At 39.4% G+C, this 57,671-nt stretch carries 46 protein-coding genes, 8 tRNA genes and 1 riboswitch (1 of these 55 cut by a window edge); of the genes, 8 read left to right on the forward strand and 46 right to left on the reverse strand.

The window, feature by feature from the left end; genetic code table 11:
- Positions 1-256: 256 nt before the first annotated feature.
- From cas12a to G592_RS0114635, 5 genes are all read right to left on the reverse strand, one after another.
- Complete coding sequence (cas12a, locus tag G592_RS0114610) at positions 257-3,874, reverse strand: type V CRISPR-associated protein Cas12a/Cpf1 (RefSeq protein ID WP_028248456.1); 3,618 nt, start codon at positions 3,872-3,874, stop codon at positions 257-259.
- Between the two features lie 24 nt (positions 3,875-3,898).
- The gene (locus G592_RS0114615; RefSeq protein WP_028248457.1) at positions 3,899-4,180 is read right to left on the reverse strand and encodes a helix-turn-helix domain-containing protein; all 282 of its coding nucleotides are present in this window, start codon (positions 4,178-4,180) and stop codon (positions 3,899-3,901) included.
- 5 nt (positions 4,181-4,185) lie between these two features.
- The gene (locus tag G592_RS0114620; RefSeq protein ID WP_028248458.1) at positions 4,186-4,545 is read right to left on the reverse strand and encodes a type II toxin-antitoxin system RelE/ParE family toxin; all 360 of its coding nucleotides are present in this window, start codon (positions 4,543-4,545) and stop codon (positions 4,186-4,188) included.
- Positions 4,546-4,858: 313 nt separating this feature from the next.
- Complete coding sequence (locus G592_RS17425) at positions 4,859-6,946, reverse strand: RICIN domain-containing protein (RefSeq protein ID WP_196801854.1); 2,088 nt, start codon at positions 6,944-6,946, stop codon at positions 4,859-4,861.
- Positions 6,947-7,110: 164 nt separating this feature from the next.
- Positions 7,111-8,751 carry an ABC-F family ATP-binding cassette domain-containing protein gene (locus G592_RS0114635; RefSeq protein WP_028248460.1) on the reverse strand — a complete coding sequence of 547 codons (1,641 nt, stop codon included), beginning with the start codon at positions 8,749-8,751 and terminating at the stop codon, positions 7,111-7,113.
- 225 nt (positions 8,752-8,976) lie between these two features.
- On the opposite strand from G592_RS0114635, the gene G592_RS0114640 reads away from it, so the two are divergent.
- A complete protein-coding gene (locus G592_RS0114640; RefSeq protein WP_028248461.1) occupies positions 8,977-9,228 on the forward strand; it encodes a DUF4160 domain-containing protein in 252 nt (83 codons plus the stop codon).
- A 14-nt stretch (positions 9,229-9,242) separates the two neighbouring features.
- Positions 9,243-9,680 (forward strand): DUF2442 domain-containing protein, encoded by a 438-nt coding sequence (locus G592_RS0114645; protein ID WP_028248462.1) that lies wholly within the window; start codon positions 9,243-9,245, stop codon positions 9,678-9,680.
- A 5-nt stretch (positions 9,681-9,685) separates the two neighbouring features.
- Here G592_RS0114645 and G592_RS17990 read toward each other — a convergent pair whose 3' ends face one another.
- Positions 9,686-9,814 (reverse strand): hypothetical protein, encoded by a 129-nt coding sequence (locus G592_RS17990; RefSeq protein ID WP_278244656.1) that lies wholly within the window; start codon positions 9,812-9,814, stop codon positions 9,686-9,688.
- Positions 9,815-10,355: 541 nt separating this feature from the next.
- Positions 10,356-12,341, reverse strand: a complete 1,986-nt coding sequence (locus G592_RS17240; protein WP_051194957.1) for an Ig-like domain-containing protein — start codon at positions 12,339-12,341, stop codon at positions 10,356-10,358.
- 314 nt (positions 12,342-12,655) lie between these two features.
- Between G592_RS17240 and G592_RS0114660 the strand changes: the two genes are divergently transcribed.
- Positions 12,656-12,862, forward strand: coding sequence for a helix-turn-helix domain-containing protein (locus tag G592_RS0114660; RefSeq protein ID WP_028248463.1), 207 nt, complete (start codon positions 12,656-12,658; stop codon positions 12,860-12,862).
- A 223-nt stretch (positions 12,863-13,085) separates the two neighbouring features.
- Positions 13,086-14,900, forward strand: coding sequence for a cellulose binding domain-containing protein (locus G592_RS17750; RefSeq protein ID WP_028248464.1), 1,815 nt, complete (start codon positions 13,086-13,088; stop codon positions 14,898-14,900).
- A gap of 297 nt (positions 14,901-15,197) precedes the next feature.
- Here G592_RS17750 and pyk read toward each other — a convergent pair whose 3' ends face one another.
- The 5 genes from pyk to G592_RS0114690 form a co-directional block, all read right to left on the reverse strand.
- Positions 15,198-16,613 (reverse strand): pyruvate kinase, encoded by a 1,416-nt coding sequence (gene pyk, locus G592_RS0114670; RefSeq protein WP_028248465.1) that lies wholly within the window; start codon positions 16,611-16,613, stop codon positions 15,198-15,200.
- Between the two features lie 156 nt (positions 16,614-16,769).
- The gene (locus G592_RS0114675) at positions 16,770-19,454 is read right to left on the reverse strand and encodes a LamG-like jellyroll fold domain-containing protein (protein WP_028248466.1); all 2,685 of its coding nucleotides are present in this window, start codon (positions 19,452-19,454) and stop codon (positions 16,770-16,772) included.
- A 17-nt stretch (positions 19,455-19,471) separates the two neighbouring features.
- The gene (locus tag G592_RS17245; protein ID WP_051194958.1) at positions 19,472-26,338 is read right to left on the reverse strand and encodes a family 43 glycosylhydrolase; all 6,867 of its coding nucleotides are present in this window, start codon (positions 26,336-26,338) and stop codon (positions 19,472-19,474) included.
- 252 nt (positions 26,339-26,590) lie between these two features.
- Positions 26,591-27,709: a glucose-1-phosphate adenylyltransferase subunit GlgD gene (glgD, locus tag G592_RS0114685; protein ID WP_028248467.1), complete on the reverse strand. Its 1,119-nt coding sequence runs from the start codon at positions 27,707-27,709 to the stop codon at positions 26,591-26,593.
- Between the two features lie 3 nt (positions 27,710-27,712).
- The gene (locus tag G592_RS0114690; protein ID WP_028248468.1) at positions 27,713-28,852 is read right to left on the reverse strand and encodes a glucose-1-phosphate adenylyltransferase; all 1,140 of its coding nucleotides are present in this window, start codon (positions 28,850-28,852) and stop codon (positions 27,713-27,715) included.
- Positions 28,853-29,137: 285 nt separating this feature from the next.
- On the opposite strand from G592_RS0114690, the gene G592_RS0114695 reads away from it, so the two are divergent.
- Positions 29,138-29,209, forward strand: a tRNA-Glu gene (locus tag G592_RS0114695).
- Between the two features lie 35 nt (positions 29,210-29,244).
- On the opposite strand, the gene G592_RS0114700 is transcribed toward G592_RS0114695, so the two are convergent.
- From G592_RS0114700 to ribD, 13 genes are all read right to left on the reverse strand, one after another.
- Positions 29,245-29,715, reverse strand: a complete 471-nt coding sequence (locus G592_RS0114700) for an NUDIX hydrolase (protein WP_028248469.1) — start codon at positions 29,713-29,715, stop codon at positions 29,245-29,247.
- Positions 29,716-29,746: 31 nt separating this feature from the next.
- Complete coding sequence (locus tag G592_RS0114705) at positions 29,747-30,979, reverse strand: AGE family epimerase/isomerase (protein WP_028248470.1); 1,233 nt, start codon at positions 30,977-30,979, stop codon at positions 29,747-29,749.
- A gap of 32 nt (positions 30,980-31,011) precedes the next feature.
- Positions 31,012-31,812 carry a Cof-type HAD-IIB family hydrolase gene (locus G592_RS0114710; RefSeq protein WP_028248471.1) on the reverse strand — a complete coding sequence of 267 codons (801 nt, stop codon included), beginning with the start codon at positions 31,810-31,812 and terminating at the stop codon, positions 31,012-31,014.
- 111 nt (positions 31,813-31,923) lie between these two features.
- The gene (locus G592_RS0114715; RefSeq protein ID WP_028248472.1) at positions 31,924-33,066 is read right to left on the reverse strand and encodes a sugar-binding protein; all 1,143 of its coding nucleotides are present in this window, start codon (positions 33,064-33,066) and stop codon (positions 31,924-31,926) included.
- Positions 33,067-33,086: 20 nt separating this feature from the next.
- Positions 33,087-34,289: a sugar ABC transporter permease gene (locus G592_RS0114720; protein ID WP_028248473.1), complete on the reverse strand. Its 1,203-nt coding sequence runs from the start codon at positions 34,287-34,289 to the stop codon at positions 33,087-33,089.
- Between the two features lie 72 nt (positions 34,290-34,361).
- Entirely contained in the window at positions 34,362-35,900 is a 1,539-nt protein-coding gene (locus G592_RS0114725) for an ATP-binding cassette domain-containing protein (protein ID WP_028248474.1), read from the reverse strand.
- Between the two features lie 38 nt (positions 35,901-35,938).
- Positions 35,939-37,156, reverse strand: coding sequence for an ROK family transcriptional regulator (locus tag G592_RS0114730; protein WP_051194959.1), 1,218 nt, complete (start codon positions 37,154-37,156; stop codon positions 35,939-35,941).
- A 428-nt stretch (positions 37,157-37,584) separates the two neighbouring features.
- On the reverse strand, positions 37,585-39,042 hold the full coding sequence (xylB, locus tag G592_RS0114735; protein ID WP_028248476.1) for a xylulokinase: 1,458 nt from the start codon (positions 39,040-39,042) through the stop codon (positions 37,585-37,587).
- 62 nt (positions 39,043-39,104) lie between these two features.
- A complete protein-coding gene (locus G592_RS0114740; RefSeq protein WP_028248477.1) occupies positions 39,105-40,589 on the reverse strand; it encodes an L-fucose/L-arabinose isomerase family protein in 1,485 nt (494 codons plus the stop codon).
- A 167-nt stretch (positions 40,590-40,756) separates the two neighbouring features.
- Entirely contained in the window at positions 40,757-41,221 is a 465-nt protein-coding gene (ribE, locus tag G592_RS0114745; protein WP_028248478.1) for a 6,7-dimethyl-8-ribityllumazine synthase, read from the reverse strand.
- A gap of 22 nt (positions 41,222-41,243) precedes the next feature.
- Entirely contained in the window at positions 41,244-42,449 is a 1,206-nt protein-coding gene (locus G592_RS0114750) for a bifunctional 3,4-dihydroxy-2-butanone-4-phosphate synthase/GTP cyclohydrolase II (RefSeq protein ID WP_028248479.1), read from the reverse strand.
- A complete protein-coding gene (gene ribE, locus G592_RS0114755) occupies positions 42,410-43,042 on the reverse strand; it encodes a riboflavin synthase (protein ID WP_028248480.1) in 633 nt (210 codons plus the stop codon). The genes G592_RS0114750 and ribE (G592_RS0114755) overlap by 40 nt, the downstream gene beginning before the upstream one ends.
- Positions 43,042-44,130 carry a bifunctional diaminohydroxyphosphoribosylaminopyrimidine deaminase/5-amino-6-(5-phosphoribosylamino)uracil reductase RibD gene (gene ribD, locus G592_RS0114760; RefSeq protein WP_028248481.1) on the reverse strand — a complete coding sequence of 363 codons (1,089 nt, stop codon included), beginning with the start codon at positions 44,128-44,130 and terminating at the stop codon, positions 43,042-43,044. Before ribD ends, ribE (G592_RS0114755) begins: the two co-directional genes overlap by 1 nt.
- 124 nt (positions 44,131-44,254) lie before the next feature.
- Positions 44,255-44,369, reverse strand: a riboswitch (FMN riboswitch).
- Positions 44,370-44,514: 145 nt separating this feature from the next.
- Here ribD and G592_RS0114765 point away from each other — a divergent pair.
- Positions 44,515-44,587 (forward strand) — tRNA-Lys (locus G592_RS0114765).
- A gap of 100 nt (positions 44,588-44,687) precedes the next feature.
- Here G592_RS0114765 and G592_RS0114770 read toward each other — a convergent pair.
- The 4 genes from G592_RS0114770 to G592_RS0114785 form a co-directional block, all read right to left on the reverse strand.
- Complete coding sequence (locus G592_RS0114770) at positions 44,688-45,515, reverse strand: AraC family transcriptional regulator (RefSeq protein WP_028248482.1); 828 nt, start codon at positions 45,513-45,515, stop codon at positions 44,688-44,690.
- A complete protein-coding gene (locus G592_RS16730) occupies positions 45,516-46,268 on the reverse strand; it encodes a GNAT family N-acetyltransferase (RefSeq protein WP_051194960.1) in 753 nt (250 codons plus the stop codon).
- The gene (locus tag G592_RS0114780) at positions 46,268-46,969 is read right to left on the reverse strand and encodes a zinc metallopeptidase (protein WP_028248483.1); all 702 of its coding nucleotides are present in this window, start codon (positions 46,967-46,969) and stop codon (positions 46,268-46,270) included. The genes G592_RS16730 and G592_RS0114780 overlap by 1 nt, the downstream gene beginning before the upstream one ends.
- A gap of 136 nt (positions 46,970-47,105) precedes the next feature.
- On the reverse strand, positions 47,106-48,311 hold the full coding sequence (locus tag G592_RS0114785; RefSeq protein ID WP_028248484.1) for an Ig-like domain-containing protein: 1,206 nt from the start codon (positions 48,309-48,311) through the stop codon (positions 47,106-47,108).
- 187 nt (positions 48,312-48,498) lie between these two features.
- On the opposite strand from G592_RS0114785, the gene G592_RS0114790 reads away from it, so the two are divergent.
- Positions 48,499-49,203, forward strand: a complete 705-nt coding sequence (locus tag G592_RS0114790; RefSeq protein WP_028248485.1) for a hypothetical protein — start codon at positions 48,499-48,501, stop codon at positions 49,201-49,203.
- 97 nt (positions 49,204-49,300) lie between these two features.
- On the opposite strand, the gene G592_RS0114795 is transcribed toward G592_RS0114790, so the two are convergent.
- Together G592_RS0114795 and G592_RS0114800 are read right to left on the reverse strand one after the other, a co-directional pair.
- Complete coding sequence (locus G592_RS0114795) at positions 49,301-49,801, reverse strand: shikimate kinase (protein ID WP_028248486.1); 501 nt, start codon at positions 49,799-49,801, stop codon at positions 49,301-49,303.
- A 54-nt stretch (positions 49,802-49,855) separates the two neighbouring features.
- A complete protein-coding gene (locus G592_RS0114800) occupies positions 49,856-50,953 on the reverse strand; it encodes a radical SAM/SPASM domain-containing protein (RefSeq protein WP_028248487.1) in 1,098 nt (365 codons plus the stop codon).
- A gap of 241 nt (positions 50,954-51,194) precedes the next feature.
- Between G592_RS0114800 and G592_RS0114805 the strand changes: the two genes are divergently transcribed.
- Complete coding sequence (locus G592_RS0114805; protein ID WP_028248488.1) at positions 51,195-51,902, forward strand: CPBP family intramembrane glutamic endopeptidase; 708 nt, start codon at positions 51,195-51,197, stop codon at positions 51,900-51,902.
- A gap of 54 nt (positions 51,903-51,956) precedes the next feature.
- Here the strand turns inward: G592_RS0114805 and G592_RS0114810 are convergent, their stop codons facing one another.
- From G592_RS0114810 to G592_RS0114880, 15 genes are all read right to left on the reverse strand, one after another.
- Positions 51,957-52,904, reverse strand: a complete 948-nt coding sequence (locus tag G592_RS0114810; protein WP_028248489.1) for an L-lactate dehydrogenase — start codon at positions 52,902-52,904, stop codon at positions 51,957-51,959.
- A 103-nt stretch (positions 52,905-53,007) separates the two neighbouring features.
- The gene (locus tag G592_RS0114815; protein WP_028248490.1) at positions 53,008-53,310 is read right to left on the reverse strand and encodes a type II toxin-antitoxin system RelE/ParE family toxin; all 303 of its coding nucleotides are present in this window, start codon (positions 53,308-53,310) and stop codon (positions 53,008-53,010) included.
- Entirely contained in the window at positions 53,303-53,566 is a 264-nt protein-coding gene (locus G592_RS0114820) for a type II toxin-antitoxin system prevent-host-death family antitoxin (RefSeq protein ID WP_028248491.1), read from the reverse strand. Before G592_RS0114820 ends, G592_RS0114815 begins: the two co-directional genes overlap by 8 nt.
- A gap of 156 nt (positions 53,567-53,722) precedes the next feature.
- Positions 53,723-54,598, reverse strand: a complete 876-nt coding sequence (locus G592_RS17250) for a helix-turn-helix domain-containing protein (protein WP_051194961.1) — start codon at positions 54,596-54,598, stop codon at positions 53,723-53,725.
- A 176-nt stretch (positions 54,599-54,774) separates the two neighbouring features.
- The gene (locus G592_RS0114830; protein WP_028248492.1) at positions 54,775-55,002 is read right to left on the reverse strand and encodes a hypothetical protein; all 228 of its coding nucleotides are present in this window, start codon (positions 55,000-55,002) and stop codon (positions 54,775-54,777) included.
- Positions 55,003-55,004: 2 nt separating this feature from the next.
- Complete coding sequence (locus G592_RS0114835; protein WP_028248493.1) at positions 55,005-55,484, reverse strand: DUF3990 domain-containing protein; 480 nt, start codon at positions 55,482-55,484, stop codon at positions 55,005-55,007.
- Positions 55,481-55,696: a DUF3791 domain-containing protein gene (locus tag G592_RS18110; protein WP_028248494.1), complete on the reverse strand. Its 216-nt coding sequence runs from the start codon at positions 55,694-55,696 to the stop codon at positions 55,481-55,483. The genes G592_RS0114835 and G592_RS18110 overlap by 4 nt, the downstream gene beginning before the upstream one ends.
- Before the next feature lie 102 nt (positions 55,697-55,798).
- Positions 55,799-55,871, reverse strand: a tRNA-Lys gene (locus tag G592_RS0114845).
- Between the two features lie 51 nt (positions 55,872-55,922).
- Positions 55,923-55,994 (reverse strand) — tRNA-Gln (locus G592_RS0114850).
- A gap of 27 nt (positions 55,995-56,021) precedes the next feature.
- Positions 56,022-56,095: transfer RNA gene (locus tag G592_RS0114855), tRNA-His, on the reverse strand.
- A gap of 27 nt (positions 56,096-56,122) precedes the next feature.
- A tRNA-Arg gene (locus G592_RS0114860) sits at positions 56,123-56,196 on the reverse strand.
- Positions 56,197-56,222: 26 nt separating this feature from the next.
- Positions 56,223-56,293: transfer RNA gene (locus tag G592_RS0114865), tRNA-Gly, on the reverse strand.
- A gap of 20 nt (positions 56,294-56,313) precedes the next feature.
- A tRNA-Pro gene (locus G592_RS0114870) sits at positions 56,314-56,388 on the reverse strand.
- A 169-nt stretch (positions 56,389-56,557) separates the two neighbouring features.
- The gene (locus tag G592_RS0114875) at positions 56,558-56,914 is read right to left on the reverse strand and encodes an ArsR/SmtB family transcription factor (protein WP_028248495.1); all 357 of its coding nucleotides are present in this window, start codon (positions 56,912-56,914) and stop codon (positions 56,558-56,560) included.
- Positions 56,915-56,993: 79 nt separating this feature from the next.
- Positions 56,994-57,671 carry the 3' end of a heavy metal translocating P-type ATPase gene (locus G592_RS0114880; protein WP_028248496.1) on the reverse strand. It continues 1,188 nt past the right edge of the window, so 678 of the gene's 1,866 nt are visible here — the last part of the coding sequence; its start codon lies off the right edge, out of view; it ends in the stop codon at positions 56,994-56,996.

The following is a 57,671-nucleotide window of genomic DNA, read 5'->3' on the forward strand; positions in this document are numbered from 1 at the left end:
CAAAGACCTATTATTCATCATATTATTATGTTTATTTACTAACAAAACTGCCATTTTCATCACTCAAGACTTAGTATCCACAAATTAAGTTATAGGTTTGCAATTAGGTCACCATAATCAAATCCGTCTCTGTATTTTTAGCATAACCATATCTTATGGTTTTACAAGATTTGGATATGAAAATATATAGAAACAGGCAAAAAATAAAATCATTCAATTCAGTAATCAGAATTGCATCATCCATGAAATCTCCTTATTATATTTGATTACGCTGCGCATACTCTAACCACTCGGCATTTGACATTGCTAGATTAAGCTTATCACCTGAAGGAGTATTTCTGATTTGCTCTAAAACCCATAATCCTTTTCTAGCAATATTAAATGCACCATTAGCATCAGCATCCTTAGGCTTTGATGCATCACATGCTTCAGAATTAAAGAACTCACCTCGGTCATTCATTATTGGTGAAATAATATAGTCTCTAGTAACATCATTAGAGCTATTTCTCATTTGCATTGTTTGTTGGAATAATCTGGTTAGGCTTCTAAAGAAATCTGCCTCATCTACGCTCATTATCTTGTTCTTTAATTCTGCACCATCTTCATAACTAATTCCGTATATACTGAATAATTCCTTAAACTCTTCAGATAACACTATTGTTTTATCATCAAAAGAATTGTTTTTCTCAGTATTTCTAAACTTTATTATTCTTTCTCCATAGGTGCATACCGTCCACTGACTTCGTGCACCACAAGCCCTATCAGTAAATTTCTTGTAATCAAATGCAAATTCAAAATATCCAGACTCATTGTTATAAGAAATTGAATCGAATCTACTAAAAAATTCTTTGGCTTTTTCAACATTCTCATACTTAACGTAAAAGAGATTTGCAAAACCAGTGGTTGGATCAATCTTACTAGTCAAATAGGCTGGAACATAATAAATAATACCTGTCTGTTTTCCCATATCCTTAAAACTTGTAAATTTCGATGTTAATTGAAGTGCATTTAAAGCCCCACCAAATTCTTCCGGTTTATCTTGTTTTCTACTCTTATCAATGACCAGATAATTCAATTTATCAATAAGCATTTTTTCAAACTTTTGATATACCTGCTTTTCAACCTTTTGACGCCCTCGCTTAAATCCGAAGTTCAAATCCTCAAGGCAAATAATAGCGTTGTACTTTAATACCAGCTTAGCAATCACATTAACTACTTGGCTTAAATAACCTTCTTTCAGTTCTTTGATATTCTCTATAGTAGTCCAATTTTTGCGTGCTCTGTCTCTATCTCCCTCTTTCTCATCTAGCAGCTTATGATAATCCGTTTCAATAGAATACTCATTATTGATAATTGAATTAAGAGAAATCTGTTCTAAGATAGTTCCATCTGTGTCAACCACTACAACATAAAGTAGATTTCGCTCTCCTCTGTCAATACCGATAACTCTTACTTTCTCATCATTTCTCAGAGCATCATTAACAACATCATTGAATCTTCTGGTCTCATCTACGCCAAAGTTCATGGTTACTGGAATATGTAACATAAATTTATCTTTAGAATATCTGCGATCTTTAATAATGTCATAGCCAAATTTACTTGTAGGCTTATCAACTGCTCTCTTTGAATTCTTGTTTTTTATTTCCTCCCCAGCTTTATGAATAATAACTTCTTCATCATTGATTGATGCCGGTCTATAAAATACCTCAGCTTCACCATTTAATTTGTAAACTACGTTATTCAAGTTTCGCTGGTCAAACAGCATTTGTAAATAAATCGTGTGAAGATTAAGATTGCCTTTACTATATGGAGAGAAATCCTTGTTATAAATTTGGAAAAGATACAATTCATCCCTCTCTACTAAACTTGTGATATAATCTGCATCTACATCTGTATATGTAATCTTATATCCCTGTTTTTCAACCTCCCTATAAAACCCACTAAGGTCTTCATAAGTACATGTCTCCGAAAACTCAAATCCAAAAGATGACCAATCTGGATGTTTTTCTATAGAAGCTTTAAAAAAATCAATTAATGCATGACAATCTTCCAAAGAAAAATTATCTCCCTTTTTATGCGTGCCTGCCTTATACTTCGCTAACAGTTCTTCGGAAGGCTTGTAGTAATCCAAATTTGACTGAGCAAAAAAAACTTTTGGTAACATCTTATTAGGTCCTGGCAATAACTTATAATTCACTTTGTGATACACATCATTACTTGTAGCCTTAGGAATATTAACAAAAATTTTATTAGCTTTTGTATTCATGATTCCTAAGTAATACATTCCATCTTTTTCAAACAAAATTCCTAAATTATCTGTTTCTTTATTTTTATCCCATCCATTCAGTAATGTTGCCCTATTAAAGTTCAGCTTAAACTTCTCAGTAGAAAATGGCTTTTGAGTGAGATAATTACGCGACATATTATACAGAGAATCCACGTTCTTTATTTCCGCCAAAATATTTTCTTGCTCAGCATAAACCACAAGATTTTTCTCTACCTCTTGTCCACTACCGTTAATAAGCTTTATATCTCGCTCAAAGTCTTTTACTGTATCTAAATATGATTTTATTGCCTCAACAGCATTTGTATTCTTACGAAGCGATTTATTCTTATCATGTTTTCTAAGAACAATTTCATCAAAATCATTTTTTGCTTCTGCAATAGCAGTAATATCAGATTCTAGTTTTTCGATATATTTTCCTATTACATCACTATTATCGTCGAACAAACCAATGATTGTTTCTAAATCATAGCTTTTATTCTTTTTTAATTCTTTTTGTCTTTTTTCGTAGTACTTTTCATCTTTCTTTTTCTTGGAATTTGCTAAATCATACTCATCTGAGAGTTTTTCATCAATCGCATTCCAAGAGCCGAATACTATATTTGAAAATGATGTCTTTGAAACATCATTTTTAATATAAACTAGACTTCCATCGGATTCTACAAGCGCAATCTTAAAATCTGTAATGATTTCTGAATTTAGAAATACATTCATATTCTCTGCAAATGATTCTATGTTAGTAATCAAATCTTCATCATCCGAAAACTCATCTATAAATGCTTCCTCTCTATCTGACAATATCTGCTTATACAAACATTTCATTTGAGGCACTTTTCTAAATCCTTCTTGCTTTTTATTCTGTTGATTAAAAAGATTGATTGCGGTATTCAACTTGCCAATGGCCGCATTATAATTATCTATCCCGTCCTGAGTTAGCGTCCTTTCAAATGTCTCTATAATAAACAAGCAGTCCTGATCCTCTTCAGATAACCCTTCTGCTCTTACCCCTGCTTTTTTAGCAATAGCATATGCCTTGATATTGTCCAAAAACTTAGGCAGGTTTTCATTAATCAATCTATATGCTACTGTAGATGATTTTTCTTCATCTGAATATAAATTCTTTCTAACCTCATTATAGCTAGAAAAATATGTGTAAAAATTGCTAAATGAATCCAGTGCTTTATAATCAGTATCATTATCATATAGACTTTGTAGTAATTTTATAATCTCCTTGTTGCCTATCTTTGGAAAATTCTCATGATTCTTTAAGAGACTAACTATCTCTTTACGTAGTTTATCCTGACACTTACTAAATGCATCAACTGAGTTTTTCTCTTTGGATAAATTGAAATATAAATCATATGCATCTGATAGATCAGATAAATGAACTCCCTGCAATGCCTCATTAATCAACTGCTTATGATAATTATCCATTAATTTCTTCACATGCTCATAATCAGCTTTTCTCTGGATATCTGCCTCAAGAATCCCGTTTTTCCTAATATTTTCAAGTGTCTTACCTACAGGAATCAATTCATTTCTAAGTGTTTTACTAATTGGATACATTTTTGTTAAATTCTGATAGTACATGTTAAAATCCCTCCCTATAATCATTTATTTTCTCATTGGCTGAACAGTGAATGACAATTCTAACTGCTTAAAAATTTTAAGCACAGTGGCTAAATTAGGTATGCTTACCCCGGATTCTATTCTAGCAACTGAAGAATGTGGTATTCCACATAGAGAAGCTAACTCTCTTTGCGATAAATGAAGATTATGTCTTTGCTGAATCATAGCCCCCACAATAGCAGATATTTCTTCTGCCTCATCAATATCTCTACCTAACTTTGGATTTGTTTTTCTAACTTTTTCCTTGTACTTATTCCAATCGCTCATTATGGTTACCCCTTTCTAGAAATCCAATCATTTCGTTCTGCTTTTGCTTTTTCTATTTCTCTCCGTGGAGTCTTTTGTGTTTTCTTTCTAAAGTGATGCAACAAAACAAAAGTGTCGTCCTTGAAATAAAAGAATAACACTCGGTTATTCCCAGGTCTTAACTCCCAAATATCTTCTTCAAGATGCTTAGTTACATTCTCTCCAAGCTGAGTCCCATAGTCTTCTAGAAACTGTATGTATTGTATTGCTTGTTTATACTGGATTCTAGCATCCTTGTTTGTGCTTGCTTTCTTCTCAAGACCTTCTAAAAAAGCCTCTATATTACAATCTCCTCTTGCAGTGCGATAAAAGTCAATTTGAAACATAAAAGAACCTCGTTTCTTAAAATAATGATAGCATCAATGCGTTCAACTTTCAATCATCTCCACTCATGTGCGCTCATGTGAATAATTGTAATCCACTTTTGTGTCCATATATATACCCATCGTTCCAAAATCAAGTCACCGAGCAAGTCAAGAGAAGCTTTAAAGCTTTTGTCAGGAGGCGATGACAACATGCGGCCTGCCGGCTACTCTTTTGACAATACCTATAATCCAAAGCACCTTATCTGCCACAAAAGTTGTGTACAATCTAAAAACAGCGCCCCGATGGGCGCCATTATTTTTGCCGGAAATATGTTTAATTTACAGGGTATGTAAGTGCATGATTCTGTGAACCTGCGTAGCTTGAAGCCCATGACTTGGCGCTGCCAGCATCACGTGTGGCATAGCCATAGTTTGAACCTGGTCGCCAGTTTGTAGGACCAGCAATTCTAAGATTTGAAATGCTTCTTGAAAGAATACTTCCACTGTCAGTAAATCTTCCCTGGTAGTCCATATCATTTACAACTGCCCCCTTATGACTGCCTGCCTCGAAGCAGTTCTTCTCTGAATAAATGTTGCATTCAGTGTAAGGTGTATAACCCAAATCAAAGTCATATACATAGTTATTATAGCAGTGGAAATAACCGTAGCGCATAAGACCAGGAGCTCTTGTGATTGTCTGCTTAAAGTAGTTGTTACAGATAGTCATACATGGATAACCACTGTAAGTATTTCTTCCATCCTCGTTTGGATAACCAAGGATGAGACCATATTTATGCCCCCCGAAGAAACAGCTTGTTACAGATACATAATTTGCCTTTAATCCAACGTAAAGGAATTTATCTGTATCGTTGTTGTGGATATATGTATCCTGATTCATGTTGTGGCCCGGCCATGAGCAATGATCAAGCCAGAAGTTATTGCCATCTGAAATGTACATCTGAATATCATCGTTGTTATTGATGTTTACAGAATGTGAGAATGTAAGATTCTTGTATATATTATTTCCTGATGACTGTATGTTTCTAAAGTGAATATTGTTAAGTGTGTGGGCATTGTAAGAACCGATGAAAGTCTTATTTGAACCAACATTTACCTTTGTAAGTGAGTTCTGAGAAATATTAGAACCAATTACGATTGTATAAGGTGTAGAACCAGAAGCGTATCTTAAAAGATCACTTAAAGAGTTTACAGTTACTGTCTGTCCGAACACACCTCCAGTCACAGAAGCTTTTTCTCTGCCATTCATATCCTTTGAATAGCCTGCAAAGCCTTCTACTCCGTAAGGAGCCACTCTGAAGCACTGGCTGGCAGAACCATTGAAATTGCCAAGCTTATAGGTATCGCCAGAAAGTGTAAGTGCAAGATTAGTATTGTTGTTATTTACAATTTTATAGTTCAGTGCATTTCCTGTGGCATCGTTCTTTGTTGCCACTATTTTCCAGCACTGTGAGCTATCACCATTTGAAACAGCCGCATCTGCAACAGTAACGCCCTCTGAAACATTGCTGCCGTATGGAGTGAGGCAATAGCCTGTAGCTACGTTTACGATTCTATATACGCCGTTATTCACATATGAAAGAATCCATCTGTTTGAATTATTGCTGTTGCTTTCGGATGTAAGAGCAGCGCCATTTGAACCATTATCATTTAAGAATTTCCCGTCAGAACAGTTTACAAAGTTAATCTGCTGTTCAGGATAAACATTTCCAAGAGGTGATGTGGTTGGAGCAGGCTCATAGCTGCCGGCATTATTATTTCCAGTGTTGCTGTCATTATTCCCAGTATTTCCATTATCTCCATTGTTACCGCTATTACCATTACCACCATTATTTGATGGCCATGGAGCCTGTTCAAAATACCAGATTTCATTATCTTTTCCAGAGTACTTATACTCTATAATATTTGTTCCACTTGTTTTTCTGGCACCATAAACATTTAAAGCAGAAGCAAAATTTGATACTTCTGTGGCAATGTAATATCCCATACTGTTGTCCGCCTGACGAATTGAAAAATTCTGTGCAGCCTGACCGTTGTTGGAATAAATCTGTATGTTGGTACCATTGTCTGCTGAACCCCATGCTACGTCCAGTGACATTCCTCCTGTCATATCTGTAGCTGGGTGTAATCTGAAATTACCTGTTGAATCATTCTTTTCCAGAATCCAACGCTGACCAAGTGAGCCAGTTCCTGTGGACTGTACTACGTTAGCTGCGTTGTCTGCAGAGTCATTTTCTACTGTCAAGTAGAGTCCGCTTTTCTTGTTTTTGATGTAGTAGATGTTACCACTTTCAGGCGTTATAGCCTCCGCGTGAGCATCTAATACTGGTGCTGCGATGAGCGACAATACAGTGACAAGCACCATAGTAAAAACCGCCGCAAATCGTCTGAAGTTTTGCTTCATAAACATTATCCTCCATGTTTTTTACTGCCTAAAAGGCACAACTATTCTCCTCCATGCCAAGCCGGCATCTTAGCATGTTCCGTATATTCTACCATAGTGACGATTAATCTACAAAAAAGAGGCTCTGGTGAAATTCACCAAAGCCTCTAAATATAACCATTTAATTAATCATCCTCAAGCTCATCAGATGAAAGCTCAAGTACTGTACGCTTACGAGCCATCTCATCAGACTCAAGGTACTCATCGTATGTAGTCATCTTATCAATCATCTGTCCGTTTGGAAGGATTTCGATGATACGGTTTGCTGTAGTCTGCACAATCTCGTGGTCACGAGAAGAGAAAAGGATAACACCTGAGAACTTCTGGAGACCAGTATTAAGTGCTGTGATACTTTCCATATCTAAGTGGTCAGTAGGCTCGTCGAGCATAAGAACGTTAGAGTTCTCAATCATCATACGCGAAAGAAGAACACGAACCTTTTCACCACCGGATAATACCTTCATCTTCTTAGCACCGTCATCGCCAGCGAAAAGCATACGTCCAAGGAAACCACGGACATAAGTAGCATCCTTAATCTCAGAGAACTGTGTAAGCCAGTCTACAATAAGAAGGTCTGTTGAGAAGATCTCTGTATTGTCCTTAGGGAAGTAAGACTGAGATGTAGTAACACCCCACTTGTAGCTTCCTTCGTCTGGCTCCATCTCACCAGCAAGAATCTGGAAGAGAACTGTCTTAGCCTTTTCGTTAGAACCAACGAGGGCAATTTTATCCTCGCGACCTACGTTAAATGAAAGGTGGTCAAGTACTAACTCACCGTCAATTGTCTTTGTAAGGTTTTCAACTGAAAGAACCTCGTTTCCGATTTCACGAGCTGGGCGGAAATCGATGTATGGGTACTTACGGCTAGATGGACGGATGTCATCAAGCTGAATCTTCTCTAATGCGCGTTTACGAGATGTAGCCTGCTTAGACTTAGAAGCGTTAGCAGAGAATCTCTGGATGAACTCCTGCAATTCCTTAATCTGCTCTTCCTTCTTCTTATTAGCTTCCTTACGCTGCTGGATAATAAGCTGTGAAGACTGATACCAGAAGTCGTAGTTACCAGCGTAAAGCTGAATCTTACCATAATCGATATCTGCTGTGTGAGTACATACCTTATTAAGGAAGTATCTGTCGTGGGAAACGACGATAACTGTATTCTCGAAGTTAATAAGGAACTCCTCAAGCCAGCCAATAGCATCTAAATCAAGGTGGTTTGTAGGCTCATCGAGAAGAAGTACATCTGGTGAACCAAAAAGTGCACGTGCAAGAAGAATCTTGACCTTTAATGCGCCTGGAAGATCTGCCATCTGTGTGTAATGGAACTCTGTGTCTACACCAAGACCATTAAGAAGAGTAGCTGCATCTGCTTCTGCGTTCCAGCCATCCATCTCAGCGAACTCTGTCTCAAGCTCAGCTGCGCGGATACCATCCTCGTCAGAGAAATCTTCCTTCATATAAATAGCGTCCTTTTCCTTCATAATATCGTAAAGACGCTGATTACCCATGATAACTGTATCAAGAGCTGTAAACTCATCATATTTAAAGTGATCCTGCTCTAAGAATGAAAGACGGTTACCAGGTGACATTGTAATTTCACCGCTTGTAGGCTCAAGCTGGCCAGATAAAATCTTAAGGAATGTAGACTTACCTGCACCGTTGGCACCGATAATACCGTAGCAGTTTCCCTCTGTAAATTTGATATTAACCTCTTCGAAAAGGGCTTTCTTGCCGAAACGAAGAGTGACGTTATTTGCTTGAATCATTAGATTTTCCTTTCTCTATACAAAAAAACAAGTTGGAAAACAAGGCAAGCCAATGAAGTCCAACTAATAATCAAACAGAGTTATATTACCAAAAAAAATCAGATTTGTACATATTATAAAGAGCCAAATCATTGACTTCACACTATTATAACAAAGATAACTATCTATAACTTGCCCTTTAATACTTCACGGTATCGTGATATAATTCTTCTAAAGGAGAATAATATGCCAGTTATATCAAGATTTAATGGGATTGTGATTAGAATGTATTTTCTTTCAAGCGAGCACAATCCCCCTCATCTTCATGCTATTTATGGTGATGATGTAGCAGCTATAGATTTTCAGACTGATGAAATTCTAGATGGATATTTACCACCTAAGACTATGGAATTAGTTCTACAGTGGATATCTCTTCACAGAGATGAATTACTACAAATATGGGAAACTCAAAATTTCATAAAAATTCCACCACTATAATACAGGAGGTAGTTATGTTTCATAAAATAAAAGATGTACAACCCCTTCCAGACCACAAACTAAATGTTTATTTTTCTGAAGGTCAGCGAAAATTATATGATATCGTCCCTTTATCTTCTAAACACCCTCTATTCAAAGACTTGTTAACCGATGATGATTTGTTTAATTCTGTGCAAGTGGATGTAGGTGGTTTTGGAATAATATGGAATGATGACCTGGATTTATCATGTGATGAACTTTGGGAGCATGGTCAAAAGGTAGATTCTCCATTTGATGGGCTTATGTCCTTAAGAGATGCTACCGAAATGTGGGGACTGAATGAAAGTACCCTCAGACGAGCAATCATCTATGGTAGATTCTTGCTTGGAATTGATGTCTGTAAATTTGGTAAGCAATGGGTCATTTCATATGAATCTATGCTTAGAGAATACGGAGAACCAAAAGCTAGCTAATAGTTCTAAAAAGGAGTCCTCAAAGACTTTAATATTACTAAACCAATCATCCCTAAATCTATTAATATAAACAATAAAATAGCAAATGCCTGATACCGCTTTTGTTTCTTTAGTTCTTCAGCTGTCTTTGTCATAACATTTTTCTCCTTCGAGTTTATAGGCTATTTATTATATATGTCCATTTATATCATATTATCTTTGAAATTCCGATATAAATCACTAACAGATTACGGGTAACATACATTAATTTCTATCTTCACCCGTAATTGAAAAAACAATAAAATTCTACTTACGGGTAGGCCCATTGGCGCTGTTATGTACCCGTAATTTTTCTTGATTTTACTGTTAAATCCCTTGTAATTGATCATTAACAAATTTAATTTACAGGCAGATTTTATAATTTTCTATTCCCACCCGTAAACCCTCCTCTCTTCTACGGGTATAACACCTCCTTGAACTAGTCTCACCCGTAACCCCCAATATCCATACTCTGAATTTACGGGTTGAGCACAAATATATAGCAGGCCACCCGTAAATCCGAGCTTTGTTGATAGCATTTCACTAAAGTTTATTTTATAGAATGCAGTTAGAATCTAAATATCTGCAAAACCAAAGGCGCCCAAACGGGCGCCCCTGATTTAAAAAGGTATTTTTTACATGAAGATGTTTTTTATTTTAAGGATTTACTAGTTCTACAGTTTTTGTTGCTGTTATGCCACTAGCATCTTTAGCTGTTGCTGTAATAGTAACAGAACCAGTAGTAGCTGTAGTTGGTATTGTCAACACACCAGTGTCCTCATTAATAGTTGCACCTGTTGTAGTTGATACTGACCAAGCAACACCATTATTTGTTGCATCAGCAGGTAAAACATCAGCAATATATGTTTCTGTTGTTGCATCAGAGGTAGGGATAGTAACTGAGTCAGCACCAGATATACTGATATTTGTTACAAGCTTTGGAGCTGTAACTTCAACTTCACATATTGATGTAGCTGTTTCACCATCATAAGTGTATGTAGCTGTAATAGTTGCTTTTCCTGCTGCTTCACCAGTAACAACACCATTGCCATCTACAGATGCTACACTTGAATCACTAGATGTCCATCCTAATGTAGCTCCACTTGTACCTGAAATAGGCTTAAGATTGATATTGTTTTTTAAATTTACAGTTTCACCAACTTCTATAGCAGATTTGCTATTCTCAAGTTTAACTTCAGGAACACACTTTGTAACATTTACATTACAAGTTGCTTCATATGTCTTATTTCCAATTTGAATAGTTGCCTTAATAGTTGTAGGACCAACAGTCAATGCTGTTACTTCAGCATCATGATGTGTACCAGTTGAAGCATCAGCATATGCTACAGATGCTACATCAGCATCTGTTGAAAGCCAAGTAACTGTAGCATTTGAAGGAACAACGATGGCACTCAAAGCAGCTTTTTCTGTTTTCTGAAGTGCTAATGATGTCTTGGTAAGATTAATTGAAGGTTTAGCAACATTAACCTTGCATGTTGCTTCATAGTCAGAATTACCTTCTGTAATTCGAGCTCTAATAGTTGCAGTTCCTGAACCCACGCCAGTTACTGTTGCATTTGCAGTATGACCAGTTGTAGATCCACCTACGACTGTAGCTACCGATTCATCACTAGAGAACCAAGTAACAGTTGCACCTGATGGCCATACTGTTGCTGTTATTGTTTCTGTATTGTTACCAGTAGCATTTGATACATTAAGTTCATTTGTATCTAACTTAATTGAAGCAGCGGTTACTGTAACAGTACATGAAAGCTCAATAGAAGGTGTATCAGGATCACTATCATCTATTTTAATAGAAACCGTACTTGTACCAGATGCTAAACCTTCTATTTCAAAAGTATCTGCTGTCATAGCTGTAGCGGTTTTATTTGCAACTGTAGGAACTGTTGATGCAAATGTTGTAGATGCTATAGAATATCCAGATGGGAGATTTGCTACTGTAAGAATCTTCGTTTCACCAACAGCAATTGTGGCGTCCTCCAACGCAGGTGCTGTAGGAGCAGGAGCTGGGCTAGGTGTTGTACTAGAAGATGAGCTAGAACCACCAGAAGATCCTCCTGAAGAACCGCCAGATGAAGCTGCTGCCTTAGTAGCTGTAGTCTTACCTGGTAATATACTCTCAGATGGGAAGCCACCTAATGTTCTGTGCTCTGTCTGTCCTAATGTAGCAAAGTGCTGATAATACATTTCCATATTATCACCAAATGCTGCTGCAAGATCAGGATAAGCTGCCTTGTATGCATTAACATCAAAATACTGATTAATCTGTCTGCCTTCCTTGATACCAAATTTCATAAAATGACTAAATAAGGCATCTGCATTGTCGCCAAAAACAGCAACTACATCTGGATTCTGCTTTGCATAGAAAGCAGCGTCGAATAACTGACGGATAGGTGAGCTTGTAACATCAGCGGCACTAGAAGCTCTGCCTTCATTTTTACCAAACAGATTGTAGTGGTTCTCGAGCGCCTTACGAGATGTGCCAACCTTAGCTACTACATCCGGATTCTGCTGAGCATAATAGTCAGGGTCAAATGCTGCATATGCAGGTACGGATGCGGCTACAGTTGCGGCCGCAACTGCGATAGCCATGAATCTTACTAGTTTCTTGTTTCTAGCCATGTTTTTGATTCCTCCTAATAAAATATTTCTCCCATTGTGCCAATTTTATAATGCAACCAACTGGTAGCATGGAAGAGTTAAATTTAACACAGCCAAAGCTGTGCCCCTAAATTTTTCTTGCCACCGTTTGGTAGCATCTTTACGACTACTATATCACCATTTGGTAGCATTGTCTCAGAAGAACTGAAAGTTTCACAATCTTTTCACACATTTAGACATTTTTGTCGTTTATTGTGCGACTATTTAACTGTGTATCATTAGGATTGCTTATATAACTTTAGGTTCTGAACAAATAACTTATCAGAGGAGACAATATGTACCTAAAGAGACTAGAAGATCTCAGAATTGATAACGACTTAACTCAGCAGCAAGTTGCTGATATTTTGCTGTGCCAGCGTGAGGTCTATCGTCGCTATGAAAAAGGTACCCGTGAACTCCCTCTGTCTTATGCCGTTAAACTGGCTAAATTCTATGACGTATCTCTCGACTATCTTGTTGGTCTTTCAGACTCTCCAAATTAAGTAAACATTTAAGTAATATGTGACTAAATTGTGAACTGATTATTTGTGAGATATTACTCAAACTTAAATTTATTGTGCATTTAAGACAATTTTTCGTAATCGTAGAGCAATAATTAGACAGTTTGATTATTACGGATTTGTTACAATTTAATTGCTCGAGCAACGAAAACGTTTAAGGAACTGAAAAGATATTTATATTACTAGAAAAGGGGGACTTTTGAAGATGAAGAAAAAAGTCGCAGGTCTATTAAGCGCAAGCTTAGCTGCTGGATTATTCTTATCAAGCAGTGCAACAATTATGGCCGCACCTAGCATCAGCCCATATGACACAGTTCAGGCTGAGAAGGCAATTACCAAAAATGGTGTTGAGGTCGCAACTGATGGAACAAACTCATATATTACAAGCCTTGAGAAAGGTGATTCATTCAGCACAACACCATTGAATTTTTCAAATGGGTTAACAGGTTTTTCTGCTTCATTTAGATCAGCAGGCGCTGGTTTAGTAGAAGTAAGACTTGATAAAGAAGATGGTGAGGCACTTGGCTCATTCAAGATTAGCAACACTAATGGCGAATTCAAGAGCTACACAGCAAAGGTGTCAAAGAGCATCGAAGGTCAGCACACACTTTATTTTGTAGGTAAGATGGGTGATGTTGATGTAGATTTCTTTAATGCTACTGCTGCAGGAGAAGTAACTCCTACACCAACTGCTACACCTACACCAGCTCCTACTACTGTTGTAACTGGCGAAGTAAATCCATATGAAACAGTTGAGGTTGAAAAAGTATCAGAGCTCAAGGATGCAATGGTTACTCCTAATAAGAGCGCTGTTATGATTAAATATAATGGCTATGCACTCATCAAGAATGTAAACTTCGTTGATGGCGCTGCTATTATCACAATCAATGGTAAGACAACAAGTAATTTATCTATCCTTGACATCAGAGTAGATGGTCTTGATGCTGCTAACTCTGTAGGTAACGCTAAGTTCTCTAAGGCAAATGAGGGAGCTAAGACAATACAGGTCAAGAAGGACATCACAGGTGTTCACGATGTTTATTTAGTAAATACATTCGCTGATTCAAATGTAACAGTTGATTCTATCATCGCTAAGGCAGCTCCATCTAAGCCTACACCTACACCAACTGCTACTCCTACACCAACACCTACACCAGTACCTACTGCAACACCTACTCCAACACCTACTCCAACTCCAGTTCCAACTGCTACTCCTACACCAGTTGTTGGTTCTGTAAACCCTTATGAGACAGTAGAGGTTGAGAAGGTTGCAGAGCTTAAGGATGCAATGGTTACACCTAACAAGTCTGCTGTTATGATTAAGTCTAATGGCTATGCACTCATCAAGAATGTAAACTTCGTTGATGGCGCTGCTATTATCACAATCAATGGTAAGACAACAAGTGATTTATCTATCCTTGATATCAGAGTTGATGGTCTTGATGCTGCTAACTCTGTAGGTAATGCTAAGTTCTCTAAGTCTAACGACGGTGCTAAGACAGTACAGATTAAGAAGGATATCACAGGTGTTCACGATATCTACTTAGTAAATACATTTGCTAACTCAAATGTAACAGTAGATTCAATTATCGCTAAGGCAGCTCCATCAAAGCCTACACCAACACCTGTTGTAACTCCAACTCCTACACCTGTTGTTACACCAACACCTACTCCAGTTGTTACACCTACACCTACTCCAGTTGTTACACCTACACCTACTCCTGTAGTTAATAAGGATCTCGCATTTGAGTATCAGATTAACAGCTGGGGAACAGGATATACAGTAAACTTCTCTGTAGTAAATAAGACAGGTAAGAACGTTGACGGTTGGAAGGTTAAGCTTAGCAAGAAAGATGTTAAGATTGACAGCAGCTGGTGCGTAAATGTTGCTGAAGAAGGTGACTACTACGTAATCACTCCAATGTCATGGAACAAGACTATTTACAACGGCGGAAGCGCTCAGTTCGGTATCCAGGGTTCTGGTAAGATTGGTTCAACAATCAATTACGTACTTGAATAAACACATTCACCATTCTTTTCATTCATTCACATGAGATAAATTGGGGAGCTCGTTTTGATGCGAGCTCCCTTTTCTATGCCATTTTATATTTTTCTGCAAAATAAAAGAGACGCCAGCGGAGCGTCTCTTTCAAAAGGGAGAATAATGTTATGAAAAAATTGTATCTCTCTCGAGATGAGTATATATTAACTGAAATTTATGTTCAAGTCATGTAAGAAGTGTGAATTGTCTGTGAATAAAAATAAATTTCTGACAAATCATTATTTCATATAACTATTCTGCCCTGGAAGTCAATTATTAGCCGATTGTCTCAACCTTGATTGTGTTTGTATTACCTACAGAACCATCGATTGGACCACCTGTAAGAACTACCATATCGCCCTCTTTTAAATCAAGCATCTGCTGAACACGATTTGTAGCATGGTAGAACATAACATCAAGTGACTTAAACTTATCAACGAGAACTGGTGTAACACCCCAGCTAAGTGCAAGTCTTCTCCATACCTTCTTATCTGTTGTCATAGCAACAACATCTACTGGGCAACGGAAACGGCTAACACGCTTTGCTGTGTAACCAGACTTTGTACAAGCAACAATTGCCTTTGCATTAACATCGATAGCCATAGAACATGTTGAGTGGCTGACAGCATCTGCTGTGTTGATAACAGCGATGTCTTCCTTATGGAAACGTCCTTCGTAGTTAATGTCGTTCTCTGTAGTCTCAGCAATCTCAGCCATAGTAGCAACAGCCTGAACTGGGAACTTACCCTGAGCAGACTCGCCTGAAAGCATGATAGCTGATGTTCCATCATATACAGCATTAGCAACGTCAGAAATCTCAGCACGTGTAGGACGTGGATTAGAAATCATAGACTCAAGCATCTCTGTAGCTGTAACAACGCTCTTACCAAGGGCACGAGCCTTAGAGATAAGCTCCTTCTGAACTGCTGGAAGCTTAACGAATGGAATCTCAACACCAAGGTCACCACGAGCAACCATGATACCGTTAGCAATCTCAAGAATTTCCTCAACATTGTCAACACCTGGCTGATTCTCAATCTTAGCGATAACAACGATATCCTTACCACCGTTCTCATCGAGGAATGTTCTAAGCTCTACCATATCCTGCTTTGTAGAAACGAAAGATGCAGCAACGAAATCAACATCGTTCTCAATACCGAAAAGGATATCCTTCTTATCCTGCTCTGAAAGGTATGGGCCTGACATAACCTTGTTAGGGAAGCTCATAGACTTCTTATTGCTCATTGTTCCGCCTGCAGTACACTTTGTAATAACATCGTGTCCCTTGATATCTGTAACTTCGAAGAATACGATACCGTTGCAAACTGAAAGTGTATCACCAACTTTAAGATCATTGTGAAGGTTCTTGTGAGTAACAGATACACGTGTCTGATCTCCTTCTACATCATCTGTTGTGAAAATGAATGTGTCACCTTCTTTTACAGTAACAGAACCATCCTTGAATGTCTTGATACGATACTCTGGTCCCTTTGTATCAAGAAGAATAGCGATAGGAAGATTAAGCTTCTTACGAACCTTCTTAACTAAATCCATCTTCATGCCCTGCTCTTCATGATCACCATGTGAAAAGTTCATTCTGGCAACATTCATGCCGGCCTTAGCCATAGCTGTGAGAGTCTCCTCGTTCATACTTGCTGGACCAATTGTACAAATAATCTTAGTTTTTCTCATTAAATAACTCCTATCTATATAAACAAATTGTTTTAAAAAAAGAACGAAATCTGTTCTATAATACCACCAATCACCCTTTACGTAAACCACCGATTTTATTTTACCACATGAAAAAGGAGCCGACATCAGTCGGCCCCTAGATTTAACAAAAAGTTCTTATTTAAATATTGTAAGTAATCCAAGCTTGGTAAGAACAAATCCAAGTAAAGCAAGTACCGCAACTACTGCTGCAATAATTCCAGCAATAGCGCCGGCGCTAAGTCCTGCTGTCTCTCCTGCCTCTGGAACTGGCTCATCAACAACAGTCTCTTCTGCTGGCTGTTCAACAGATTCCTCTACATCAGCCTCTACCTCTGTCTCTTCATCTGCCTTCTCCTCAAGTGATGAATCTGACTCGATATCTGTTTCACTTGTCTCAAGCGCTTCGCCCTCAGATGCCTCTGGCTTTGTTGCATGACCAGGCTGTGTCTGAGAACCTGCAGGCTGCTGTGGTCCTGCTGCTGGAGCCTGTGGATCTGTGATAGTTGTAGCTGTCTCAGTACCTGTAGCTGGTGTAGTCTGTCCACCTGTTGAAGCTGAGCTTCCAGATGAAGAGCTTCCAGATGATGCTGTACTTCCACCTGTAGAACCAGAACCCGAACTTGGCGCTGGTGCAGGAGCTGAACCTGAGCTTGGTGCTGGTGCTGGTGCTGGTGTCTTATCTGTAACATCAACTGCTGTAGCATACTGCATCTCAAATCCATCTGAAACAGCCTTAACCGTAGCTGTCACAATTGTCTTTCCTACTTTATTTGCCACAATCTTTCCATCCTCATAAGCAGCTACTGCTGCATCTTCAGATGTATATTCTACTGTAACCTTATTAAGAATTGTTTCTGGAAGTACAAATAAATCCTTATTACTTCCAGCCTCAATTGAAACTGTAACCTCTGCCTCTGGAATTACGTCGAATGGATCAACATATTCATCAGCAAGCTCTAATGTTTCAATTGCCTTCGTAAGTCTTACTGTAGCTGAATCAATCTCATCAAATGTAGCAGCTGCCTCAGCCTCGGCAATTACCTCCTGAAGGCGTCCTGCAGATTCTGCTGACATAAATGTAAGGTCAAATGCCTTTGCTCTTTCGATAAGGGCAGTGAGCTCTGACTTATCAAGTGCATCTACTGCAAGGTAAAGCTCAACTCTAGCTGTCTTGCCTTCAAGAGAAGCTTCTGCTGTAAGCTTAACCTCTGAAGACTCATCAGTTATTGTAACTACACCCTTTTCAGAGATTACTTCAGGCTTTGAAGATGTCCAGTTGATTGAAGTACCAACAACACTTGTTGGGAGCTCAAGGTTATATCTGATATGTTCTCTATCAGTATTCTGTCCCTTGATTGCCTCAAAGTCACAAGCGGCATCAAGACTTGTCTGAAGTCTGTTATCAAGGAATTTCTCTGCCTCAGCCTTGATAGTAGCTGCATCCATTGCTCTGTTGTAAATCCTAATCTCGTCAAATGAACCATCAAAGCATGGATCCCAGTAGTTGGCTCCAAAGAGAATTGACTCATTCTCACCTGCAAGTGGGTTGTTGTACGCACCGCTTGCTGCCTTCTCGCCATTTACATACATATCAAGGCGACCATCTGTACCAACCAAAGTAACAAGTGACCATGAATTATTTGCTATAGTAGGATTTCCAATAGTTGTCCAGTTCATAGCTGCAGCATTTCCAACAGTAACTGCACTACCTTCTGTTCTACCCCAAAGCTTGTATGTCTGGTCGCCACCATCTCCTGAAATAGCTGTCCAATGTTCTGGGGCATGATATCCCATAAGCATCATAACCTGATTGTTAGCCTGTGACTTATTTGGTTTTACAAGATATGAAATAGTAAAGTCTGTTCCATTAACCTTATTTCCAAGATTAAGACCATATCCATCTGTAGCAAGAGCCTTTCCGTTTGCGCCGTTTACAAATTTAAGCTCGCCATCGTATGCACCAAGTCCCTGCTTAATAGCCTTTGCGTCACCGATGCCATTTTCGAAATCATAAGAACCAACAAGATAATTGTCGTAATCAACAACACCTGTCTCCTCTTCGACTTCCTTTAAGGACTTACCTGTGAAAAGTCTTTCGATATCTATTTCTGAAAGTGTACGGTCGTAAACCATAACATCATCTACGAGACCTTCAAAGCATTTATCCCAGTTGTTTGCACCAATGTAAATATCCTGATTCTCTCCGGATAATACTGAAAGGAATGACTCATTGCCTTCGGAAATACGATTTCCATCGTAATATGCTTTTACAGTATCACCTTCACCTGTGATTACGATGTGGTGCCACTCATTTGCAGCATAGGTCGCAAATGTCTTTGTAACCCATGAAAATTCAGGCTTTCTGTCATACCAGAACTTAAGGAGTGTCTTATTTCTGTCTCCAGAAACTGCATACCACTTTTCCGGGTCATGATATCCAAGAAACAGCACTGACTGATTTTCAAGCTGCTGTACTGAAGGCTTTACCCAAAGTGAAACAGAAAAGTTTTCTCCAAGATTCTGCTGATTAAGCTTGAGACCATATCCTCCATCAAGCTTAAGTGAGTTTCCGTCCTTAGTCTCATCCCTGTTTGCATCATATTTTACTTCGCCATCATAATTTCCAAGGCCCTTAACAATTGCCACAGCCTGGCTGCCGCCCTTAACATTCTTAAGGGCGCCGCCATCAAAATCATACCAGGCAACTACATCATCATATAATTTATCCGCCTTAGCTATATTGTAGCCAACGAAAGGTGTTGCCAAAGCAAGTGCCATGACGCCGACAAGTAAGCCATAATATTTCTTATTTTTTCTCATCATCATTCTCCTTGCTTCTACTTTCTGTATGCCTTGTCAACAACATTGATTGTAACCTCAGCCTCGTATTCTGTTCCGCAGAACTCATAAGAAACTGTGATGGTCTTCTTTCCTGTCTCCGCTGTAACATCCTCAGGAACTGTAACCTTAAGACCTTCATTTATAGTTACTCTCTTGCCATTTTCAAGAGTTGCTCTGATTCTAATATCATCAGTCTTAACTGTCTCACCAACAACATACATTCTTACTGACTTCTGAACTCTTGAAGACTTGATAACCTCAGATGCCTTCACTGTTCCTTCAGCAACCTTTTCTGTAAAGAATGTAGCCTCATCTGCCTCTGGCTCCTCTGTAAGGATAAGCTTGCCATTAACTGATGCAAGATAATATCCGTGATGTAATGCACTTTCGAATGTTACGCCCTTGCCTGAAAGACCCTTGATTGTTCTAAAGGTCATAGCCTTTGCCTCATCCTTTGTACCATTTACATCCTGTGAAAGAACAACACTATAATTACCATTCTTGTCAGCCTTACCAACTGCAAGATACATACCTGGCTTGTAGTTAGATTCGATTGATACTAATGCTTCGTTATTCTTGTTGAGCTTTCCTGGGTTGATTTCCCATTCAGCATTCTCACCGTCATATACGAAATCACATCCAACAGTCTTGCCTGTCATTGGATAATCAGCATCATCACGTGTATTTTCGAATTCCTTTACGAAGATTGTGTTCTTCTTAGAATCAAAAATCTTGCTGACTGTTCCTGTGAGACCAACTGCTGTCTTCTTAATATATGGAATGCTTCCGTCTGCGTTTACCTTAAACTCTTCACAGCAGGCAACTCTTCTGAAACCACTTCCGTGAGGAAGGCTACCATCGTGATATACGAAATATGTATGACCCTTGAAATCAAATACTGCCATATGATTTGTATTTGATGTAGCACTTGGCTCCATTACAACATCTCCGAAGGTCCATTCATTATTGAGGAAGTCCTCCAGACTATCGCAATATGCATAAGCCATCTGCTCTCTCCAGTCATAAGCGAAGAACATGTAATATCTGTCCTTGCCGTTTGCAAGCTTGTGCTTGTAGTAGTAAGGAGCCTCTGTAAACTGATGTCCACTTGGCATTCCCTTAATTACGCCAACTTTGATATCAGCGTTCTTCTTGTCAGATGCCTTCTCCACTGAAAGCTTATCCTCGTTTCCATCCTTATCAACGATAGAAATCATATCCTCCTTAAGCTCGCAGTTGAAGAATCTTACGTTGCCCCAGCCAAGGATGCGGTGTTCATTGCCATCTTCATCCTTCTCAATCCAGAAGGTTGGGTCAATGTCTTCCCAAGTGCTGACGCCGTCATAGGTATCAACATTCTTTACAAGTGGCTTTCCGATATCCACAAATCCACCTGTAGGAGAATCTGAAACAGCAACGCCGATGCACTTGCCACCACCATAGCTGCCCTTTGCCTCTGAGCAATAGTAGAAGTAATACTTACCGTTATATTTAACCACCTGTCCAGCCCATGCACTATTCTTATCCTGTACCCAAGATATATCAGAATCATTAAGGAACTCGCCCTCGTATTTCCAATTCTTCATATCCTTAGATGAGTAGCATCTCCAGTCTGGCATCACATAACTTTCGTTAGAAGATGTATCGTGGCCAACATACGCATATACGGTATCACCATCTACGAGAATAGAAGGATCTCCACCATAAAGCACATCGCCATTCTCATCAAAGCCAAGCATTGGGTTACCTGAGTTGCTCTTCTCAAGAACAATTTCTTCTGCCTCATCATCAAAGTCGTTCCAATCAGAACCTGTAAGAGCTGAATACTCATCAGCTGTGATTGGCATTACATAACCGTGACGATACTTAATCTTGTTGTAAGAACCAAGCTTGTCATCAGCAACAAATTCAAAGTCACCAGATGCTAAATCTGTAGTAACTACTGGATAGTAACCCTGACCTCTTGCGAATCTGTCGATAAGCAAGCACCACTGATCCTCACCAGCCTCATTCTTCTCGTTGAGCTTGAAGATGATTGGTCCCTCTACTGCACCAACCTTTCCAGGAAGTGTCTTATCAAGGAACTTAGAATTAATATCTGTAAAGTTTCCAAGAACTCTGTCTGCCACGTCAATCTTTATTGATCCGTTAGACTCGTTCTTTGTGTAACGATAATACTTTCCATCGTTACCCTTAATCATTGTAGAATCGATTACCTTAATGATTACGCCATCACTGTTGCGTCCACCTTCGTGGTAAAGCTTAGGCTCAGTGAAGTGTACGAAATCACGTGTCTTTGCATAGTAGATTGCATGATTCTCATAATCCTGAGTAATCTTCTCGTTCTCATCTACCTCAAGTCTTGTAGCTGACCAGTAAACAACATACTCGCCTGTTACATCATCGTAAACAAATTCTGGAGCCCAGGTACAACCTGCATTTTCTGGAGCGATTTCTGCAAGCCATGGCTTTGACCAGTGAACCAAATCACTTGATTCCCAAACAACGATGCTGTGGCTTCCGTTGCTACCAGCAGCTGGCCAAGCATTTGCCTTATTGTGATAAATGCTAAGGTCAGTAGAAATCATGTAGAACTTGTCACCCTCAGGTGTTCTTGCGATATACATATCACGAAGACCACTCTCGCCGATTGTACTTGTTATGATTGGGTTATTGTTGTTAAGGTCTTCCCAGTTGAATCCATCAGTTGAAACAGAGAAGTATACCTGCTCATCACTTGCTGCACCTTCTGTACCAGTGAAGTGAACGAATAAGTATCCAACATATTCATCAACATCCTTTGGAGCCTTGACTACCTTGCAGTTGTATGTCTTTGTTACACTCTCATCACCCTTAGAGAATGTAGCAGTAAGTGTTACATTTGTATCCTTATCCTGACGTGTAACCACACCGGCTGGAGTTGCATCATAACCAGCATTCTTTACTGTCTTTGTGCTGATTACCTTTTCATCAGAAGATTCCCAAGAAATGCTTACGCCATTTACCTCTGAAGGAAGTGAGATATTGCCCTTAATCTTGTTCATATTAGGAATAACGTAGTTATTAGCTACATAATTTACATCCCCGATTTCCTCAAGGCGGGCAACCTTGCCTGCGACATAAAGTCTTGCAACATCATCGTTCTTGTAAGCTCTGTTGTATACCTTTACGTTGTCAAAGTAACCTCTGAAATAATCATCTGCTGAGTAGAATGATTTACCAAGATATCCAAGTAAATCCTCTCCCAAATCAGAAACCTTCATTCCAGTTTTCTTGTTAACTCCGATAAGTTTTCCATCTCTGTAAAGAGACATCTTCGAACCATCAACTACGATTGTGATGTTAATCCATGTGCTTGCTGTGTTTGGATACTTAGCTGAATCCTCAACCTTCTGCTCTGCACCACCACCGCTTTTGGTAATAGCAAGCTTCTCTGCTGTAGGCATTGCCTTGTAGAATAAGTACTTGCTGTTGTCCTGACCAAAGGTGAATGTAAAGTAATTTCCAGTTCTTGTAACTTCCTTCACATCAAAGGAAATTGTCATCTTATTTCTGTTATCAAAGAATCCCTTAGGGAATTCAAGATAAGAATTGCTTCCGCCTACTGAATCATCACCGCTAAGGTAAAGCACCTTGCCGTAGTCATCATCTGAAACGTACTCGCCTTTGTATGCCTTTCCGTCATTTCCATTTCCTGAAGCATCCTTAACAATGCCCTTTGAAAGAGTTTCATTGAAGTTGTACTCTAAGATAGGCTCAGCCTTAATCTCCTCACCTTCAACTACTACGTTAACCCTGAAAGTGTCTCCGCCCTTAATGAAATCCTCAGAGCTGAGATTAAAGATTGGAAGTCCATCCTCATCAAACAATACCGTCTTTACGTATGCATTTCTGCATGGATCGTAAAGTGGATCTCCGCTGTGTGTAGCGTGTGTTCTTGACTCTCTTGCATGATAAACAATTACAAGATTTCCGTTCTCATCATATGTAAATGAGTTGTGACCTGGACCTGAAACTTCGTCATCAAAATCTGAGCTTGTAAGAATAGGATATGGAAGCTTTGTCCAGTTGCTAACATCAGTAAGGTCAGCTCTCTCATCAGCATACATAAGTCCCACACAGTACTCTGAACCTGTTCCTGATGCAGAGAATGTCATGTATACCTTGCCATCCTTGTGGAATACACCTGGACCTTCATTTACCTTGTATCTTACAAGTTCCCAAGCGAACTCTGGCTTTGTAAGAAGCTTAGCTTCACTTGTAAGCTGAGTAGGATTTTTAGGATCGATTGTTGCGATGAATAAGTAGCTTAATCCATCAGGGTTCTTAAGATTCTTTGTCTCGTCTGCCCAGATAAGATAATGCTTTCCACCTGCCTCGAAGTATGTCATATCAAGTGACATAGCATTTAAAATATTGTCTCCGCTAACAGGCTTTACAAGCTCTGGCTCACCCCATTTTTCAGCATCAAGCATGCTCTCCTTCTTTGGATTACCTTCAAACTTGATCATAAATGGGCGGATGTTAAATGTTGTGCCACTGCCTGTATTAAGACCTGCTGTTGCAACCAGGTACCAGCTATTACCAATCTTGTGCATCTCAGGTGCCCAGATAAATCTGCCAAGGCTCTTGCTTGTATTCTCATCCCAAACACTAACCTCTTCAGCTGTGGCAAGACCCTCGATTGTCTTTGCACGTCTTAAGATGATTCTGTCGTAACCATCTTTATCACCATTTCCATCCATTGGATATGAAGCTGTGAAATAGTAATATCCATCATCTTCATTGTAGACAACATATGGATCTGCTCTCTCTGGAATGAGCGGATCAGCTGCGTCAGTGAAGTTTCCTGAACCACCAATCACACCTTCAAGTGTGTATGTTCCAGGAAGCTCTAAATCTACATTGTCAACACTATCCTCTGTAAATCTAAGTGAGTATGTCTTTTTAGTTCCATCAGAATACTCAGCCTTAACTGTGTTCTTCTTGATGTACTTCTCGAGAATCTCTCTGAATTCTTCCTGTGATGTGAGGGCATCAACTTTGATTACATCAGTTGGAAGTTCACTGAGAGATGTGTTGTAAGGATTAGTAAATTTCTCTACTACTTTTTCATATTCTGCATTTGTAAGACCGATTTCTGAACCATAAACAGCATCAGAAGGGGCACCGGTCATATCCTTGATTGTATAATCGATTCTTACAGGTCTGCTGAATTCCTTCATGTCCTTTGAATGAATGAAGTATGTACCATCAGCAGTTCCAAGATAAATCTCATATCTCTCATCTGTAAGATCATATACAGCCTGAATCTTTCTCACATCTGAAACATCACCGGTATCGATTGCTGTCTCATTTGCGTATGTAATCAAATCCTCAGATGTATATGTAATAATCTGGCTTCCTTTTCCATCAGCGGCTACCAGATAGAAGGTTTCGCCATCAGCGCTACGCATAACAGTTGGAGCTGAAAATGTTTTGTTGCCAACTGCTGTGTAGAGGATTGGCTGATTCTTATGAAGTGCCTTGAAGCTTCCGTTTTCTTCTGCGGCAATCTTCATACCACCATCCTGACCTGTGGCTGGACTGTTGCTAACATATGTAGCAACATCCTTTCCTTCTTTTAATACAATAAGTCGGAATTCTTTCTCGACGTCATTTTCACCATCATTATATTTAGCTGTAAGTGTTACCTCTTTGTCCCTTGAAGAACGTGTAACCTTACCATCAGCGGTAATTACATCTTCATCGCTTGTAGACCAGGTAATCTTTTTCTCCTTATATTCTCCAGGTAGATCAATATCATCTGTAACATAACCTAAGTTTAAAGAAAACTCTGTTTCTGTTACCTTGCCAGCCTTACGATTTATATAGTTCTTATATAAATCAGCTACCTGCTCTTCTGTGAGTGCACCTGCGTATACTTGATAATTATCAAGCTTAGCCTTGCAGTACTCACCACTTCCCCAGTTTGCTTTACCAATATTGAAAATTGGTGATGTGCCAAGAATACTTGTAAGCGCATCATCTGATGCAGCACTACCAGCAACTTCTCCATTTATATAAGCAACTGTTTCATCTTTTCCATAAACAATTTCTACGTGATACCAGCTATTTGTTGAAAGTGAAGGTGCAAAATTACCAGCTCGGCCTTCGTCAAATCTTTCTATATTAAGCTTCGAACCATTCTGGAATCCACCAATGTAGTGTAAATTGCTTTCACTTCTTGCTGAAGTATCATTTGCTGCAAAATACAGCCAGTCTGTGTTTGTTCTTTCGAAATAAACATCTGCTGCAATGGAAACTTCATCAAGCCCTGCAAGAAGACTGCTTCCATCCTTCTTTGTTACTGAAAGGAACTGATTACTTCCATTCAGCGCAATTGCTGAACCAGCATTGCCATAACTCTTTACAACATCGTAAGATCCTTTTGCAATGGCCTCAGCCCCAGTAATATCATCGCCATTTTCAAGGTCTTCAAAATTGAAATCCGCCAAGAGCTCCAAGCTCTGCTTTTCTTCCTCCTCGTCATCTTCTTCAAGGTCTTCTTCAGCTTCAAGCAACTCACTGTCAGCCTCTAAAGCATCCTCTTCCAAAGAAGCTTCTTCGGAAATTTCTTCTTCAGCATCATCAACGGAATCTGTTGATTCCTCATCTTCAGAAACCTCTTCCTTCTCCTCAGAAGTTTCCTCTTCCGTTGAATCTGAAGAATCAGCTGTAGAAGAATTTTCTTCTACTGTTGTCTCGTCAGTCTCTGTAGCCTGAACCAAATTAAGACCTGAGCCAGGTGTTATACCTGACCAGGCCATAGCTAGTGCAAGAGAGACTGCCAGGAGACGTTTCATCTTTTCTCCATGCTTCATTCTTATTCCCCCAATTTGATTAGAGTAGTTATGCTAATGCAGCTACGCCCCAAGTAGCGACACTAGCGGGTACACTAAAAATTTTATGTTATAGCCTGATTAGGGTAAATAGAATTTCTTTCACAGTTTCGTCACAGCTTTCGTAAAAATTTAGCCTTGATTAAAAAAAGGTAGAAAATTTTTAGATAATCTACCTAAAAATTTTCTACCTATAAATCTAAAATATTTTTATTTTATTTAAACTAGTTATCTTTACAGCACATCATTTCTTTTTATATATGCAGGTGTTACGGATTCAGATACAATCTTCTTCACGTTCTTAACCTTAACCCATTTATCAATTACCGCATTTTCGATATAGGTTCCATCACTGATATCAGAATATGAAAGTATGATGGAATTCTTTATTATAGCGCCCTTTCCAATATGAACATGACGTCCAATGATAGAGTTCTCAACAGTTCCTTCAATAGTAGCAGCATTACATACCAGCGAATTTACAACCTTAGCACCTGGATAATAGTGTGTAGGGCAGGCATCTGTGGTATGGGTATAGAATGGCCAATCCTGCTTGAAGAAATCCATCGCTGTACCATAATCCAAAAGCTCCATGTTTGCCCTGTAGAAGTCATCAAGACTGGTGATTGCTGCAAAATATCCCTTATGCTGATATCCTCTGATATCAAGGGTGTCGCAGCTTAAGGCAATAATATCTGCAAATGAATAAGCACTTGATTCTCTTTTTGCCTTCTTAATCAAAGCAATAAACAAATCCTTGGACATTACATATGTGTCCATGCTGATGTTCTTATCCTTTGCGGTGCCCATATTTCTTGTGAGACTCTGAACACCCTTCTGCTTATTCAGCTCCACAACATTACATGCTCTATAGTATTCCTTAGCCTGATCAACCTTGTGATAAAGGAGTGTGATATCATTACCTGCTTCCACATGCTCATCTAAAAGCTTTTGGAAATCCTGCTTATACACCATGTAGCTAGGGGCTACGATTACATAGTCCTGAGGCATACGCTCAAGCTGCTCCAGGTTTTCCATGTATGCAGTAATATCAGTATTATAAATTGAATTTGCACCATTCTGCTGTGTAAAAAGAAGCTGCAAATTACCACGTTTTGAATTGATATTATAGTGACGACCTGAACCAATGTGTTCAACAAGGGAACGTGGTCTACTGTTCAAATATACGTGTATACGATTTATACCACTGTTACTCATGTTAGAAAGTGGGAAATCGATTACACGAAATCTTCCGATAAATGTGAAGGCTCCGATTGGACGATAATCATGAAGACCTTCAACTCTGATATAGTTAGGTGCTGAATTTATTACACCAAATGCTTTATTTGCCATAGCTTAGTCCTCCCCCTTTACATTTTTTGCAACAAGAAGGATTTCTTCACTCTTCTTTTCTCCTACCTTTGCATTCTTTCCGATGCGTACATTTTCTGCCACGAGAGCTCTAGTAACAACTGCCCCCTCCTCGACGATAGCACCAGGCATCAAAACAGAATCGATAACCTTTGCCCCCGGAGCAATTTTGCAGTTTGTGAAAATGACTGAACGCTGTACAGTTCCACCCACTGCAGCACCCTGATTAATGTATGCACCATCAATCTTGGCTGTTGAAGCAATGTACTGAGGCGTGATACCACTGTCCTCTGTGTAAATCTTCCATGATGTATCATCGAGATCCAGCTCGTTGTCACTATCAAGAAGATCCATGTTTGCTTCCCAAAGCGAATCGATAGTTCCTACATCCTTCCAGTATCCTGAGAACTCGTAAGCACAAAGCTTCTTGCCATCATTTAACATAACAGGAATGATATCTTTTCCAAAGTCATGATCTGAATCTGGATTTTTCATATCCTCCACAAGAAGCTTTCGAAGAGTCTTCCATGTAAAAATATAGATACCCATAGATGCCAGATTGCTCTTTGGCTTAGCTGGCTTCTCTTCAAACTCGATGATACGTCCCTGGCCATCAGTATTCATGATACCGAAGCGACTAGCCTCTTTCATAGGAACACCACGAACAGCTATAGTAGCATCTGCCCCCTGCTCCTTATGATAGGTAAGCATTTTGTCATAATTCATTTTGTAAATGTGATCCCCAGATAGTATCAGAATATACTCTGGGTCATAGGCATCTACAAAATCTATATTTTGAGAAATAGCATCAGCTGTTCCTCGATAAACATCAAGACCTGAATCTGCTTTCTCTCTTGGTGTTAAGACAAATACACCACTATCCTTTGTATCAAGTCCCCATCTACCTCCAGCGGCAACATAGCTGTTCAAAAGAACAGACTCGTACTGTGTAAGAACACCTACAATATCTACGCCTGAATTGGCGCAATTACTAAGTGGGAAATCAATGATGCGGTATTTACCGCCATAAGAAACTGCTGGTTTAGCCACCTTGTTGGTCAAGTCATGTAGACGACTGCCTCGGCCACCAGCTAAAATCATAGCTAGCATACTGGTCTGAGCCATATATTATTCCTCCCTCGACAAATAATAACATTACATTCTCTTAATTAATATTCTAATAGTTTTGCACAAAAGTCGCAACGAAAATAATATATTTGTTGTGAAAATTTACAGATAAATTTAGCGCTATTTGATTTGGCTTTTTATGAAATGATATTGCTGAGTATTGTCATACTTTTCAAATAATTCTGAATATAAAAAAATAGTGATTTTTCTATTGACGAATGGATAAAACCATAGTAATATATGTCTTGTCGCTGAGGCAAACACCTAAACGACAGACAACATGGTTCCTTGGTCAAGCGGTTAAGACGTCGCCCTCTCACGGCGAAAACAGCGGTTCGATTCCGCTAGGAACTGCTAAAAAAGAGCATCGCAGATTGCGATGCTTTTTTTTAATCTACAGTCACTTCCATCTTTACGTTCTTCCAGTCAAGAATTGGTCTGGCATCAGGTGTGAATAAGTTATCTACTGGAATATCCTCGCGGTTGAAAAAGCGATGTTCCAACACCTCAGAATCCTCATCAGAAATGGTTCCTGTATAAGTATCAGTAATAAAGATAACCGATAACGAATAAACCACATCCTTATTTGGATATGTTATTACTCTATCTTCTCCAGAATACAGTCCAAATAATCTAAGGTTATCCACATGAATTCCTACTTCTTCAAACAGCTCTCTTTTCGCTGCCTGCTCGTAAGTCTCATATGCATCCAATGCACCACCTGGCACGCACCATTCTCCAGTATCACTTCTCTTCTGAAGAAGCACCTGTCCCTTATCATTTTCTATTAAGACACCACAGCCTACTCCTATAAGCAAATCATGTCCTACGTATTTACGAAGTTTTCCTATGTAATCCATTTTATGTCTCCTATTATTTTTCTAGTAAGTATTATCTAGTCCTGCTTAAAGCTGCTGCAATTGAAACACCTACCATCTCATTATATGGAATCATTGTAGCTTGTAGGGCATGATAAATATCACATTTGCCCGGCCAGACTGTGTCCAGAAGTTTGTTGTTCTGGTCCAGCTGATGGAACCAGGAACCAGTCTCATGGTCAAAAACATACTTATCTAGATATTCCATAAATGCAGCGTAGTCTTCCTTATACTTTTCATTGCCTGTCACTCTGAACAAAACTGCAGAAGTATTAATTGCCTCAGCAAGTGTCCAGTGCATTCTGTCATGGACGATTGGTTTGCCATCCCATCCAGTGGTGTAGCAGATACCAGGTGCTCCATCTACATTCCAGCCATCTTCTATGGCGCGATTGTATAGTTTTTCAGCTATCTTGATATAGTCATTTACATTCTCGCCATTGCTTCCGTATGTGGAGATGGCCCACTGTACTATAAGCCTTGCCCACTCGATACCATGCCCTGGTGTAGCACCATATGGTTTGAAGCAATCATCAGGCTTATCCTTATTGCACTCTAAATCAGGTATCCAGTCACTTGTAAAATGCTCAGGAATTCTGTACTCATTGTCGCGAGCCCATCCGATTACAAAATTTATAATTCTTCCAGCGCGGATTCGATAGTTTTCATCATCCAGCGCATCTGCCACTGCAAGAAATGCTTCCACGGAGTGCATGTTTGCATTCATGCCACGATATTCATCCAGCTTTGTAAACTCGGTATTCCAGGTATCAACTGATAGTCCCCTATCCCCCTCCCAGAAATGTGCATCATAAGCTGCGATAGCCGATTTGAGCAATTCCTTTGACTTTGGACGCTTTGCAAGATAGGCAGAAGTAGCAGCCAATATTACAAATGCATGGGCGTAACACTGCTTATTTGGCAAATAATCTCCATCTGATGTAATCCCAGCATACCATCCGCCGTGATCCTCATCATAAAGCTCTCCTAAAAGGCCTTTTAAAGCTGTATCCGCCAATGCTTCGCTTCCCTCATGACCAAGCATCACGCCAAGAGAATACACATGGGCCATACGGCTTGTTATCCAGGTTTCACGAGGTCTGTCCTTCCAAGGAGTGCCATCATCTCCTAAATAATAAGAGCCTCCACCAGGGGATGGAAACTGGTGTCCAAAGGACAGCAGACTGTTTCTCATCTCTCTGACAAAGGCTTTGTTTTCAGGTGTATCAAGTTGGTATTTTCCCATAGTAGATATCCCCCTTATCCACTGATGCTGAATTAATCTAGTAACCCTATCTTTTTTAATGCTTGAAAAACCCCTTCTTCGTCGTTGCTCGAAGTGATGTTAAAATCGGCTTTCATATCCTCTGGAGCATTCTCCATCAAAAATGGTGCACCAACAGTTTTTAACATCTCAATATCATTATAATGGTCTCCGAAGGCAACTGCATCAATTTTATTTATATTTAATTTTTCGCAAAACATTTCTACTGCAATTCCCTTGTTTACTCCCTTTTCCATCACCTCAAGGAGGATATCAGATGACTTAACAATAGAAAGGGAAGGATATTTTTTCTTAAGAACAGCTTCAATTTCATCTATTTCGTCAGGGTTGCACATACAAAGGAATTTACCTATTTCCATACCATTTGGAATATCATCCACGGTGCCTTTTGTGGACTGAACTTCAACGATATTTTCCTCATTGATGACTCTCTCATCGGATTTGTCATTTACAATCCAATCATCCATGGTATATACATTCCAGGTGCAATCCCAGCCTTCTTCCGTTATTACCCTTATCAGGCTTGAAACAGTAGACTTGCTGATACCTTTCGAAAAAATAATTTCTCCATCCTCTCCCAAAATCAATGCCCCACTGTAGCATATGATAGGAGCCACAAAATTATATCTTCGAAAAATAGGATAAACTCCAGATGGTCCTCTGGCTGTCACTATGACAAATGGAATGCCCTGACGCTTCAAATTTTTAATGGCATTTTCGGTATTTTCTGACATTCTATGATTGCTGTTTAAAAGCGTTCCATCGATGTCACTAAAAACTATTTTGTAATTCATGCTGTCTCCCTTATCTAGTAACTTAATAGTTCTACAGGAAAATTATAGGCCCCTAAAAGATAAAGGGGCAGGACTATAGAAATCCTGCCCCTAAATTATAACCTAAAAATATTATTTCAAAAGCTCTAATCTTGAAGGGTCGTTAGCAAATACTTCCTTTGCGTTGTCTTTTGTAACAACTACTGGTGGTAATTCGTAAATACGAACATTCTTAACACCATTGTCTACTTCTACATCTGTTGCAGGCATACCATTGCCAGCCTTAAGAGAATCGATGATTTCGATTGTCTTTGCTACAAGATCATTTGTTGGCTTTGCAACAGTAGAATACTGACGTCCTGACCATACCCACTCAACTGACTCATTCTCAGCATCAAGACCAGATACTACAGGAATTTCCTGACCAGCATTCTCGCATGATGTGATAATTGCACGAGCGATACCATCGTTAGGTGAAAGAACACCATCGATTTCCTTGTCTGAGTAGTTACCTGCAAGAAGTGAATCCATTCTTGACTGTGCCTTAGCATTATCCCAATCAACAGTTGCACACTGTGTGAAATCTGTCTGTCCAGATACAACTACAAGTGTTCCATCGTCAATCTTTGGCTGTAATACTGACATAGCACCTGTGAAGAAGTTTGGAGCATTAGGATCAGCAGGGCCACCACCGAAAAGCTCGATGTTATATGGAGGCTCACCCTTCTTCTCCTCAAGTCCCTGTAAAAGAGCCTGAGCCTGAAGCTCACCAGTCTTTACAGATCCAAACTGTACTACACCATCAACACCTGATGTGTTTTCAAGAAGACGGTCATAGCCGATTACATATACGCCAGCTTCCTTAGCCTGCTCAAGGACAGCACCAAGCTGCGAACCATCAACAGGACCTACAACGATAACCTTTGCACCGTTCTCAATCATAGACTCAATCTGCTGTTGCTGCTGAGTAACCTTCTGGTCAGCTGCCTGAACGATTGGCTTGTAGCCTGCCTCTTCAAGCTGTGCTGTAAACATTTCCTCAGCCTCTTTCCAGTTCTGAGTTCCAAGCCATGGAAGAGAAACACCAATTGTTGCCCCATCCTCAAAGCCTGGGAATGACTCCTCTGCTGTTGTCTCTGTTGTTGCAGCCTCTTCTGTAGTCTCGGCAGCTGTATCTGTTGTAGCAGCCCCCTCTCTACTTCCCCCACATCCGGTGAATGTAGCAAATGCCATTGTTGCTACCATTGCCATAGATAAAAGTGTTCTTTTTTTCATTAAATACATCCTCCTAGTTTTTATTTTGAAAAAATTCTACCGATGATAGAACTCTTTCCGTTCTTTTTGTTATATACATCAAAGGCTACTGCTGCAAGAAGTACAAAGCCCTTGATAACCTGTGTCTTATCGGCACCAACACCCATAAGCATAAGACCATTGTTAAGAACTGCCATAACCATACCACCGACGATAGTAGCAAGGATTGTACCAACACCACCTGATACTGCTGCACCACCGATGAATACAGAAGCGATAGCATCCATCTCCCATGAAGTACCATCTGCAGGGCCAGCTGCTGTTGAACGTCCTACGAAAAGGATACCTGCAACTGCAGCAAGGAATGACATGTTCATCATTGTAAGGAAATAAGTTCTCTTTACATTTACACCAGATAAAGCTGCTGCCGCCTTGTTACCACCAACAGCATATACGTGGCGACCAAACTTTGTGCGCTGTGTAATGATGTGGTAGATAATTGTTAAAAGCAAAAGTATAAGGCCTGGTACTGGGAATGATGTTCCAACTCGTCCTGAACCAAAAAGGTATGTAAAATATCCGATAAGCACAGTCATAAGTGCGATTCTTGTTACTACAGCCCAAAGTGGGGTTTCACCAACCGGGGAGTTCTTTGAGCGGTTGTATTTACGAATCTGGCCAACTGCGAAACATACAATTCCAATAAGTCCAAGAACGAGTGTAGAATTGTTCATTCCTGTAAATGAAGGACCCCATTCAGGTAAGTATCCAGCACCGAACCACTTAAGCTCTTCTGGAGCTGGAACTGAAATTGAACGAGAAATCCAAATTACACCACCACGGAAAATCATCATGCCACCAAGTGTTGTGATGAAGCCTGGTATTCCAAGCTGTGACAGGAAGAAACCATGCCAAGCACCAGCTAAAATACCAATAGCAAGAGCAATAAGAACCGCTACCCACCAAGGTACATTGTAGTTTTTAGCCACCAGTGCCATTACCATTCCGGCGAAGCCCGCCACAGAACCAACAGACAAATCAATCTGCCCAATTACGATTACCATAAGCATTCCAAGTGCAAGCACAAGGACATAAGCATTTCCAGATAAAAGATTCTGGAAGTTTGATGAAGTAAGCATTCTTCCATCTGAAATAACATTAAAAATAAGTATCAATAAGCCTAACGCAACTACCATTGTGTATTGGCGAAGATCCCCACCCAATACCTGTTTTATATATTTCATAAATCTATCCTTCCTTTCAAAATACCAAGTATATTTAGGTTTTTGTTTTTCCTCAGAAAAACAAGAACTAGACTAAGAGTTCGATGTGATTGTCATCTTCTTCATTAAGCTTTCCTGATTTGCTTCATAGCTCATCATCTCACCAGTAATTGTGCCCTCGAAAATTGTGTAAATTCTATCTGCCATTCCAAGAAGCTCTGGAAGCTCTGAAGAAACAAGAATTACTGCCTTTCCCTGATCTGCCAACTGATGAATCAGCTTGTAGATTTCGTATTTTGCACCTACATCAATTCCTCGTGTAGGCTCATCCAAAATCAAAATATCAGGCTCGGTAAACATCCATTTTGAAAGGACTACCTTTTGCTGATTTCCACCTGAAAGAGTTGTAACTCCAACATCAATACTTGATGTTTTTATCTTGAGTGATTTTCTGTATTCCTCGGCAGCTGACTGCTCCATATCAGGACTTAAAAGACCACCCTTTGTTATCTTATCAAGGTCAGCTGAAACCACTGTTTTTCTGATTGAATCAAGCAGATTCAGACCTAAGTTTTTTCTATCCTCTGGAACGTAAGCAATACCATTTTTGATTGCCTGCTCAACTGAATTAAGGGTCACCTCACGGCCCTTTATCTTTATAGAACCACCTCTGTAGATTCCATAATTTTTACCGAATATAGAACGCATCAGCTCTGTTCTACCTGCGCCCATAAGACCTGCAAATCCTACGATTTCACCAGCCCTTACATTGAAGCTTGAGTTCTTGCAAACCATTCTGCCTGCAACCTCTGGATCCTCAATGCACCAGTTTTTTACCTCGAAAATAATATCGCCAATCTTTGGCTCATGCTCTGGATATCTGTTTTCGATTGAACGACCAACCATAGATTTAATGATTTGATCCTCATCAACCTTACCAGCCTCCACATCGTAGCTTTCCACTGTGTGTCCATCGCGGATAACTGTTACTGCATCAGATACCTCTGCAATTTCGTTTAATTTGTGGGAAATCATGATACAGGTGATTCCCTTATCTCTAAGTCCCTTCATCAGCTCTAAAAGATTTGCTGAATCTGCTTCATTTAATGCTGATGTTGGCTCATCCAAAATCAAAAGCTTTACGTTTTTTGACAATGCCTTTGCAATTTCTACCAGCTGCTGCTGTCCAACACCCAAGTGCTTTATTAATGTGTCTGGGTTAATTGTAAGACCTACTTTTTTGAGAATCTCGCTTGTTTTAGCTCTCTCCTCTGCCCAATTTATCAATCCCTTATGAGTAATTTCATTTCCCATGAAAATATTTTCAGTGATTGAAAGTTCAGGAATCATTGTCAATTCCTGATGAATGATTGCAATGCCTGCATGTTCAGATTCTTTGATGTTTTTGAATTTCATTTCCTGGCCCATATATATGATTTTCCCATCGTAGGTACCATATGGGTAAACACCTGACAGAACCTTCATCAGCGTGGATTTTCCTGCTCCATTTTCACCGCATATTGCGTGAATGGAACCTGTGTGAACATTGAGATTTACATCATCCAACGCTCGTACACCTGGAAATTCTTTCGTAATCCCTTGCATCTGAAGGATATAAGAATTGCGTTCCATAGTTAATACTTCCTCCCTTTTATTACCTAAAACAAGCTCTATTTTCTAACTAGATACTCGCTTGGTTTCCTAAGCATTTTGTCAGTTGCTATCGCAGCTGCACCGTAAAGTGTAGGGTCGATTGTAAGCTCTGATATTTTTATCTGCACCCTACTGCTGATTTCTGGTAAAATCCGCTCCTTCACAATCCTGTTTATTGTTGGAAGCAAAAGATTTCCTCCCTGAGAAATGCTGTCGCCAATTACTATGATTTCTGGATCATAACCATTAATTAAGGTTACGCAGCCATAGCCTATGTACTCAGCTATCTCATCTACCAATTCGAGGGCTTTCTCATTCCCCTCCTTTGCAGCAATAAAAACTTTATTGCATGCTTCCCATCTATTTGTAATTTCCTCCTGAAAAATTTCAGGAAGAAGCTTTTTGGCTTTCTTCAGCATGGCTGTTGCTGAACAATACAGCTCCAAGCAGCCTCTGTTTCCGCACTCACAAGCTGGTCCATTTACATCTATGCTGATGTGTCCTATCTCACTTGCTATGCCTAGATTCCCAAGCAGCAATCTGTCGTGATCAACTATCCCTGAACCAACTCCCTCTCCCACAAGGAAGTAGGTAAGCGAATTTAATGGTCTTCCATGATTTCCAAACCACCATTCAGCAAGTGCACCCGCATTAGCATCCTGCTCGATAAAAAATGGCTTATCAAATTCGTTTTGGAACTCATCTATAAAATTTACATCATGCCAGCTTGGCATCCTTGTTACCATGGCTATTCGACCTTCTTTTCTTAAATAAGGCCCAGGTACTGCCATTCCAATTGCAACAATGTTTTTGTATTTATTAAGCAGTTCATGAATTTGTTTTTTCATTTCAGCTAAAACATCTTCTGCAAATTCATCAAGGCCAAATTCTGTTTCCTGCTTCGTGTAATTTTTTCCACAAATATCAAAAACCCCGATTGAAAAAACATGCCTTGAAAACTTTACCCCAATAACCAGATTCTTTTCGGCATTTAGTCTGAGTCCGATAGAGCGACGATTGCCGTTTCCCCTGACAAAGCCCACCTCGGAAACAATTCCCATTTCAATTAGAACTGCAACTATTTTTGTGACAGATGCTTGTGTCAGGCCTGTCATTTTTGCTATATCCGCCCTGGAGCATCCATCAGTCTGCTGGAGTATTCTAACAATAGCTGAACGATTCATCTCCACTAAATCGTTTGTATTGTTCCCCGCTACCTCTTTTATTTTATCCATACCTTCTCTCCAGAAATTGTATTTCAAGAGTTAATTACTTAACGTTGTTAACACATTAATTCATGAGTGGGCTTCGGTCAATATAAATGCTAAAATTATTTGATTTTTGTAAATTTTAGTGATTTTAACATTGAATATTTTGTTAAATACACACAAATATGCGTATTATGTGACATTATGTGAGTATTTTCAGTCAACCTAATCATCATTTAGGGAATTTAAAGGTTTTATTTGATGATAATTTGAGCGTTTTAAGCAAAGATAATCAACAAAATGCTCAATTAGTATTATTTTGCTATATGAATAGCAAAATTGTGCTATTGACTTTTGCACTCAGATATTTTTAAAAAAAAGATTCTGTGGCCAATTATTTCTGGTCACAGAATCTTTTTATTTTATAAATTCTATTTTAATTTACACTTTAAAAATTAGAATAAGCTCTTTACTGTTGGATAAAGCTTCTTGAACTCCTGATATCTCTCTTCGTATTTACGAATTAATTCTGGATCAGGCTCAACTGTTTCCTTTACTCTTACTATCGCCTGGCACGCTTCCTCTACGGAAGCGTACATTCCGCAACCTACTGCTGCAAGGATAGCACCACCAAGTCCTGGTCCTTCCTCGTTTTCAAGAATATCAAGCTTAAGATTCATAACTGAAGCGATAATCTGCTGCCATAATGGGCTCTTTGCACCACCACCGCAAATCTTAGAACGCTCAATCTTAATGCCCTGGCTACGTGCTACCTCAAGTGAATCACGAAGGCCAAAAGCAACACCTTCAAGAACTGCCTGTGTCATATCCTCACGTGTAGTATCCATTGACATTCCGATGAACATAGCACGTGCATCTGGATTGTTGTGTGGGCTACGCTCTCCCATAAGGTATGGAAGGTAGAATACACGGTTCTCTCCAAGATTCTTGATACCAGCCTGCTCTGCTGGATAATCCTTTGTCTTAAGGATTTCATCCATCCACCACTTGTTGCAAGATGCAGCTGAAAGCATACATCCCATAAGATGATAGCCACCATCAGCATGGTCAAATGAGTGAAGAGCATTTGCAGGGTCTACTGTAAAGTTCTTGCTAGAGATGAAAATTGTACCTGATGTACCAATTGAGAGGTTGCACTTGCCCTCTCCAACTGTACCTGTACCAACAGCTGCTGCAGCATTATCTCCAGCACCAGCAATAATCTTAACATCATTTGTGAAGCCAAGCTCTGAAGCAACCTCAGGCTTGATTGTACCTACTACTTCGTAGCTCTCATAAAGCTTTGGAAGCTGAGCCTCTGAAACGTGGCAGATATCCATCATTTCCTTGCTCCAGCATCTGTTCTTTACATCGAGAAGAAGCATACCGCTGGCATCAGAATAATCTGTACAGAAGCTTCCAGAAAGCTTGTAAGCAATGTAATCCTTTGGAAGCATAATTTTAGCTACCTTAGCCCAAAGTTCTGGCTCGTTCTCTTGCATCCAAAGAATCTTTGGAGCTGTAAAACCAGCAAATGCAATGTTTGCTGTGTACTCAGAAAGCTTGTCCTTTCCGATTACGTTGTTAAGGTATTCAGTCTCTTTTCCTGTACGTCCGTCATTCCAAAGGATAGCTGGACGGATAACATTATCATCAGCATCAAGTGTTACAAGACCGTGCATCTGTCCACCGAATGAGATACCAGCAACCTGGCTCTTATCTACCTCTGAAGTAAGCTCCTTAATACCAGCTACTACCTGAGTCCACCAGTCCTCTGGCTTCTGCTCAGACCAACCTGGATGTGGGAAGCTGAGGTCATATTCTTTTGAAACGATTTTCTTGATTTCGCCATTACCTTCCATAAGAAGAAGCTTAACAGCGGATGTACCCAAATCAACACCAATATATAACATCTTTTTATTCTCCTATTCTAAAAATGGCTGGCTAAAAGCCAGCCATATATTTATGCCTTAAATTATCTCCAAGGATTCTCTGTTGGATATCTTACGCCTGCTGGCTGGTTGTATCCGATTTCATCTACATCTACTCCGATGTACTTGAATACCTCGAAGAGTGACTTTCCGAAGTGTCCGAATGCAACAGCTCCGTGATGTGGGAATCCCTTCTCGATTAACCAGTGACGATAGAAGCGTCCCATCTCAGGGATTGCAAATACACCGATTGAACCGAATGACTTTGTACGAACATCAAGAACTTCACCCTGTGCAATGTAAGCGCGAAGCTTGTTGTCAGCTGTAGACTGAAGTCTGTAGAATGTGATTTCACCTGGAGCGATATCACCTTCAAGTGTTCCGTTTGTAACCTCTACAGGAAGTGCTCTAGCCATAATCTTCTGGTTTCTCATCTCGCAGAATGCAAGCTTTCTAGAGCATGTATTTCCGCAGTGGAATCCCATGAATGTATCCTCAAGTGTGTAATCTGTCTTACCCTTGATTTCCTCGTTGTACATATCCTTTGGTACTGAGTTGTTGATATCGAGAAGTGTTACAACATCCTCTGATACAACTGTACCAATGAACTCTGAAAGACATCCGTAGATATCAACCTCGCATGATACAGGGATTCCTTCGCCTGTAAGACGAGAGTTTACATAGCAAGGAACGAAACCAAACTGTGTCTGGAATGCAGGCCAGCACTTGCCAGCGATTGCTACGTATTTACGATATCCCTTGTGATCACGAACCCAATCCTTAAGTGTAAGCTCGTACTGAGCAAGCTTCTCAAGAACCTCTGGTTTCTTGTTACCAGCGCCAAGCTCCTTCTCCATATCTGCAACAACCTCTGGGATACGGCTATCACCAGCGTGCTTGTTGAATGCTTCGAAAAGATCAAGCTCTGAGTTCTCCTCGATTTCAACACCAAGGTTGTAAAGCTGCTTGATTGGTGCATTACAAGCAAGGAAGTTCATTGGTCTTGGACCAAAGCTGATAATCTTAAGATCTGAAAGTGCGATTACGGCACGAGCGATTGGCTCGAACTCATGAATCATATCTGCGCAATCCTCAGCATCACCTACTGGATACTCTGGGATATAAGCCTTTACATTGCGAAGCTGAAGGTTGTAAGATGCGTTAAGCATACCGCAGTAAGCATCTCCTCTACCATCGAGAAGGCTGTTGCCTGACTCCTCAGCTGCTGCACAGAACATCTTAGGTCCATCAAAGTGCTTTGCAAGAAGTGTCTCAGAAATTTCTGGGCCAAAGTTTCCAAGGTATACGCAAAGTGCATTACATCCAGCCTTCTTGATATCCTCAAGAGCCTGTACCATGTGGATTTCGCTCTCAACGATACATACTGGACACTCATAGATGTGCTCAGCGCCGTACTTCTTTGTATATGCAGCGATAAGTGCCTTTCTTCTGTCTACTGATAAGCTTTCTGGAAAGCAGTCACGAGAAACTGCTACTACACCAATTTTTACATTTGGCATGTTATTCATTGTCATTACCCTCCTTAATACTACCGGCTTCCCTTTACAAAAATTAAAAGCCTCTAAAACGTTTATTTTGTATGATTATAATATCAGACAAAAAATTTTAGAGACTTTTAAAAATTTACTACGTGATGGAATTTTTTTGACTTTCTTTTGTTGATTATGTCAAAATTTTACTTCATTTCACGGATAAGATTGACCATTTCGATAGCTCCCTGAGCACATTCAAAGCCTTTATTACCAGCTTTTGTACCAGCTCGCTCTACAGCCTGCTCAATTGTATCGGTCGTTAAAACTCCAAACATTACAGGGATTCCTGCACTCATGCTTACCTGTGCCACTCCCTTTGAAACCTCAGAGCAAACATAATCATAGTGTGATGTTGCGCCACGGATTACTGCGCCAAGACAGATTACAGCGTCATATTTTTTACTTTCTGCCATCTTCTTTGCAATAAGTGGAATCTCAAAGGCACCTGGTACCCATGCCACATCAATGTCCTCTTCTTTTACGTTTTCACGCTTAAGGCCATCAATGGCTCCACCTAATAATTTTGATGTAATGAACTCATTAAAACGAGCCACAACAATACCTACCTTCACACCTTCTGATACTAATTTTCCTTCGTAAACTTTCATTATCATTATCTCCTTCTTTTATTTATGCATCTTTTACTTCTAATATATGACCCATTCTTGCTTTCTTTGTTTTCAGATAGAACACATCATATTTATTTGCTTCTATTTCAATAGGCACTCTCTTGGAAATCTCCATTCCATAATCAGACAGCTGGTAAACCTTGTCAGGGTTGTTTGTGAGAAGCTCCAGGGAATGAATTCCAAGGTCACGTAAAATCTGTGCACCTGTATAGTACTCACGAAGGTCCCCTGGGAAACCAAGGGCGATATTTGCATCGAGAGTATCCATACCTTCATCCTGAAGCTTGTATGCCTTAAGCTTATTTACAAGACCGATACCTCTACCCTCCTGTCTCATATATAAAAGGACACCTCTACCATTTCTTGCTATTGCTTTCATAGCTGCATCAAACTGCTGTCCACAGTCACATCTCATTGAACCAAACACATCTCCTGTAAGGCACTCTGAATGAACACGGCAAAGCACATCCCTGCCATCTGTTATATCTCCCATAACCAGCGCTACATGATGTTCTCCATTTAACTTGTTGATATAGCAGTGTGCCATGAACTCACCGTAGCGTGTAGGCATCTTTGCAATAGAAACGCACTCTACCAGCTTGTCATAGACCTTGCGATATTCCACAAGCTCAGGGATTGTGATAAAGGTTATCCCCATATCCTCTGCTAGTTTACGCAATGCCGTTCCACGCATCATGGTGCCATCCTCAGCCATAATCTCACAGCAAAGACCACATTCCTTAAGACCTGCCAGCTTCATTAAATCCACTGTGGCCTCTGTATGACCTGGGCGCTCAATGACACCACCAGCCTTTGCCACAAGAGGAAACATATGGCCTGGACGTCTAAATTCCAAAGGGCTCACATTATCCTTAACACAGCTTCTTGCTGTAAGGCCACGCTCTGCTGCTGATATTCCTGTGGTGGTATCCACATGGTCAATAGATACCGTAAATGCGGTTTCGTGGTTATCAGTGTTGTGGCTGACCATTGGCGGAAGTGCCAGCTTATAAGCAAGCTCCTCGCTCATTGGCATACAGATAAGACCTCTCCCCACAGATGCCATAAGGTTTACATTTTCTGTAGTAGCAAACTCTGCTGCACAGATAAAATCTCCTTCATTCTCTCTCCCCTCATCATCCATAACCATGATGACCTTACCATTTTTCAAATCATCAATAGCTCTTTCAATCGATTCTCTTCGCATTTTTCTTCCCTTCCTAAAAACTTCTTTATATATTTTCCAACCACATCATTTTCCAGATTAACTACATCCCCAATTTTCTTATGACCTAAAACTGTCTCCTTTAAGGTGTGGGGTATGATACTTACCTTAAAGCTGTCACGGCTCACATCTGCCACAGTCAGGCTGATTCCATCTATTGTGATGGAGCCTTTTTCAACGATTCCATCCATTATCTTTCCATCAGTCTTTATCCCGAACCAGACTGCATTACCATCCTGTCTTATGCTTTTTATCTTTCCTGTACCATCGATATGTCCACTGACAATATGGCCTCCAAACCTGCCATTTGCAGCCATAGCTCTTTCCAAATCCACAGGGCTTCCAACTGTAAGAGACCCAAGACTGGAACGGGAAAACGTCTCATTCATCACATCCGCAGAAAATCCATTTGAGTTATACTCCACTACAGTCAGACACACGCCATTTACAGCTATGCTGTCACCCATGTGGATATCCTCAAGAATTCTGCTGCAATTTATGGTAATGCGCTGCTGTCTTCCACCTCTTTCGATTCTTTGAACCTTCCCCAGCTCTTCAACTATTCCAGTAAACATTAGTAAACAACCTCATTTTCTATGATCAAATCTTCTCCTGCCCAAACAGTCTCGATAGGATTCAGACGAATGGCATCATTTATATTTTCAATTCCAAGTCCTTCCACAGGTGATTTGCTGTTTCCTCCAAAAATCTTTGGAGCCATATGGATATGGATTTCATCTACAATCCTGCTTTCCAGCGCACTGTAATTCAGAGTTCCGCCTCCTTCTAAAAGCACACTGTCGATGCCCATTTCTCCAAGCCTCGCCATTAGCACATTTAAATCAATCCCATTATCTGCCTGTGGAATGTTAATTACCTTACAACCCTTTTTCTTAAACTCAGCGACCTTTTTCTTATCTTCAGATGATGTGGCAATAATTGTCTCGATTTCATCAGCTGTATTTACCACCTTTGATGTAAGCGGTGTACGTAAATGCGAATCGCAAATTATTCTCACCGGATTCTTTGCCGGCTCATCCAGCCTGCAGTCAAGACCAGGATCATCCATTATTACAGTAGAAACTCCTACCATTATCCCCGACAGATTCTTCCTAAGTCTGTGCACATTCTCCCTTGCCTCATCTCCAGTTATCCACTTTGACTCCCCTGTAACTGTGGCTATCTTTCCATCAGCAGTCATTGCATATTTCATAACTACATAAGGGCGCTTGGAAGACATGTATTTGTTGAACACACGGTTTAGTTTTTTACACTCTTTTTCAAGGAGTCCCACCTCTACCTTAATACCATTTTCCATGAGAATTCTGGCACCTTTGCCGGCCACAACGGGATTCACATCAAGGGTTCCAATCACAACTCTTGTGATGCCACTTTCAATTATGGCTTCGGTACAGGGTGGTGTCTTTCCATAGTGACAGCACGGCTCCAAGGTGACATAAATTGTGGCACCCTCAGGGGATTCCGAGCAATCTCTCAACGCGTTTCGCTCTGCATGTAAATCACCATATTTTCTGTGGTAGCCTTCGCCAATAATCTTCCCATTCTTGACGATTACTGCACCTACCATTGGATTCGGATTTACGAATCCTGCTCCAAGCTTCGCAAGCATAATCGCTCGCTGCATGTATTCCTTGTCTTCCATTCTTTTCCTCCCAAATAAAAAATGGCCTTGGAAAAATTCCAAGGCCAAATATAGTTCATCCCTTAAACTAAAATACTCTGAGACTATAAAATAATCTCAGAGCAAATATGTTCCACAAATAAACTACCATCTTCTTTCATCCAGACTATACTGTCGGCTTCGGAATCTCACCGAATCATGCCTTGCGGCTCGTGGGCTATACCACCGGTAGGGAATCACACCCTGCCCTGAAGATACTATTTAATTGAGTAAATACTACGACACCTTGTTACGGCTGTCAAGAATCATAATAAAAAATAAAAAAATTTAAAATTAGGGCTTGCAAAATTTTGAAAACCTTATATAATAATTATCGTTGCTGTTGAAAAACAGCTTTACATATAAGCGCGACTAGCTCAGCTGGCAGAGCACCTGACTCTTAATCAGGGTGTCCAGGGTTCGAACCCCTGGTCGCGCACTCAAGCATCAAGTTTTACTTGGTGCTTTTTTTGTACCCAAAATAACTATAGGCAAAAAGAGCAACCTCAAAACGAAGCTGCTCTGTCATAATCTTCTATTTAGTTGTTCTTTCTATACTCACTTGGAAGCACTCCATACTTTTCCCTAAACGCATTAGAGAATGCCTTTGAATTAGGGAAGCCATTGCCAAGTGCGATATCCACTATCTGTCCACCTGTCTCCTCAAGCTCACGAACTGCGTGCTCTAAACGGATGCCAAGAAGGTAATCCTTGAAGTTAATACCAGCGTGTTTCTGGAACATACGAGACAAATATGATGGCGAGTAATTAAACTGATCTGCCATCAGCTCAAGTGAAAGTGGCTCAGCGTAATGATCCTTCATGTATCTGGTAATACTTGAAAGCTTTTTTAACTGCTTATTGCTCTTTACAATATCCTCATTAACATTGAACTTTCTATACTTTGTAACAAGAATGTACAAAAGCTCATAGTACAAACTAAGTACCTGAAGCTTGTTACCCTCTCCTCCATTTGTATAAATAAGATACATCTCCTGAAGAAGGGTAAATACTCGGTGATCAGACTCTCTGTCACCGTGAGAGAACCAGATAAACTGGTCATCTGTAAAATATTCTGCAAAGGTATCCTGTGGTATCTGAAGCACCACTGTCTTATTAGGGTTTGGTGCTAAGATACTGTGTACCTCATTACTGTTAACAATAACAAATTCACCATTGGTAAGTGGGAATTTCTTATCGTGAAGAGTGAAATCTAACTTGCCCTCCCAAACTGCGAAAATCTCAATAGAACGATGCCAATGCTTGTCACGAATATAATTGCCACTAGCTCCTTCAAATGAAAATAACTTGAAAGGAAGCCCCGCATCAGTGACTACTACCTCGTGCTGATAATCCTTTAAATCCATCTAACATATCTCCATAAAATACCTGCAGTCTCCATCTTCCTGATAATACTGGAAGGTGAATCCCAATTTCTCTAATAACCTTCTGCTTGCAGTGTTTGCCGGGTCGCATCTGGCTATGAGACTTTTCATGCCATATTCATCCCTTGCAAGCTGAACTATTTTAGAGCATACCTCATAGGCCAGTCCCTGTTTCCAGCGGTCTGAGGAAATGCAAAAGCCTAACTCGGCCTGTCCCTCCTCAGTGCAGGTCTCACGAACCTCTATGCCTGCCCTGCCAATAAGTTCATTAGTAATTGTATCATAAATCAACCACATTCCAAAGCCATATAACTTATAAATATAGTCGATATAATTCTGCTCATATGCCTTCTCCGCCTCATAATCAAAAAGAGGCTCCATATACTCTGTCATCCCAGGTTTATTGTAAAGAGCCACCAGGTCATCCAAATCTTCCATGGAAAACTCTCTGATATAAGTACGGGCTGTCTTTACTATATCCCAGGGTATTCCTTTGCATCTGCGGTAGATGTTTTCAAAATCCTCATCCTCTACCTCATCTACATCCAATAGCAGATGATCACATTCCAAACCTGTAATTTCATCATGTTCATAACCTGCCACAGGAATCTGGCGATTTAGGCACTCATCAAGAACAGCCTGGCTGTCCGAGAGTACAAGAACTCCCTCCGGATAGTCAGGCTGTAAATCATCTAGCTTATTAACTTTGATAGTTCTTTCAAGATAACTTGCCACTAATCTCTTCTCCTGCCATTAACGATGTATACCATTCTGAGCAACTGAAGAATTGTAGTAAATAATGCTGCAACATATGTAAGAGCTGCCGCCTGTAATACCTTAGTGGCACCTGCATGCTCCTCACCCTCTAAAATACGATCCTGCTCCAAAATGCGGAGTGCTCTTGCACTGGCATCAAACTCTACTGGAAGTGTGATGAGCTGGAAAGCTACTACGAAAGTGAAAAGGAAAATACCAACCTGAGCAAGTGGTGTATATCCAAGGATAAAACCAAGTAAAATAACTGGCCATGAAACCCATGAACCTATATTTGCAAGTGGCACCGATGCTGAACGAAGCTTAAGTGGCGCATATCCTTCCTGATGCTGGATGGCATGACCACACTCATGAGCTGCTACACCAAGAGCGGCTACGCTGGTCTGTCCATAAACTGCATCGGAAAGGCGAAGCACTTTCTCAGTTGGAGAATAGTGATCAGTAAGATTTCCTCTGATTCTCTCTATTCTAACATCGTAAATACCTGCTGCATGTAAAATATGTTCCGCCACTTCATTAGAAGTGATTCCTCTATAATTTCTGAGCTTGCTATATTTTGCGTATGTTCTTCTAACATTTAATGAAGCAAGTCCGCTGATAGCAGCTCCAATAAGTACTAAGATAACTGTCCAATCATACCCATATCCGTATCCGTAATACATATGTATCCTCCTAAAAAAGAATATTTATCTTCCTATAGTATAATTGTTTAAGCCCAAGATTACTAATAAAAAAAGTATAAAAGATTTATTAAAAAAGCCCCTGAATTAATCAGGGGCATAGCATTCATTAATATAATCAGTTCACATCTATTCGACAGGACATGGTATAAATCTTTCCGTTAGATTTCTTCATACGAACTGTTACATTGGCAGAGCCTTTTCCAACAGCTGTTACCTGCCCATTAGAATCTACCGTAAATACGTTAGCGTCCGAAGTGGTGTAAGTACAATTGTACTGTTTATCTGTGCTGTTCAGGTAGTCCATATCAATTGCCACCTGGGCCACTCCTCCCGGTCGCATTGAATAATCTGAATCCTCAGGAAGATTTATATCACCTACGTTTGTACCATTGTTTGCGTAGGTTCTTGTGCTTGCGGCTTTAGTCTCTGTAGTTGTTGCAGTCCCGCTTGTTGTAGATGTTGTAGCTGATTTTGTACTTGTAGTTGTGGCAGCAGAGTCAGTTTTTGTGCCAGAAGACTTTTTATCCTTTGAACTGCTGTCGCTTGTATTCTCATCCACTTCTCCCAGCTTTACATTCATAGCTGGTCTGATTGAATCTCCAGCATAATAATACATTCTATATATCAGCTTGTCCGTATCATTTCCAAACAATCCAAACGTAGGATCATCATAAGAATTAGTTCTCAGTGGGAACTGAAGAAGTGTTTCATTCTTCATAGTGTCCTTATGGGTTGTGTACTCGTCACTTGAAAGGAAGAATACATAATCCGAGGTTGTTGTCTGGGAATTATATATCGCCATGTTAAGGGCGTTCTTTTGCTGGCCACCTACATATGCAGCGTCCATGGAAGTGTCATGGTAATAATTCATTATTGAATTCTTGGCATCCTGTTCAGAAAGAGTGGTCTTCTTAATCATTGCCCTCTCAGCATCATTGAAACATTCCTTGTAAAATGTCTGATTCAGCCAACCTCTCCAATAATTTTCAGACCATCTAACATATCCGGCTGCTGTTCCCTTTTGTTTAAACATCTGAGCGATAGCTGTCCTATAGTTTGTTACTGATTTAGAATTCAATGGTTTGCGGGTAGTAACCAAAGCCATCTTTGTTGTATCGTCATAGGTCAATATTGTCCATGACAAAATAGTGCCATCCAAGTGTCCAAATGCTATATCATCACCAACTGCATAAGTGGCATTTCCAGATCCTTTTTTCTTGGCTGCCTCAGCAGTTATCGGTGTCCCAATAAAAGATGCCAGCATCAAAACTGCCATACCCAATGCCATAATATTTTTCATATATAAATTGATTTTTTTCATACCCAACCCCTGTATATTTTTTCCAATAAATATCATATCTATAGTTCAAAACATTTATCGGCAATTCGTAATTTTACTTTATAGTCTTTTATGATTTTTTTGTAACTAATTCAAAGTATTGGTAATTGTAAATTGAACCCCCAGTTGATATACTGATTCTCAGTTTTCTAAATTTAAGGAGTATGAAATGACAAAAAAAGATATGCTAAAATTGTTGCACAACGAAGAACCCGTTTTACGTGCAGAAATCACCGCTCTTTACTCAGTTTTAGATCACAAGCTGGGCTTACATGGTGCAGATGTACCTATCACATTTGGAATGGACGAAAAGGCCTTAGGCTCATATCTCCCACCATCTTATGATAACGAAGAACAGTTTCAGTTCTCACTTTTCTTCATTGGCTTCTGTATGAATGATCAGCTCACAAAGGCTGACAGAGTCAATCTCTACAAGCATGAATATGCCCACTACATGACAAGACACATTAGTATCCCAGAAAAATATAATTGGCAGCCAGGTGTACACGGCAGTGCATGGAAATACTGCTGCTCACTTATCGGAGCTATTCCATCTGATTACTATATTGAAAATGCAAGCATTCAGAAAATTGACTATGATTCAGTGTTAGAGCGCCCTAGCGTTGACCATAAGCAGGTGCAGATGCTTGATACATATCGCACACAGAAGATGTATGCAAACATGGAAAATGCAAAGGTTAAATACGAAGTTGGTGATGTGGTTACACATCCTAAGTTTGGCGAAGGCACAGTTAAGGAAATAGAAAAACAGCCATCTTCAGTCCGACTTCACATCGCATTTGGTGACGAAGTAAAAGTCATTGACCAAAAATGGCTGGTAAAAACTCGCTATCAAAGAGTAGCCGATAGATAATATAACGCCTGTTACGCTCTCAAGCCTTGGTATACCCCGCTCAACTAACACGTTTCGCTAAGGTATTACCAAGAGCTTGATAGCTACAGGCTATTTTTTATTTTTCTATTTTTTCTAGCAGTTTTATTAACGTAGTCTCTAAATCTAATCCATGTTCATCTACGATAACATCTGCATACTTTTCATACAAAGGCACACGCTCTTCATATAAAGACTTCAAATTTTGTCCATCTTTTAATACGACTCCACGTCCTTTCAGGCTTCCAAGTCTGCTATCAAGTGTTTCATAATCAAGCTTAAGGTATACTACAGTTCCGATTTCTTTTAAGTGTTCCATAGCTTCGGCGCCATAGATAACACTGCCACCAGTTGCAATGACTGTCTTATCCGTCTGTATTCCCGCATTAACATCGTTTTCTATCTTCAGGAAACCATCAACACCTTCTTCAGCGATTATTTCCTTTAAAAGGCGTTTTTCGCGCTTCTGGATAAGTAAATCCGCATCTACGAACTCATATCCCAATTTCTTTGCAAGAACAACTCCAAGAGTACTCTTTCCTACTCCAGGCATACCGATTAAAACAATGTTATTTTTCATGACAAATCCTCACTGATAAAAAATTTTAATCCGTATTATACCATATAAGTGTTGTTAATTCTGCTGCAAAATAGCCTCAACCTGATCACGCTTTTCAAATAAAACGCATCCACCTACATGATCATCCATAAGGACGTCAGTATCCTGCAACACCTTGAAGAGTCTTGATGATATAGCACCTTTGAGAGATGCCTCTCTTACATTAGTATCTGAGTATGGTGAGAATGGGCATGGTTCTGCTCCTCCATGAGAATTGATATGGAAGAATCCGCGGCCTGCTGCCACACATCCACCTGATGACTTCTCATCTCCTGGGAATGAAATGAATACCATCTCCTCATACTTTTCTCTAAGTTCATCAATTCTTTCACGAAGCTTTATTTCCTGCTCCTCTGATAATGCTAAATGCTTGCTCTCATCAGATACTGGAACATACTCTACATAGATTGCTGCCTTGCATCCATATCCACCAAGCATGGATACAAACTCGTCTGATAAAACATCATCAAAATTCTCAGTAGTAACAGTGATAGAATTTCCGAAGATGAGATGCTTCTCCTTAAACTTTTCCATGTTGGAAATAAGCTTATCATAGATGCCCTCACCACGTCTGTTATCAGTAGCCTCCTTATGACCTTCGATACTCATGATAGGCACAAGGTTACGATTCTTATCAAACATCTTAAAGTACTCATCACTGATGAATACTCCATTTGTAAAAATGGGGAAAAGAATTTCCTTATATGATGCAGCTGATTGAATTACGTCTTTACGAAGTAATGGCTCACCACCTGCAAGAAGGATAAAGCTGATACCTAAATCTCGTGCTTCCTCAAAAATCTTGCCCCACTCTTCTCCAGACATCTGATCTACCGGAGCGCAGTCCTTTGTGGCCTCATTCTGTCTAGAATAACAGCCTGCACAATGAAGGTTGCAGTTACTAGTGATAGAGGCAATCAAAAATGGAGGGACATGCAGTCCTTCCTCCTTATATTTCAGTCTTGTGTCTGATGCCTTCTTGGATGCTTTGGCAAAGCTTGCCATAAAGATACTTTCTGCTGGGTCCTTTAATGTAGCACGAAGAGCATCCTTAACAACTCGCTCTACACCTTTTGTCATGTAACTCTGAATGTCAAAATTTCTTTCTTTCATTTTCTTACACTCACTTCTTTATTCTGATTATGCACCATTTAATTGCATGTAACTAATTATATCACCCAATTTTCCGATGTCAATATTATATATGACAGGGAATCATTATAAAGTTAAACTATGTAAACATTGTGTAAAATTGCGATGATATATATCCAAAATCTTCATATTGGTATGGCATTATTTGAAAATGATGCTAGAATGGCGAGCGTGGTGATGATTATTTCGAGAGGGAAATAAAATGGATATTAACTGCGGTAATTCTTCTTATGAAGATAATAGAACAGCGGAAGCAAAATTTAGAGATGCTTCCATTATTTTAGGAATTCTTTTATCAGGAGTAGGTGTCTGGGTGATTATTTATGCGCTCTGGGAACACCTTGGTCGACCAGTTCCGGTTTCATATATGGTCCAGGCCGTTGATTTACTTGGCATAGCCATGTGCCTTACTGCTTGGCGTTTTACAAGCTTCTCTGTTAAGGAACTTGGACTTTTTCCTGAAAATCCAAAGAAAGTAGCTATTGAAACTTTAATATTATGCGGAATAGCTTTTGTGATACTTGCTACTATTAAATTTGTTGGACAAATGTATGACCCTACTTTGTTCCAAACTGAAAGAGGCTTCTTTGATATTCGAAGATTTAACTTATATCAGATTTTCTACCTCTTTACAGCTTTCATTCAGGAATTCACAGCCCGAAGCATTATGCAGACTAACCTTCGAAGAGTTTGCGCCACCAGACATAAAACAATGTATGCCATAGTTCACGCGTCCGTTGTTTTTGCTGTATTCCATATTGAGTATGGTTTCTGGTTCATGATAGGAGCTGCTTTCCTCGGCGGTCTTTTAGGCGTTGTCTACGAAAAACAAAAGACAGTCTTAGGAGTTTGGATTATCCACTGGTTTCTTGGCGTAGCAGCATTCTTATTTGGAATTATAAATCAATAAAAATAATCCCAGGAGTTTTAAATTCTCCTGGGATTTTTATTTGACGCATTCTTTTTATAAAACTTCGTCTATTACCTTTTTCAAAGTCGCTGCAGATGCCTTTAATGCCTCAACCTCTGAGTCACTCAGACTAATTGGCACTGTAGTCTCTACACCATTCTTACCAACGATTGCTGGCATACTGAGTGCCACATCAGAAATACCATAATTATCATGCTGGATACTTGAGACAGGTAAAATTGTCTTCTCATCACGCACTATAGCCTCGCAGATTCTACGAACTGACATTGCTATTCCGTAGTAAGTAGCACCCTTTTTCTCAATAATTCCATAAGCACTATTCTTTACGTTTTCAGCAATAGCCTTCATTGATGCCTCGTGCTCGAAATGACCTCTCATCTCGCAGAAATCATTGATAGGTATACCGGAAACATTTGCACTGCTCCATGCAGCTATCTCACTGTCGCCATGCTCACCAATGATAAAAGCATGCACTGAGCGGCTATCGACCTGAAGATGCTCACCCAAAAGATATTTAAATCTTGCTGTATCGAGTGTTGTTCCTGAACCAAATACTCTATTCTCAGGATAACCTGAGAGCTGCTTTGCAGCATATGTAAGAATATCTACAGGGTTTGCAACTATAAGCATAATGGCATCTTTGTTTACCTCTGCAATCTGAGGAATGATAGATCCAAAGATTCCTACATTCTTCTTTACCAAATCAAGTCTTGTCTCACCTGGCTTCTGGCCTGCACCTGCAGTCACAATGATAAGATAAGCATCTGAAATATCCTTATAATCGCCAGCATATATCTTCATAGGCTTTGCAAAAGGAAGTCCATGGCTGATATCAAGCGCCTCTCCTTCAGCCTTTTCCTTATTTGCATCTATTAAAACCATCTCAGAAAAAAGACCGCTTTCCATAATTGCAAATGCCGAAGCTGCACCTACAAATCCACATCCAATTACTGCTACTTTTCTGTAATTTAAACCTGACATAACAAACCTCCTATCTAAAACAATTTGTTGTCCTGAATACATAATAACATGTTTTGAATGTTTTTGTTAGTCTTATCTAACCTTGTATACAATTTTGTCCAATCTAAATGTTTCTTCCTTGATACTGCACCGTTACAACTAGTATTCTCATCTTTTCTTCATCAATTCTAAATATAGCAATATAATTATCTATTATTAATTGTTTATATCCTTTACTAGCATATCTACCAGCTGTCCTATCTTGATGCGACTCTGGGAATGTATCCAGACCAAGAATAGCCTTCTTTATTCTATCAATCTGTCCTTTTGCATTTTCTGGAGACAACTTTTCATAAGCAATATAAGCATATATTTCTTCTGTATCCCTATACGCTCTTGGCATTAATTCTACAGTATACTTATTCAAAATACTTTTTCTCCAATTCTGCAAAAGCATCCTTTGCATCTATTGTCTTACCAGTTTCAGCAAACTCCTGCTCTGCCTCAAAAATAGCCTGATCTATACGATTTTCCCTTGCGAACTTCTCGTATAATTCTGCACTCATAACCACAAGATCACTATATCCATTTTTAGTAATAAAAATAGGTTCCTTTTGTCTATGTGCAATTTCTGATATTTCACTTGTATTTCTTAAATCTCTAATAGGCATGATTGTTGGCATAGTGTCTACCTCCTTTGTTAAACATATTGTAGCATAATTATGCTGCGTTGTATATATCTTTACTTAAAATCCTATTTTCTTACATATTGCTGTTTCAACCAGTGACAAATTGTCACCTCTGCAATTATTGGTCTCGACACAGGTCTCGACACGCTATCAATCTAAATTACCATATTTTTGTATGTACTTCATAACAACCATCGTTATTATCAAAACTATAAATATTGATATAGATAAAACACCTATTGATTGCAATGCATCTTCATAAGTTACTAATGAACCCATCCATTCTCTATAAGAAATACATAAAAATACATTAGCTACGCTTACAAAGACTGCCGAAGCAGATACTTTTTTCATATGTTTTAATTTATACCATTCATATTCAAATAATCCTATACTAGCTAATGTAATACTGCCCAATATTTTTGAAAGAAGCGGTCCATAATTCTCAGGTGCAACATAAACAGCTAGCAAATCTAAATAATAAATTGCTCCAATCATGATAACTACACTCACTACGAATAATAACAATGTAATTAGACTAATGATTCTATACTGATTATCTCTTTTATCCTCACACACCAGACTTTTTCTAGTGGTACTTCCAATCAATATCAAATTGCAAATCACTAGGAACACAATATCATACTTAAAATTCCAACTGTAGCCCTTTCCTGAAACAAAAGCAAAATAAAACCGTATTAAAATAATAATTAAGATTATTATATTTGAAATTATATCTATTTTTCTTCTGACCGAATCTCTTGCCTGTATTTTGACTATCCTTAATAACTCTGAAAGTGCTTCTTCTTTATCCTCAGAAGATTCTCCACTAACAAGCTTTTCGATACTGATATCAAGACAATTAGATAAATCTTCTAGAATCCCTACATCCGGAAAACTATCACCGTTTTCCCAGCGTGATATCGCTTTATTTGATACCCCTAAAATATCCCCTAATTCTGTTTGCGTATATCCCTTTTGAAGACGTGCACTCTTTATAAGTAAACCTGTCTTTTCCTTATCCATGGATATCTCCTCCTAAAACAAGAATGCAACATAAGTCCAATTTATGCAATCTATTTTAACGAGAATAATATAAATTGAGTCGGTGACATTTTGACACCAACTGGAGACAACTTGTCACCAATAGATAATCTTACTATAGATACATACAATAACAAAAAAAGCCTTCATATCGAAGACTATTTTTCAAACAACTCTGGTTCTGATTCTTTTAATATATCCGCAAGTACCTTGTAGTCTAGATACTGCATTCCTTCCTTGCCTTGATTTATTTTATTTGAAAGCTTACTACCATAATAGATAGCCATTGCTTTCTCTAGAGAAACATTGTTTTCTTTTGCTATATAAGAAATCAATCTCTCTTCCAAACTTTCCTGGTATACCTGTTCTAATACTTTATCGTCCATTATTAAACCTCATATGAAGATGTATAAGTCAAAAGATTATCTATAGCTTTTTGTGATATAAAAGCTATCTGGTCATAAGTTTCATATACCTTGATTTCTTTCAAAGCTCTATCTCTATCCCAGATGCCTTGATGATACATATCTACAACTCTAAAAACCTTATCATCAGCTACTTTTCCAATGATGATATCATATTGTTTGTATTCTTCATTTCCATCTCTACATGAGCATACAAAATCTATCCACTCTATCAAATCATCAGGAAATGTTTTTACCTTAAAGGAATCATAATCAGCTTTCAGTTCGTAACAGTTAACTATAGACACATCCTTATTAAAGATATCAGCCTTTCTTCTAGCCCATTTTTCAGCCTGTTCCTTAACTGTAGTAATATAAAAACCTTTACCAAAATCTAATGGTCTATATGAGTGATTAATATCTGGCTTCTTAATTACATCAATTCCGCCATGGTAAACAATCATATTTTAACACCTCTTGCATTTAAATAATCTGTAATGTCATCAATAACATAGGACGTGCTTTGAGTATGAATTATATCAAAATGCTTAACTAAATAATTATTTATACAATCAACACTACTAAGCATAGTATAAACCTCGGATGGTAGTTTCCCCCACTTATTAGCACAAGCATGAATCATGTAGATTACAAACGAAAAAGATTCTTGATTCATCTATTTAATCTCCTTTGTTAAATTAACTCCTACATAAATAATATAACAGATTCCTACATAAAAGAAAAAGCCTTCAGACATAAGTCTGAAGGCTTCATTTGCTGAGGCTGAGGAGGCTCGAACTCCCGACAACCTGATTAAAAGTCAGGTGCTCTACCAACTGAGCTACAACCCCATATTAAATTAGTTGCGATATTTCCTAAAAGAAAAAGGCATAGATCCGAAACTGGGCTAGCTGGATTCGAACCAGCGAATGCCAGAATCAAAATCTGGTGCCTTACCGCTTGGCGATAGCCCAACGTGTATTGAGTTGCTACCGCAACAGGGTGGGTAGAGGGGTTCGAACCCTCGACCTTCGGAACCACAATCCGACGCGCTAACCAGCTGTGCCACACCCACCATACTGATAAAATTAAACCGTATAAATGTGCCAGAAGGGATTCGAACCCCCGACCCACGGCTTAGAAGGCCGTTGCTCTATCCAGCTGAGCTACTGACACATATTGATAAATCTTAGAAAGTAAAAAGCGGGTGATGGGAATCGAACCCACGTATTCAGCTTGGAAGGCTGATGTTCTACCATTGAACCACACCCGCATGCTTTATTAATTTCTAAGTCGGGGTGACAGGATTCGAACCTGCGACCCCCTGGTCCCAAACCAGGTGCTCTAGCCAAACTGAGCCACACCCCGATAAGTGATGCCCGCGAGAACCATGCGTATCTCTCTCGCGAACAAAAAGAAGTATATAGGAGAATAGCGTTAATGTCAACAACTTTTTTTAAATTTAATTGTTAGATTTTAACCTAAAGTTTCTGAAATTCCGACAACTTCTTTTTGTAGTGAGACTGATACCTCCAGGCTATTCTAAGATATGACTCAGGCCCTGAGCGATAATCGTTACCACATGTTCATCTGCAAGGCTGTAGTAGATCTGCTTGCCTTCGCGGCGGCTCTTTACAAGTTTATTAGTACGGAGAATCTGAAGCTGGTGTGATACTGCAGACTGAGTCATACCAAGGCTCTCTGAAATATCACATACGCAAAGCTCTGCCTCAAATAAAGCAACAAGAATTCTCACTCTTGTGCTATCTCCGAATACTTTAAAAAGCTCTGCTAAATCATATAGAGCATCCTCATCTGGCAATTCTGTTAAAACCTTATCTACTAAATTTTTATGAACACAGTGCTCTTCACAACACTCTACATGTTTTCCCATATCTATACTCCATTTCAATTATATTCTTGTGGACTTTTTTAGTTGCCCACAAGAAATCATATTAATACTATATCACAGTTTACTTTACTCTTAACGCTCTAATTGCATTTAAAACTGCAATAACCATAACACCTACATCTGCGAAAATCGCAAACCACATATTAGCGATTCCGAAAGCACCAAGAATAAGACAACCCACCTTGATTCCAATTGCAAAATAAATATTCTCGTAAACTATTCTCATACACTTACGTGCAATTCCTATAGCCTTTGCTATCTTCTTAGGGTCATCATCCATAAGAACGATGTCAGCTGCCTCTATCGCTGCGTCAGAGCCTAATGCACCCATGGCAACACCTATATCTGCTCTTGATAATACTGGAGCATCATTGATGCCGTCTCCAACGAAAATAAGCTGTTCCTTAGGCTGCTTATATTCTAACAACTCTTCCACCTTTGTGACCTTATCAGCTGGAAGAAGCTCTGAATATACCTGATCAAGTCCTAAATCAGCAGCAACTATATCTGCAACCTGCTTACTGTCACCAGTAAGCATAACAGTCTTCTTAACTCCTGCTTTCTTTAATGCCTTCACCGCTTCCTTAGAAGTAGCCTTAAGCTTATCAGAAATGAGTATGTATCCCTTATACTGACCATCGATAGCCACATGGATTACAGTGCCTGGCTCATTTACGTTATCAATAGAAAGTCCCAGGGATGTCATAAGCTTTTCATTACCAGCAGCCACCTCTGTACC

Source organism: Pseudobutyrivibrio ruminis CF1b (assembly GCF_000424005.1).
GTDB classification, from domain to species: domain Bacteria; phylum Bacillota; class Clostridia; order Lachnospirales; family Lachnospiraceae; genus Pseudobutyrivibrio; species Pseudobutyrivibrio ruminis_C.

Coding starts and splice junctions, on each gene's coding strand:
- G592_RS0114785 (WP_028248484.1), bottom strand. CDS start 48,311: ATGAAAAAAATCAATTTATATATGAAAAATATTATGGCATTGGGTATG.
- G592_RS0114835 (WP_028248493.1), bottom strand. CDS start 55,484: ATGATTGTTTACCATGGCGGAATTGATGTAATTAAGAAGCCAGATATT.
- G592_RS17990 (WP_278244656.1), bottom strand. CDS start 9,814: ATGACAAAGACAGCTGAAGAACTAAAGAAACAAAAGCGGTATCAGGCA.
- G592_RS0114795 (WP_028248486.1), bottom strand. CDS start 49,801: ATGAAAAATAACATTGTTTTAATCGGTATGCCTGGAGTAGGAAAGAGT.
- ribD (WP_028248481.1), bottom strand. CDS start 44,130: ATGGAAGACAAGGAATACATGCAGCGAGCGATTATGCTTGCGAAGCTT.
- pyk (WP_028248465.1), bottom strand. CDS start 16,613: ATGAGAAAAACTAAGATTATTTGTACAATTGGTCCAGCAAGTATGAAC.
- G592_RS17240 (WP_051194957.1), bottom strand. CDS start 12,341: ATGGCTAGAAACAAGAAACTAGTAAGATTCATGGCTATCGCAGTTGCG.
- G592_RS18110 (WP_028248494.1), bottom strand. CDS start 55,696: ATGAATCAAGAATCTTTTTCGTTTGTAATCTACATGATTCATGCTTGT.
- G592_RS17245 (WP_051194958.1), bottom strand. CDS start 26,338: ATGAAGCATGGAGAAAAGATGAAACGTCTCCTGGCAGTCTCTCTTGCA.
- G592_RS0114770 (WP_028248482.1), bottom strand. CDS start 45,515: ATGGATTTAAAGGATTATCAGCACGAGGTAGTAGTCACTGATGCGGGG.
- glgD (WP_028248467.1), bottom strand. CDS start 27,709: ATGGCAAATAAAGCATTTGGTGTAATAAATTCAGCACCTAACTATATC.
- G592_RS0114805 (WP_028248488.1), top strand. CDS start 51,195: ATGGATATTAACTGCGGTAATTCTTCTTATGAAGATAATAGAACAGCG.
- G592_RS0114875 (WP_028248495.1), bottom strand. CDS start 56,914: ATGGGAAAACATGTAGAGTGTTGTGAAGAGCACTGTGTTCATAAAAAT.
- G592_RS0114615 (WP_028248457.1), bottom strand. CDS start 4,180: ATGAGCGATTGGAATAAGTACAAGGAAAAAGTTAGAAAAACAAATCCA.
- G592_RS0114820 (WP_028248491.1), bottom strand. CDS start 53,566: ATGCCAACAATCATGCCTATTAGAGATTTAAGAAATACAAGTGAAATA.
- G592_RS0114830 (WP_028248492.1), bottom strand. CDS start 55,002: ATGGACGATAAAGTATTAGAACAGGTATACCAGGAAAGTTTGGAAGAG.
- G592_RS0114690 (WP_028248468.1), bottom strand. CDS start 28,852: ATGGCTCAGACCAGTATGCTAGCTATGATTTTAGCTGGTGGCCGAGGC.
- G592_RS0114730 (WP_051194959.1), bottom strand. CDS start 37,156: ATGGATAAAATAAAAGAGGTAGCGGGGAACAATACAAACGATTTAGTG.
- ribE (WP_028248478.1), bottom strand. CDS start 41,221: ATGAAAGTTTACGAAGGAAAATTAGTATCAGAAGGTGTGAAGGTAGGT.
- ribE (WP_028248480.1), bottom strand. CDS start 43,042: ATGTTTACTGGAATAGTTGAAGAGCTGGGGAAGGTTCAAAGAATCGAA.
- G592_RS17750 (WP_028248464.1), top strand. CDS start 13,086: ATGAAGAAAAAAGTCGCAGGTCTATTAAGCGCAAGCTTAGCTGCTGGA.
- G592_RS0114620 (WP_028248458.1), bottom strand. CDS start 4,545: ATGTTTCAAATTGACTTTTATCGCACTGCAAGAGGAGATTGTAATATA.
- G592_RS0114810 (WP_028248489.1), bottom strand. CDS start 52,904: ATGTCAGGTTTAAATTACAGAAAAGTAGCAGTAATTGGATGTGGATTT.
- G592_RS17425 (WP_196801854.1), bottom strand. CDS start 6,946: ATGAAGCAAAACTTCAGACGATTTGCGGCGGTTTTTACTATGGTGCTT.
- G592_RS0114705 (WP_028248470.1), bottom strand. CDS start 30,979: ATGGGAAAATACCAACTTGATACACCTGAAAACAAAGCCTTTGTCAGA.
- cas12a (WP_028248456.1), bottom strand. CDS start 3,874: ATGTACTATCAGAATTTAACAAAAATGTATCCAATTAGTAAAACACTT.
- G592_RS0114700 (WP_028248469.1), bottom strand. CDS start 29,715: ATGGATTACATAGGAAAACTTCGTAAATACGTAGGACATGATTTGCTT.
- G592_RS0114715 (WP_028248472.1), bottom strand. CDS start 33,066: ATGAAAAAAAGAACACTTTTATCTATGGCAATGGTAGCAACAATGGCA.
- G592_RS0114660 (WP_028248463.1), top strand. CDS start 12,656: ATGTACCTAAAGAGACTAGAAGATCTCAGAATTGATAACGACTTAACT.
- G592_RS0114790 (WP_028248485.1), top strand. CDS start 48,499: ATGACAAAAAAAGATATGCTAAAATTGTTGCACAACGAAGAACCCGTT.
- G592_RS0114720 (WP_028248473.1), bottom strand. CDS start 34,289: ATGAAATATATAAAACAGGTATTGGGTGGGGATCTTCGCCAATACACA.
- G592_RS17250 (WP_051194961.1), bottom strand. CDS start 54,598: ATGGATAAGGAAAAGACAGGTTTACTTATAAAGAGTGCACGTCTTCAA.
- G592_RS0114640 (WP_028248461.1), top strand. CDS start 8,977: ATGCCAGTTATATCAAGATTTAATGGGATTGTGATTAGAATGTATTTT.
- G592_RS0114780 (WP_028248483.1), bottom strand. CDS start 46,969: ATGTATTACGGATACGGATATGGGTATGATTGGACAGTTATCTTAGTA.
- G592_RS0114750 (WP_028248479.1), bottom strand. CDS start 42,449: ATGCGAAGAGAATCGATTGAAAGAGCTATTGATGATTTGAAAAATGGT.
- G592_RS0114740 (WP_028248477.1), bottom strand. CDS start 40,589: ATGAATAACATGCCAAATGTAAAAATTGGTGTAGTAGCAGTTTCTCGT.
- G592_RS0114635 (WP_028248460.1), bottom strand. CDS start 8,751: ATGATTCAAGCAAATAACGTCACTCTTCGTTTCGGCAAGAAAGCCCTT.
- G592_RS0114800 (WP_028248487.1), bottom strand. CDS start 50,953: ATGAAAGAAAGAAATTTTGACATTCAGAGTTACATGACAAAAGGTGTA.
- G592_RS0114725 (WP_028248474.1), bottom strand. CDS start 35,900: ATGGAACGCAATTCTTATATCCTTCAGATGCAAGGGATTACGAAAGAA.
- G592_RS0114645 (WP_028248462.1), top strand. CDS start 9,243: ATGTTTCATAAAATAAAAGATGTACAACCCCTTCCAGACCACAAACTA.
- G592_RS0114710 (WP_028248471.1), bottom strand. CDS start 31,812: ATGAATTACAAAATAGTTTTTAGTGACATCGATGGAACGCTTTTAAAC.
- G592_RS0114675 (WP_028248466.1), bottom strand. CDS start 19,454: ATGAGAAAAAATAAGAAATATTATGGCTTACTTGTCGGCGTCATGGCA.
- xylB (WP_028248476.1), bottom strand. CDS start 39,042: ATGTTATATATTGGTGTTGATTTGGGTACATCCGCTGTTAAGCTTCTT.